The following is a 55,155-nucleotide window of genomic DNA, read 5'->3' on the forward strand; positions in this document are numbered from 1 at the left end:
CATCCATGACTGCGTCGTATTCATTCATCCGAGCAAGCCAAAGCAGCTTCGCTGTGCGAGATTCTTTTGAGGCAATATCCCAAACCAGTTTGACTTGTTCAAGTTCGTCAGGCAGGAACATGAAAGACACAGGCTGAAATTGCAAGTTCGCCTCTCCGAGCGCCCCCGGCGAGACTTTCTCCAACATATCCAGCCGCTTATCATCGAGCCCAGAGTACAGGCGCATGGTCAGGTCTTGAATACCCCCGTAGATCATTTTCAAAGTTGCTGGATCATCCTCACCAACCAGCGCATTGTGCGAGTTGGATCGCCTTGCGCCTGTCAGGGGATAACGGTTCATCCGTCACCATCACATCTATTTCAGCAAGGTCGGCGGCAATCGCCGACTTCACGCGATGGTTGCCTGAAAGAACTTCGTATTGCGGAATAGGGTCAACTTCTCCCGGCAAATACGGGATTGGATCATCCGCCGTGTAATACCCATAAATCGCGCAGAACGGCACGGAAGTCAACGTTCCGTCATCCTTCACGTTATCGGTAAGGCGCATAAAGACCTCATGCCTCATGAAATGGGCATTTACTTCGAGCAGCTTCAGTTTTCTTGGGTCAATCTTGATAACTCTGGTTTGCATCGTGGCTGTATTCTCCGTGTTTTTGTTTCCACAGTTTCAGCCCGTCTGCGAGCGTCCATTTTCCCGCTTCGGCTTCGTAATTGATTTTGAATTTCTTTTGGTAAGGGTCTGTTGCGCTTGGTCCCGCCTCGGTACGGTTATGCAGCTTGAACAACCCGCGGTATTTCATGCTTTCATAGTTGTCTGTGAAAGCTGTGGTGTAGAGATACCGTATTCGTTTCCGCGCCACGCGCTCATAGAGCTTCACAGCTTCTTTGCTCAACGCAGCGTAAAGAACTAGTTTACTCAGCTTTGGATAACTGGTCGGCGCGACAGGAAAATCCGAAAGCAGGTAGATGTGATCGGGGAAATATGCTTGGGCAGGGTTTGGCGAAGCTGAGATCGCAAACACGCCGATCATATATCCATCCACCAGCGCGGCGTAAGCCTCGGATGCCTGACCCGGTCGGATAAAGGCGTTCATGTACTGCGAGCGTAGCGCCTGGAACTGAGAATAGGTCAACTTTGCAATGGTGAGTTTCTCGCCAATCTGCATTCCCTCACCGAGCCGCGCATTGTTCACAGTTTCGATCTTCTGTGCGGGTTGCACGATCTTCTTTTCGCCTGAGTTGGAGTACAGGTACATCGGCACGCCTCGATTTGTCGTGCGAGCCAGTCCGATCAGGAAGTCGGCGTATTTCTCCTGTGGCGTGTCGGTCCCGAAAAGCCAGCGACTCTTCGATGTGACCTTCTCGTACAGCGTCTCAAGCGCAGCGTCATTCAGTTCACCAAAAGCCGGCGCGTCCCAATCGAAGATCAGGTTGAGCTTCTTGAACATATTGGTGTAGTCGCCAGCATAGAACGGCGGATACACCACAAAAGCCGCATCCTGCGGAACCATGTCCACGAACTCCATCACGTCGCCGTTGAAATATGACTTCAACCGCATTTTGAGCGCGAGGATTTTTTGGCAGGTCTTTTCGTGCAGAGTGGGGAATTGTGCTTGGTAGGCTTTGGTCACACGCTCATAATAGGCGTTTTTCTTAATTTCGCCGTTCGCGTTTATCCCTTCAACCAAGCGCGAAGCGAGAAAGATGGTCGCTGCTTTCCCCTCTCCAGATTGTATATATGGTGCGAGCCAATCAAATCGCGGATCTTTGATCTCAAGGCGGAAGTCTTCACCTGCGAGAAATGCCCCTGCTACAGATGAATAGATCGTTACATCGCACCCATGCAAATCATAATCTCCGCGTGAAGCCAGGGCACGTTCAACAGTAAAGTTACCCGAACAGCCGACGTAAATATCCCGTCCACCCCACGTGGATGCCGCCGAACAAAGGATCGCCTGAACATCTGACGGTAAAGAACCTCTAAACATGAGTGAGATTATAATCCTAAAACAGAACGGCTGTGCTATAATTGATTTATGCGGATGTAGTCCAGTGGTAGGACGACTCGTTTCCAACGAGTAGACGCGGGTTCGATCCCTGCTTTCCGCTCCATGCTAATATTTGTTCGCCGAAGGATGCGCGGACGCCAGCGTAAGGGTGTCTTACGCAACTGAGATAAGAAGCCTTGCGGACACGCGAGGCTTCTTGATTTATTGATTATTCGCTTATAATTAAAAAATAGCCCCGCAGGACTGGCATCCTGCAAGGCTGAAAATGTACTACGCGATGGACCCGCGCAGTCGTTAGGGTGATATTAACATATTCCTACCGCCTACGCAACTTCGCGCAGGCGGTTTTTGTTTGACACCACACGAACAACCGAGGAACACCATGAGTTTTCAGGCGCTACTGGACAAGTACCGAAAGTTCTCATTCTCCGAACGCGATAAAGGCGAACGCTTTGAGCGGCTTATGCAGGCGTATTTACAGACAGACCCCAAATACGCCTATCGCTTCAAACACGTTTGGCTGTGGAGCGAATTCCCCTATCGAAAAGATTTTGGCGGGAATGACACAGGCATTGACTTGGTTTCCCAAACCCACGAAGGCGACTTCTGGGCGATTCAATGCAAGTTCTATCAGGAAGGCGCAATCATAGATAAGCCCGCTGTGGATAGTTTCCTCTCCACTTCTGGCAGGATGTTCAGGAATGAGCAAATGCAGACAGTCGGCTTTGCTTATCGTTTATGGATCGACACCACAGGGCATAAATTCGGGGCAAATGCAGAAGAAGCCATTCATAACCAAGTCCCGCAAGTCACCCGGCTGAATCTCTACGAACTGCGCGAAGCCCCCGTAGATTGGGACAAGTTGGAGCAGGGCATTCATGGCGAATTGGCACGGACTGCGAAGAAGTCGCTTTTCCATCATCAGCAAGACGCGCTGGAAAAAGCGCATGAGCATTACAAGAAATCCGAGCGCGGTAAACTCATCATGGCGTGCGGAACAGGCAAGACCTTTACCTCCCTGCGGATTGCTGAGCATGAAACCAAAGGCACGGGGACGATCCTCTTTTTAGTGCCAAGTATTGCCCTGCTCGGTCAAGCCTTGCGCGAATGGAGCGCGGACGCCGCCGAACCGATTCACCCCATTTGTATCTGTTCCGACCCCGATGTTTCCAAGCAGAAGAAAAAGCAGGAAGATATAGACGCTTTTAGCGTTGTAGATTTGGCTTTGCCAGCCTCGACCGACCCAAAGGTTATCCTCGCCCAATTTGAAATAGCGAAGCGCAATAAGACGGGCATGACAGTGGTTTTCTCAACCTATCAATCCATTGAAGTGATTGCCGCAGCGCAGAAGGTTCTACTCAAAAACGGCTTTCCCGAATTTGACATGATTATCTGCGATGAAGCGCACCGCACCACTGGTGTGACCTTATCTGGCGAAGACGAAAAGCATTTCGTCAAAGTTCACAATGAAAACTTTATCAGAGCAAAAAAGCGGATGTATATGACCGCCACACCGCGCCTGTATAGCGAAGACTCCAAAAGCAAGGCAAAGGACAAGGATGCAGTTCTTGCCTCAATGGACGATCCGAAACTATACGGCGAAGAAATCTACCGCATTGGATTTGGCGAAGCGGTGGAAAAAGGTCTTCTGACTGATTACAAGGTCTTGATTCTGACGTTGAGCGATAAAGACCTGCCGACTGCAGTGCAAAATGCGCTCAGTCAGGAATCAGAAATCAAAATGAATAACGATATTTCCCTACTGGTCGGCTGTGTCAATGCGCTTTCCAAGCAATTCATTGGCGACGATGGCGAAACTAAAAAAGTTGATCCCGAACCCATGCGCCGCGCTGTGGCATTTACTTCTAGCATTAAGGCGTCTAATAAGATAGCTAGCATGTTCAATAAGGCGAACGAGTCTTATCTGACCTCCCTGCCCCAAGAGAAAAAAGAGCAGATGGTTACAGTGGAAGCGCGTCACATGGACGGAACCATGAGCGCCCCCACGCGCGATGAAATGCTCAGTTGGGTAAAATCCCCCACTGATGGGAACGAATGTCGCGTCCTGACCAATGTGCGCGTGTTGAGTGAAGGCGTGGACGTTCCTTCCCTCGATGCAGTCATGTTTCTTTCGGCAAAAAACTCACAGGTAGACGTGGTTCAGTCGGTTGGACGCGTGATGCGAAAAGCCCCTGGCAAGAATTACGGCTATATTATCATTCCTGTTGTTGTCCCTGCCGACATCGAACCAAATAAAGCCCTCGATGACAACAAGCGATTCAGCGTAGTGTGGACTGTACTAAATGCCCTCCGCGCTCATGATGATCGATTCAATGCTACTGTCAATAAAATAGACATCAATAAAATGCGTCCTGATAATATCAGCGTTGTCGGCATTAGCGATGGTGACAGAAATCACGGCTCAGACGATATTGGCATGAAGGAAGCAGATTACCAAGCCGCCAGTGATTCGCTTTACAAACAAATGGCAATGCAATTCGAGCAGTTACAGTCATTTATCTTTGCCCGCATGGTACAAAAAGTCGGGGATCGCCGTTATTGGGAACAATGGGCAAAGGATGTGGCGCAAATCGCCGAGCGGCAGACCAAGCGGATTCAAGATCTGATCTCCTCGCACGAAGAACAAAAAGACGCTTTTGCCCGCTTTGTGGATGGGCTTCGGAAGAACATCAACCCAAGCATTACCGAATCTCAGGCGGTGGATATGCTGGCACAGCACATCATCACCAAACCTGTCTTTGAAGCCCTCTTTGAAGGCTATTCCTTCGTCAAGCACAATGCGGTATCCCAAGCCATGCAAAGTATGCTGGATGCGCTTCAGGAAGAAACCCTGCCCGAAGATTCCGAGAAGTTGCAGCGCTTCTATGAGTCGGTCAAGAGCCGCGCCGCTGGAATTGATAACGCGGACGGTAAACAGCGCATCATCATCGAACTGTACGATAAGTTTTTCAAGACCGCTTTCCCCAAGATGGTGGAACAGTTGGGTATTGTGTACACGCCGATCGAACCTGTGGACTTTATCATCCATTCCATCGAGCACATCCTGCAAACGGAATTCGGGCGCAGACTCTCCGATGAGAATGTCCACATTCTGGACCCGTTTACAGGCACAGGGACTTTTGTAACCCGCCTGATCCAAAGCGGACTAATCAAGCCGCAGGACTTGGAACGCAAGTACAAGCACGAACTCCACGCCAACGAGATTGTCCTGCTAGCGTATTACATCGCCGCGGTGAACATCGAAAACGCCTACCATGACCAGACCGCCACCCCCGATGATGGCATTGGCAAAGCCGAATATCATTCCTTCGATGGCATTGTGCTGACAGATACCTTCCAATTGGGCGAGACGGGCGCAGTCGGCGCGTTTGATTCGGTGATGTTTACAAGAAACTCTGAGCGCGTGGTGAGGCAGAAGAAAGCCCCCTTGCGCGTCATCATGGGCAACCCGCCTTACTCGGTGGGGCAACGCTCTGCGAATGATAACGCCCAAAACCAGAAGTACGAGTTTCTGGATTCGCGCATTGCGAACACATACGCCAAAGCGACAGACGCGACCAATAAGAACTCCCTTTATGATTCCTACATCAAAGCCTTTCGCTGGAGTACCGACCGTCTTGACCCAGAACATGGCGGCGTGATTGCCTTTATTTCAAACGGCGGCTGGTTGGATGGCAACAGTGGAGATGGCTTCCGCAAAACACTCGAAAAGGAATTTACGGGCATTTGGATTTTCAACTTGCGCGGAAATGCCCGCACCAGCGGAGAATTGCGTCAAAAAGAAGCGGGTAATGTCTTTGGCGGTGGCACGCGTACACCTGTTACCATCACGCTCTTGGTCAAGAATCCCGCTGTAAAAACTGGTAAAGCCATCATCCATTATCACGACATCGGCGATTATCTCGACCATGACCAAAAACTTGCTCTGATAAAACAATACGCATCCATCGCCAGCCCCGAAATGCAGTGGACAGTTTTGCAACCCGACGAACACGGAGATTGGCTTAGTCTGCGGAATGACGTGTTTGATACGTTTATTGCATTAGGAGATAAAGACAACAAACAAAACAAAGTCACTTACTTTGTGCCGTTTTATAGCAATGGAGTAAAGACCCAAAGAGACGCATGGTGCTATAACAGTTCAAAGAAAAAGTTAAAGCGTAATGTTCAGATTCACCTTGACTTCTACAACGATCAACGCCTAGCTTATATAAAGGCTTCAAAAAGTAAAACGGTTGATGTGAAATCTTTCCTAAACCGCGATCCTAAAAGCATCAGTTGGACAAGAGCACTTGAATGGGATATTGAGAAAAATACAGAACACAAACTCGGTGATGGAGATTTTGTCGTTGCCTATTACAGACCATTTTTCAAGCAAAATCTTTACTTCTCCCGAGCATTGAATGAAATGGTTTATCTGACTCCAAAAATCTTTCCAAATACTTCAGTAAAGAACATGGTAATTTGCGTATCTGGTGTTGGTGCAAGCAAAGATTTTTCTGCGCTGATGACTGATTGCGTTCCAGACCTGCAAGTTCAATTCAACGGGCAAGCCTTCCCCCTCTACTATTACGAGGAACAAGACAAGCAAGCCCCAACTCTGTGGGACGCAGTCGGTGACAGCGACTATATCCGCAGGGATGGCGTTTCTGACTTCATCCTCGACAGCGCCAAAAAGCGATATTGGAAAAGCGTCACCAAAGAGGACATTTTCTACTATGTCTATGGCATCCTTCACAGCCTCGAATACCGGGCCACATTTGCCAACGACCTAAAGAAAACCCTCCCGCGCCTGCCGCTTGTTGAAGACCCTAAAGACTTCAAAGCATTCAGCAAAGCAGGTCGGCAGTTGGCAGAATTGCATGTCGGCTATGAAGAAGTCCCGCCCTATAAAGGCGTCAAAGTCACAGGCGATGATGGTAAGTCCTACAAGGTGGAGAAGATGCGCTTCCCGTCCAAAAACGAGAAGGACAGCATTTTATACAACAGCAAGATCACTGTATCGAACATCCCTGCCCAGGCTTATGAGTACGTCGTCAATGGCAAATCCGCCATTGAATGGGTCATGGAGCGTTACCAGGTCACAACCCACCCCGAAAGCGGCATCACCAACGACCCCAACGATTGGGCGGCTGAGGTCGGCAATCCGCGCTACATTTTGGATCTGCTGCTGAGCGTGATCAATGTCTCCGTGCAGACGGTCGAGATCGTAAATCAACTACCAAAATTGAAGTTTGAATAAATCAGGTTATAGGGAGGTAGTAAATGAAATGGTATGCCGATAATTCTGAATTAAATGGAGTAAGAGGTTCAGAAATTCCAGATATGCTTTTCTTTGGTGGATACTCAATTTCACAAGAAATGGAATCTAAATTAATAAACATAATCAATACTGCCAAGTCGCGATACATGCCAATTCACGAACCAATAAAGTGGAATTTCAAAGACCTAAAATCATATTACGAGAAGAAAGACGAGAAAGTAATTTTTGAAAACGCACTTGCCGCGTCGAAAAAATGGAAACTTGAGATTTTCGAAAAGGCAAAAGAAGTTGACTTTACTATAATTATTGCATTAATTCAAAGTCACTCTGCAAAAAAAGATTCCATAACAAGCGTCAAACCTGATATCGCAAGGTATGTATTTTCAAACGCCCTCATGCGTGTTGCACTCCATGCAAAAGAAACAGAACATGATAAATATGAAGTCGTGTTGGATTGGCCGGATAGTGGAAATTCAACAATTTTTGATACAGAGTACGCCTCTGCTTATCTTCTTGGAAAAACTAGTGAAGGAAACGAATCTTATCTCTCTGGCGCATTGAAGGAACTCAATTTTGCCGACTCGCCTTTTTATGCGAGAATGGCGCAAAACACCATGCTTCAATTTGCTGATTTAGTATTGGGTGCATGTAGAGAATTTACTGAATGTGCTATTGGAAAAAAAGAAACTGGTTTCGGATTTGACTTGACAAAATGTATAGCCTCTCATTATCGAAGACGTAATGGAAGAATACCCCAATACGGAATTAGTATTGCCTCCGCTGATAGCGAGTTCAAAGGAAAAATAACAAAATTTATTAACGAGAACTTGACTTATTGATCCTCCCTGCTATAATCTCGCTTGCCTGAACTGGGTGCCCCCCTCACCCTGTTCGGGCATTTTTATTGTCCGTTCTCAATTTCACGAAGCGCGTCCAAAGCGTTTCTAAGACCTCGTTCTGAGTCTCTGCATACCGTTACCCAGATTTCATCACCACGGCGCTCCCAAGAAGCACGATTCCAAAATCGCGTCACAAGCCCCGATAAGCCCGAAACTAGAACATGCAGCATACTGTATCAAGTTGCTGCATGTTTTTTTTCGTCCAAGGAAGTCTCAAGCGGAAAAATATTTTTTCACAATGCGCCTTGCAAACGCCTTGCAAAAAAGTTTTCAAAAGTTTTTCATTGGAGTTTTGACTTGACGGTCAAAAGTTCAGACTGTAGGATTTGTCTTGTGTAACCTACATTACACAAAATCGAAAAAACAGGAGAACACCAATGACCACCGAAGTAATGAACCCGCAAGATGTCCGTGACCTTCAAGTAATTGTGCCAGAATGGATGGAAAAGATTTTGAAGGAAGCCGAGTTTCAAGAAAAAAGAGTGCTGGTCACAAGACAGCACACCCCATTCGGAACATACACGATTGATATCGTGATCGTGGAAGAAGAAACCAAAGGCAGAGGCGAAACCTCTGCCTTTGACATTTAATAAGGGGAACATCATGAAATACAACGACCTCCCCCAATCCGAACAACCCGCGCACAGACTCCGCGAACTTGGAGCCACCGCGCTCAACACCACCGAACTGCTGAGCGTCGCGCTGATGCTCCCCGATACTGACACCGCCAGCCAGTTAAGCCAGTTGGTCAGCGAATACGATAACCTGCTGGTCAAAATCCCGCGTGACCGTGTGAAGGAAATCAACCGTGTCGGCGACAAAACAGCCGACATGATCTTGGCAATCGCAGAGCTCGCCCGCCGACAGACGTTCGCACTCCCCCGCGAAAAAGCCCGCATCAACTCCCCTGCTGACGCCGCAGCGCTGGTGCAATATGACATGCAGGCGCTGGACCATGAGCAACTGCGCGTCATCTTACTCAATCGCCGTAACGAGGTTATGAAAATCATCATGGTTTACAAAGGCTCTGTTTGCTCATCCCAAGTCCGTGTCGGCGAGTTATTCAAAGATGCGTTGCGTGAACAAGCCTCAGCAATGATTATTTGCCACAATCATCCGTCGGGTGACCCGACGCCATCACCTGATGATGTGGCAGTCACTCGCGCCATTGTTCAGGCTGGCAAACTGATGGATGTGGACATCCTTGACCATATTGTGATCGGTCAAAGCAAGTGGGCATCACTCAAAGAAAAAGGGCTCGGCTTTTCATAGACAGCACAAAATCCCATCGGAGAAAAACCGATGGGATTTTTATTCGAGTAAACACTTAACAGGATAAGAAAATAGCAGGAGCAAACCATGAAACAAAAAATGACACCACAGCAAGCCACTCAGTTCGAGCAGACATCCGAAACCTCTGCAAGCATCCTTCAAGCCGCAGCGCGTGAACGCGGATGCAGTTGCCAGCCTTATCAAGACTGGTTCACCTTTGATCGCTGGATCGCTCAAGGCAAATGCGTGAAGAAAGGCGAGCACGGAATCCGCCTGATCTCATTCCAAAAGCGCACGGTCGAGGATAAGCAAAAGGGCGACGGCACAAAAAAGGAAATCACGGCTCCGACCCGTGTGTACGTTTTCTGCAGATGCCAGATCAAAGACCTGAATACGCCGAAAGAAGGTCCAGAGTTGATCCCCGCCGAAGCCCCGTTCGTTACAGAAATTGAAGTGCCAGTCTCGAAGAAATTCGCGCTGGTTGAAATCTAATGACAGCCACAATTCAGAAAATACCATGTCGGCAAATATTTGCTGGCGACAATGACCGCACAGTTTTTGATGAAGATGGTTTATCAGAGCTCGCGGCATCTATCAAGGAACATGGGCTCGCGCAACCAATTACTGTCAGGCTTTTTGCTCCAGACCCTATGTGTGTATTCGGCGGAGATAGATTTGGTGAAAGAGCGCAGTATCAGATCGTTGCTGGTGAGCGCCGCTTCCGCGCCGTGTCCCAAGTGCTCAAGTTGGAAGCCATAGATTGCATCGTGCGCGAATTGAACGACGAGGAAGCCAGCGCCATCATGCTTGCTGAAAATGTGGGTCGGCGCGACCTTGATCCAGTGGATGAAATGCTTGCTTACCGCAAGCGCATCGAAAGCCAGGGATGGAGCATTGAGAAAATCTCCGAAAAGTGCGGGGTTTCGAAAAAGCGTGTGGAAAAGCGACTCCTGCTCGGAAGCGTGCGCGAGGATATCCTTCACCACGTCCGCCGCGGCACATTCCCAATCGGGCATGCCGAAATGATGTCGGTGCTGGACCATAACCGCCAGATGATCGCAGCCCGTCCAATCATCGAGGGCAAGGCTGTCAACTTTCGTCAGTTCCGCGAGATTGTAGATGCGCTCTTTGCCCAGCAATCGCAGGAGAGTCTTTTTGACCTTGCTCTGTTTGGCGGAGCATTGGAAACCCCACAGGTCAGCATAGTAACCGCCAAGGATAACTACCCTATTGCCGCCGACTTGCCAGATCCGTTTATTACGCCAGAGCACCATACCGGCGCGATTACTCTGGCGTATGTGCTGGAGCTACAAGCGCAGGGGCACCACCGAGAAGCCGCCGCGATAGGTCGGCTTCTCGCTTTTCTGTGCAAGCATCGCTATACCTACCTGCCAACAAAGGCAGTGATCAAAACATAGAGAAAAACGTTGAAATTGCGAACAAAATTCCCCATGCGATTACGCCAAGCAATATCCATCCGATCACCCATAAGAAAATAGTGATTAAAAGGGCGAAGAACTCTCGCGCGGCCTTTTCCATTTGCAAATTGTATCAGAATAAAAACTTAACTTGATAAAAAATCACTTATGAACACTTAAAAGAGTAGGAGAAAAATCATGCCCGAACCTAAAATCTCAAAATCCCTGCGCAAAAAGATCGCTGACGCATTTGATAACACTGGTGTTGTGTACTGGAATCCCGCGCATTACGGCAGTGTGTTCGATCTCCGAACCGTCACCAATGTTTACGAGAACGGAAAAGAGAGGTCAAAGAGTCTCGTCAAATTGCAATTGAAAGACCAGTTGGAGTTGATCGCCGCCATTCAAAAAGCATACCCGAAGATTATTGGCTTTGAAGAGTGCCTGCAATCAGCCTGGTATGGTGGAAACCTGCCTCCAAGTGGTATCACCCTCGGAGAGATAAGGGAAATGGCAGGTACAACAAAATGACCCAATCTCCCTATGTCAAAAGCAATTACCCAAGAGTTCCCGGTGAATACTATCCCACTATTGACCCGCGCTGTGTGAATGCGCTTCTGGAATGCGTCTCGATCAGGAAGGATTTGGTTATCTTCGATGTGTGCGCTCCGCAAGGCAGCGGAATCATTGACGCGCTTCAAGCGTGTGGTCGGCAAAATGCCTTCTGCAAGCCGGACGCTTTCGAGAAGTTTATAGCGGCGGATTGGGTTGTTACAAATCCACCCTTTACTCGTCCGCTGGTAGATCAGATCATCGAGCGGCAGATCGAGCGGCAGATCGAGCGTATGAGGCATAACGAAATAGGTGGTTTCGCCTGTCTCTTGAGAAGCAACTTCGATCACGCCAAATCCCGCCAGCACATCTTCAAAAACGAGCCGCTGTACAGCGGACAGATCAAGATGTTGTTTCGTCCACTGTGGTTCAAGATCAAGAAAAAGGGACCAATCCACAATTACGTTTGGCACATTTGGAAATATTCGGAAGAACCTCTCTACAAGACTGTTAATTACGCCGATGGAGATTTACATGAGTAAAAAGACTCAAGACCTCGCCGATTTATTCTGTGGTGCCGGCGGCACAAGCACAGGCGTACTTCAAGCCGCCAAAGAACTTGGACTCGATGTCCGCTTGGTGGCAGTCAATCATTGGGAAGTTGCCATTGCCACCCACAGCAAGAATCACCCGAAGGTCGCGCACTACAATTCTGATCTCAAGGATATTGACCCACGCCAGGTCGTGCCGTCCGGCAAACTCCGACTCCTTCTTGCATCGCCAGAGTGTACCCATTTCAGCAACGCACGCGGAGGCGCTCCGATGTCCAAGCAGTCCCGCGCCAGCGTCAAATATGTTTTGCGGTGGGTGTCGGCTCTCGAAGTGCAGGATGTGCTAATCGAGAACGTCCCTGAGTTTGAAGATTGGGGACCACTTCACAGAAAATGCACATGCGGCGCGGGAGAAAGCATCAAGGTCAAACACTCAAAGCCGTGTCAGTATGGACTCCCGATCCAAAACCGCAAGGGCGAATACTTCCATCGTTTCGTGAAGGCGATGGAAAGCAGGGGCTACAACGTCAAGTGGCGTCGGCTCGTCGCCGCGGACTATGGCGATCCGACCACGCGCAAACGGCTTTTCATCATCTGCCGCAAAGGGAAACCTGTCACATTCCCAGAACCGTCACACCATCAGAATGGCGGTGATATGTTTGGCAGATCCTTGCGCTGGAAACCAGCCCGAGAGATTATTGACTGGAAGATCAAAGGCGAGTCCATCTTCAACCGCAAGAAGCCACTGGCTGAAAACACCATGCGCCGCATCTTTGCAGGTCTGGAGAAATACGGTGGAAAATCATTCATGCTGTCTCAGCAGTCTGGTGGAGCGCCCCGCGATCTCGATCAACCAGTTTCGACCATCACCGGCGCGGGCAAGATTCAATTCATCGAACCGTACATTGTCGAATATCACAACGGCAAAGGGTCTGAAAACCGCACCCGATCAGTCGACTCCCCACTTCCGACACTGGACACGTCCAACCGGTTCGGCTTGGCTCAGCCATTTATCATCCAAATGGATCAAGGCGGATCGCTCCACAGTCTGGATAAGCCTATGCCGACAGTCACCAGTGCGGACTCCTTCGCGCTTGCTCAGCCTTTCCTACTCACAACCAACTGGACAGCCACAAACCGCAGTCAGCCGCGCTCGATAGATGATCCCATGCCAACGATCATCGGTCAGGATACTATCGGACTTGTCGAGCCTTATCTGATCGAATATTATGGCAATGGCGGCGCTTATTCGGTAGATGAGCCATTGAAGACTCAAACTGGCAGAGATCGCTTCGGTCTGGTTTCTCCAATCCTTCTTCGTGACCAAGACGGAAAAGTGTACTCGTTGGACATTCGTTTCAGGATGTTGCAGCCGCACGAACTCGCCCGCGCCATGTCATTTCCGAAGTCCTACAAGTTTCAAGGCACGCGGGAGCAGATTGTCAAGCAAATCGGAAATGCCGTTCCGGTCCAGTTATCATATTCCTTGTGTAAGCACCTTTTGAACACTTAACAATTTGGAGAATATCAAAAATGGAAAATGTACTTTACGACCTCGGCTACAACGACTTCAAAAAAGCAGAAGAGCTCCTGCAGGTTACGAAAGCGCTCAATGCGGTAATTGCCGACATACGTTTCATGCCTCACACCCGCAACCCCGAATTTTCACAGAAGCACCTGCAGGAAGTCCTGGGCGCGAGATACGCCCACATCCAAGCGCTCGGAAACAAAAACTACAGAGGCGAAGGTGCGACCGAGTTTGCCGACGTTGAAAAAGGCGTCGCGGAACTTCATGGACTTATGGAAAAGGGGAACGTGATTGTCATGTGCGCATGCTGGAAGCGTTCTGACTGCCACCGCCTGGATGCCGCTGAGGAATATCAAAAGCGGTTTGGCATTACAGTCACACCCATTACAAAGGCAGGCGCACGCAAACTGATTGAAAAATCAAATCCACAAATGACCCTGTTCAGTGGCGAGTGATAAAATGGGAGGATGTTACACATTCTCCCTCGCCCGATCCGCGTTCTCTACTGGTGGTGTCATTTCCACTTTGGTGTATGCCCAGACTGCGGCAAACGATTCTTTATAGGCAAGCATAATAACTGCATCCCATTCTAACTAAACCCGCCCGATCAAGGCGGGTCTTTTATTTCAAATAGCGTCACAAGCCACGTCAAGGGATTAAAAATCGGACAGACACATAACATACAGACTCTTGGGGAAAGACACCTCTCAGCGCGTCCCAAGTGTGAAAAGTTTATCTGTGAACACTTAACGGTTTATGGATAAAATTATTCAACTCAATCCCGATGGTATTTCGATCAAGGGTTGTAAATACATTTACGCCCCCAAAGGACAAGCCGGCGAATATGCGCCACTTGCCGCGAACCCGTACAGAGGCTGTGGTCACAAATGTGCCTACTGCTATGTTCCGCTGGTGACAAGAACATCACGATGGAAATTTGATGAGGGCGCAATCGAACGACCTGGCTTTATGAAAGGTCTTGCAATGGATGCGCTCAAATATGAACAGAAGGGTATTACCGAACAGGTAATGTTATCGTTTACGACCGATCCTTACCATCCGGGGAACACAGAACTCACGCGCTGGACGATCAAAACTTTACAAAAGTGCGGGATGGCTGTTTGCACCCTCACCAAAGGCGGAACCCGCGCCCTGCGCGATATTGATCTATTTCGCCCGCAGCGCGATGCTTTTGCCTCTACGCTGACCAGCCTTGATGACGCATTCACCCAAAAGTGGGAGCGCGGAGCCGCCCTGCCTTCTGATAGAATCGCTGCCCTAAAAGGGTTTCACGAGCGCGGGATTTTCACATGGGTATCCCTCGAGCCGACGATTGATGTACAAGCCAGTTTGGATATCGTCAAAGAAACGCACCGGTTTGTAGACCTCTACAAAGTTGGTCGCGTGAACTATCTCGACATTACCAAAACCACCGACTGGCGCGATTACACCCTGAGGATGATTGACTTGTGCCAATCGTTAGGAGTCAGGCACTACATCAAAAAAGACTTGCAAACGTATCTCCCGGTCGGCTACGAAAATCCATTGCGCACCCCACAACACCACTAACATCGAGGAAAAAATGGGAACACTTGTAGAAGACTTTCTAGCATCTGATGAGTATAGCGAATCCACAAAGGCTTCGTACCGTCGAATATTGGATCAACTGGTGCAGGTTGAAGATCTGGACTCCTGGACAGCATCCGATTTATTATCATTTGTGAAAGACAGAGTCAAAGGGACACCTCAGCAGAATACCCAACAATATGTTGCCCTTTGCGCATGCAGATCATATCTCACTTGGAGATATGGTCAGATTCATCCAGCACGGTCGGCTCGGATCAAGCGCGTTAATCCCAAAAAACAACGGTCGCTAACCATGGATCAGCTTGTGGAATTGTTGGCATCGTTTGACCCTTCGACCGCCATAGGTACGCGGGATCTCGCCATTCTATCTGTTGCCATTGACACGGGACTCCGCCGCGCAGAGCTCGCCAGGCTACAACTGCAGGATGTCAATCTGGATAAGCTAAATTTGCAAGTGATTGTGAAGGGCGGGCAGTGGGGGACGGGAGCATTTTCCCAACAGACTGCCTTTTATATTGCGTCTTGGCTCGAATTTCGCAAACCCGCAAAAGGCGTGGGGACGTTGTTTATAAACCTGCTGAACAACAAAAATAATGGTCAACCACTCACCGGGCATGGAATAAAGATGATATTCCGCAAGTGGAGCAGACGGGTGGGCTTTGAATTTTCTCCGCATGACGCCCGCCGAACCTTCGCCACAATTTCGACTTTGCTCGGTGCGCCATCGAAGACCTTAATGGTGGCTGGACGCTGGTCAAATCTTGAAATGGTTGACCGCTATACCCGAAACATTACCGAAGATGCAATCCGCCAGTACCTACCGATTGCAAATCTGCCAAAGCAGAACCCATAACCCCCGAAAATAGCCTTCCAAAACAAGAAAAATCACGGAGCTGAACCCATAACAGTAGGTTGTGGGTTCGACTCCTGCCTGGGGCGCCAGAGGTTTCTATGGCGCTTGAATCATTTAACGTATTTGGTCAGATTGTTTTCACAAAAGAGGATTTTGTAATTACTGCAATTGCTTACAAAGGCAATCAGTCTATTGAGCGCACATTCAAGTTTCACAACAGATTTGCTAAAGACAATGCAGGAACTACATTGCTGTTTACTGCCCAAATTAAAAAGAGAAAGCCTTACTTTTATCTGACCCGCCGAAGAGCAATAGACTATCACGGAAAAGATGCTGACAGTCTTTTTGTAAACACCTCTGACGTTGAAGATGCGATAGGAAAAACGCTTGAATTTATTCATAAGGCTGATATGAGCGCCATGAATGATCCAGAGCCATTGCGCCCCCCGTCTGCTAAAGGCTCCATTGATGCGTATAAAAACGCAGTGAAAGTCAGTACCGATGAAGGCGAAATTATTGTGGATCTGGATTTGGCAAAGGAGATACTAAAGAAATTACCTGAGGCGATTAAGAAGGCCTCTAATTAAGAAACTTCCGTCCGCAAGTCCTCCGGTTCTCCGTGGGCGTGCGGACGATAAAGTTAGGTTGCGTGAGGTTGTAGGACCAGCGTAGCCGCCGACAGCCTGCTGCGCCTTGTCTCGGACTGATCTCCACAAGTCACAGCGTATGTCGTAAAGACGGCGAGTGTTGCTGCACTCGCCGTCATTTTTTATTTTTATGGCTTTCGACCTTGAATAGTTCACCAGGCGAGATATTCAGCGCCGATGTGATTCGAGAAATAATATCCAGAGTAATGCCTGCATTCTGATTGTGGCAGATACGGATGACAGTAACATAGTTTAACTGCGCATCGCGAGCGAAGCCTTTAATAGTCAATCCCCGTTCCTTCAATATTTCATCAAGCCGAAATTGCACTTTTTTATTCATACTCTGATTATAGCACGCTATACACTAAATTTAACCCTTGACACCAAAAAGCATATACAGTAGACTATACACACGGTACAGCAATACCGAAAACAAATCAAAGGAGATCAGTATGAGCACCGAATACACCACGCAACCCTGCAATAAATGCAAGGCCGAGAAACCGCTCACAGAATACCACCGTCGCGGAACCAGTTATCAACGAATTTGCAAATCCTGCCGCAAGGCACACATAGCAAGCGGGGCAAAAAAGATCATCCGGCTTAATCCCCCCTCACTTTATCCCGAACTTGAAAAACGAATTTGCAGCTTGGAACGCAGGCTGAGAAATAAAGCCGCATCCTATAGCAGAAACCAGATGGAAGCGGACGACATCTACAGTGCAATGATCGAGGAAATTTTGTTCAAATCATCGCCGGAAGACTCTGATGCAAAAATCCTGACCCGTGCCGGCTGGGTCGCAAAGCGATGTCTGCGCCAGTATGCCACATATGCAATGCTGGTTGAAGATGAGTCAAGCATTTCTAACGACGACGGCGACGGTGACACTGAAATCATTGCCTCCCCAACATTCTCGGCCGAAGACGAATTGATTGACCGCGAGAAAAAATACGAACTTGCAAAGCTGGTATCCACATTATCAGAAGAGCACCAGGTTATCGTAAGGAAACTGATGATCGGATACAACCAACATGAAATTGCGATTGAGTTAGGCAAGGCCGACCAGACTATCTCCTACGCGATCAGGGTTATCGCAAACCAACTCGGGTTCAACAATTTCGCAGCCGTGTTGTCCTGAAAATTCATTACAACAAAACCCCGCAAAGTGACTGCGGGGTTTTGTCTTATAATCGCTCAAAGTTAAGGCAGTGCAGTTAGGAGAGATACATGCGCGAGGATCTACACAACGCTCTTGAAAGTGCAATCAAACGAGGTACATTAAATCCTTTAATCGGAAAAGGAATGTTTGAATTTGCAGAAAAGCAGCTATCGGATGCTGAGCGCGTTTTGATCTTGGGAACCTACAACGTAGGTATCATTGGCGGCGGGGAAACTATGAAGATCAAGCCGTTTGACATCAAGAATAAAACTGCCGGCGTTTTGCTTGTCACCACAATGCGAGTAATTCACTGCCAGAAGATATTATTCAGCACAAAAGTAGAGCAAATTCAAATTGAGAAAATAGACAACATGGAGTCAAAAGGCAGTCTGATATTTTCGGTTCTGCGCCTCCAGTCCATGACAAACATCATGGAAATTGACATTCCGAAAAAAGAGTTGGATATTGTGACAAAGGCTATCTCGGAAGCGATCGAGGATAGAAAAAAGCCAGCTTCCCAACCTGCAGGAAAAGACGATGACGCTATTGAGAAAATAAAAGAGCTTGGCAAATTACGAGAAATCGGATTAATTACGGAAGAAGAATTCTCGAAGAAAAAAGAAGAGTTGCTCAATAGGATTTGAGAATACCCGCCCTAACAGGCGGGTATTTTTTTATCTGAATAAGAAAATATTTACACGGGGCTACAAGCCCGTTTTGCAAAAAATCCAATCCAAACCACAGAGCCGCGCTACAGCGCGGCTTTACGCTTACCCACGTAACGCCTAGCAAGGTTTTTAGCGCTCTCCGACTAAATAGTTATGGGTTTGGAAAATACGTTCTATGAACACTTATCAGGATAGGAAACAACCATGATTAACCTGAAAGATATTCAGCCAGATATTGCACGAATTGATATCGAACGAGTCGGCGAAACAACAATCTTCGTTCGCGTCTGGAAGGTTGGATTCAATCCGTCCGATGCCGGGTCACCCGCATTCGAAGACATGCTGGATGGTCAAGCAGAGTCAATGTCTGGACTGTGCTCGATCGTGGAAGCACAAGGTTTTTCGATCACCATGAACGGGTCAAAAAAGGCTCGCGCATTGCGTGGACCTGTTACGCGGATTGATTTTGTCAAACAGGTAGATGGCTGGCATATCAAAAAGTACCCACGTGGATGGCGAGCATCTACCAAGCCAATGTCTGATGTTATCAAGTCAGACGAAGAAATAAATGCCGCAATCGCATGGTGTAGGACAAACGGTTGGTCCATACGTGATTTTCGAGGGGAGATCATACGCGCATGGAAAGGCAATCCCGTTCCGGTTCATACAGCCGAAACGACCAGACGGTTGCGCGAGAAATATCCCAATGACCGCCTTCATAATTTTCTGTTCGATGGATAGGAGGACACGGACAAGATAATTCCCTTCACCCATTTTTTTAACCATTAAATCAACCATTTGAATCAACCATAAGGAAAAAATATGCCAATCTCAATACCATCCTCAGCACAAACAGCCTTTCAGGGCAATATGAACGAAAGCGGAAAGATCGAGCTCCCCTTCCATGCCCCGGCGTTTTACATCATCAACGGCGACGCGAAGCTCGCAGCGCTCAAGAACTTTCAGTATTACGGCGGTTGGGCATGCGGAACCGATAAGGTCAAGGCCGCAGCCGAAAGTTGGGAAAATTGCCCGTTTCCCATTCCGGGTTACGGAACTGACAATTTGCCGCAGACAAACGGTTCCGAAATGGAAGTTGTATCGTCTCGCAAATTGATCATTGCGCCAATCGGGATGCGCGAATATTCATCCCTCTTTGATCAGTCAACTGGAAACACCCGCCGAGTCCCGCCATTCACCAAGGGAGCAAGACCTGGTATTCAGGTCTTGAGCGTTCTGGCTTACAAGAACGAAAACGCGATCCATCCGTGGGCTCCGGTCCTGCTCACAGCTAAGGGATACCAGACCAATCATGTGAAGAACGCCATTATGAACTGGCGCAAGGCGATCAAGCCGCATGTGCAAAAATTGGTGCCTGGCGCGAATGACTCCATCCTAAATTTGTTTTGGATGCACATTGGCACATTTGGCGATGTGAGGAAGCAGGAAATCGTTGGAGCCGGCGCCAACCAGAAAACCATAACGCCCATCACTGCATTTATTCCCGATGACATCACCGAACAGCAGGTCGAGAAGCAATACGTCGGCGAACCGATGGCTGAATTCATGGCCGATTTGTCGGCTCAGGCCCAGGAATGGCTCAACGTATTCAAGCAACCGCAATCCGCTACGCCTGTAGCCGGTCACATTGAACTGGAGGATGATTACTCCGCGCCGCCTCCGCCCGAAGATGACATCCCGTTTTAATCATGTTCACATATCACAAGTTAATTCCTGAAAATATGTGGGGTGTGTTTGACAAAGATGGACTCTGTGTTGCCATTTTTTCGACACCCGCAGAGGCCGCCGACTACTGTTCAAGGCACAACATAAGATAAGAGCTTGAACACTTAACAGTTCATCCCGTAGTTTTCTACGGGATGAACTGCGCAGGAGTATCAAATTGGACATACTAAAAAAAATATTTGGAAAAAATCGCAGACCGTCTGATCGGGCGCAGCTTGTTGCGCTACAAGACGCAGTTGTTATTTATACCGATGACGGCGCTATTGTGGTTACACCCAGGCTTGCCAAGGACATTCGGGAAAATTTGGATCAGATCATTGAAAGTGCTGAATCTAAACCGACATCAAAAGACGAACCGACAGATCAAAAATCTTAGAGGATATTATGACGCCAGAGAATAACGAAGAAAAAAACCGCGTCAAAAATGACAGCGGAGATCATCACTACTTCACACAGACGCCGCGAATCGTGTGGGCTTATTCCCGTACACCGTATGATCTTGCGCTCTGGCAAACAATTAAAGATATTGCCGGTGATAACGGCGAATGTTTTATTTCCACGCCGGACCTTGCCGTACTCGCAATGATGAGTGTCGGACAATGCTCGGAAAGTCGGAATTACCTGCTCAAATGCGGATTACTGGTAGGCGAAATTCGCAAAGACCCAGGCTACCCATTGGCGGTTTGGCATTTAAGCATCCCAGACCTCTGGGAGAAATCAACAGCGTGGAGCGGAAAACATAAAAGCATTGCAACCCGACTGAAATACAAATCTGAGCAACGTGAAAAAATAGTCAAAGCTCGTGAAGCTGCTCGGACAGAGAAAGCCAAAAGAGGTCTTTCACCTGCTGAAATGTCTGACCTTTCACCTGCTGAAAGACCTCTTTCACCTACTGAAAGACCCCCCTCACCAGGTGAAATAAAGAATATTAAACAAGAAGATCCCAAAGAAGACGGCGCGCAAGCTGCGCCGCCCGCAGCTTGGGGAGTTGCATGGCAACTAGCAGCAGGTGTCGAGGAAGTTGTACTTCCTTCCGAAGAAGAAATGCAGGACGCTAGAGTGTCCAACGCCGTTGAAATGTTTCCGCAGGAGCACAAGGAGCTTGTGCGTGCCTTTATCCTCGAAACCGGAATTTTCCCGGTCAATGATGATGTATCAGGCTGGTGCAAAGCATTTCGGGATCAGAAGATACGAACTGGATTGTCTGCCGAAAACGTAACGATGGCTTGCCGGAAATTGTTTGCTGAGGGACTGACCATCGTAAATCCATTCTCGATCGTTGGCACTGCAGGATCAATGCGCCAGGCTGAACCGCGAAAGCCAAACCAACCCCCACCTCCCATACAGGTTCCAGAAAATGACTGGAGAAAGCAGATCAGGCTATGAGTGACGATATCGTTTTTCCCGAAGAAACAATTTCGCAAGTTCCGCACAGCCGCGACGCCGAAGAAGCGTTGCTTGGCTCAGTGTTAATCAACCCTGAGTGTTATTACGATCTGAATTTTCTTGCGCCAGACGATTTTTACATCCACAGCAACAAATGGGTTTGGGAAGCATACTCAAAACTAAATGATAGTCGCCAGCCGATCGATTTTCTGACCGTTTCAGAAGAACTGGAACGCGCTGGAAAACTGGCAGAGATTGGCGGGTCGGCATACCTCACGACGTTGATCAACAAGGTTCCGTCGTCTCTGAACTCAGAGTCTTATGCGCGAATTATTGAGGGGTGTTCGGCTCGCCGCAAGATGATTTCAGCAGCTAACAAAATTGCCACCGCCGCATACAACGAACAAATGACTATTGCCGAAGCTCGCGAGATTGCAAATCGTGAGATTACATCCGCCTCAGAAGACAGGCGGAATGACGAAAAAGAATCATTCGTCCGCGCAATGTCGAGGGTATACGACCGTGCCGTGCTCAATGCAGAACGCACAGCAAAAGGACTTCCCATTGTTACAGGGATAAAAACAGGTCTGATTGATCTGGATATCCAATTGCTTGGAGTCGAGAACGAAGAAAGTGTTCTCATCGCCGCTCGTCCCGGACAAGGAAAGACATCGCTGTTGTTTGATATTGCCCGGCACAATGTCTTGAGAGAGTCCAAAAACGTCGCTGTCTTTTCGCTTGAAATGAGCGATGAAGAGGTTGCTCGAAGATTTCTCGCGCAAGAAGCCGAGGTCGACTCGACCAAGATCAAGACAGGCACGATGGATCAACTCGAATGGTCTCGGTTTACAAACGCAATGGAACTTTACGAGAACAGTGGACAGATATTCCTCTCTGATGTGCGTGGGTTGACTCCCGCAGCGCTTCGCGCCAAGTGCCTGAAACTACAGCGCATGTACGGCATTGACCTTGTAGTAGTGGATTACTTGCAATTGATGTCCCCAGGCATCCGCGTCGAGAACCGCAACCGTGAAGTGGCTTATATCTCACGCCAGATCAAACTCCTGACTGGAGAGTTAAAAGTCCCGATCTTTTCAGCCGTGCAAATGTCCCGAGGCGTGGAAGGACGAGCAGATAAACGACCGGTACTTTCTGATCTGAAAGATTCTGGCGATCTTGAGCAGGATGCGAATACAGTTATTTTCCTGCATCACGACGAATACAAAAAGGACGCACCAACCGAGGCAATTATCGCCAAGCGCAGGGATGGAGCGACTGGAAGCGTGAATATCGTTTACCGCAAGCAGTTCACGAAATTTGGTAATGTGACGAGGAATTGATTTTTTGTCGTGTGAACACTTAACAGGATAAGAAAATAGAACTTTGAAAATTCAGATAAATCGGGTGGCGGCGTGCAAGCCGTGTAATGCGAGCCTAGCGACCCAATCCCCGTTTTATTACCTGCCGCGATACCCGCTGACATGATTGCTCATCAGAAAGCGTAAGTGGCAGGCGTTGGAGAGGATGGTCGGCACAAATCGGAAGCCGTCAAAGTGAAATCCGGCGGGTGCGACTCGGCAAGCTGAGCCGCCCAAAAATTCGCCGTCCTCTCTTTTTATTTGAAATCACGCCTCGGCTCCCACTTTATTGTTAAGAGGCTGATCTATGCAGGATGCCCCTATCATCCTGCATTACGCCGAAGTAGCTCAATGGCAGAGCGTCTGCTTTGTAAGCAGAGGGTTGCAGGTTCGAATCCTGTCTTTGGCTCTGGTAGGCAGTTTGATCTGACAAGTCCAAAGTCAGATTGCCGCCCAAATGTCAGAGTGGTGTCTGACATGGTGTTCCTCCTCAAAGACGTGCGCGGTTCGGACCCGCGCACGTCGAGAAATTTATTCGCTTATCAAGGTAAAAAAATACTATGGCTTTCCTGTACTCAAATACCTCCAGAAGTAGAAACAAATTTAATGCCGTCAAAACCGAAGTGGATGGTTTTGTTTTCGACAGCGAGGCGGAAGCGCGAAGATACTCCGAGCTTCTAATCCTCGAAAAAGCCGGCGAGATCAAATCTCTATGCCTTCAGCCGGTATTCACGCTGATCGTCAACGGGGAACGCGTCGGCAAATATATTGCTGATTTCAAGTACCTCACCGCAAAAGGGGAAACAGTTGTTGAAGATGTAAAAGGCGTGAAAACCCCTGTGTATCGATTGAAGAAAAAGCTTGTCAAAGCCATTTATGGTTTTGATATTGTTGAAGTGTGATACCGTGAAAAAAATTTTACTTTCGCTTCTTGTGTTACTTCTGGTCGGCTCGTGTGTAGCCAACCAGACTCCTGCTCCAGTAGATCCATTGCTGGAGGCTGGTCGCGCCCAGGCAACCGCGGACGCAAAGTTGCGCGAAGTTGAATATTACGGCATCCAATTAACAGGCACGGCAGAAGCGCCATTAAAAGCCTTTACCCTTACCGCAGCGGATATCACCCTTCAAAGCGCCTACGCACTCGGTACAGAAACCGCCGCTGTAAAAACCCAATCAGCAAACCTGACAGCCACGGCAACCCTATGGACTCCAACTCCAACATTTACGCCGACCCCGAATGCGACTCAAACCCTGTCATTTGCTCAGCTAGACGCTCAGGTGCAGGAGATCCAAAACGACACGGCTTTGGATAACCTGAAAGTTGACCGCGCAAGAAAGTCTAACGATTTTTGGACTATTGCATTGCCAATATTTTTATTGTGCGCATTGCTGGCAGTTGCGTACATAGCGATCACATATTCGCGCACGATCCGAAAACGAGAAGTCAAACGCGATGCGCATGGCAATGCGCCGTTGATCGTGGATATTGTGGACGGTTTTATCACTGACATGGATGCCAGCCCAAATTACTCAACAAATCCAAAACTTCCGCCGGTCACAGCCTCGCGCCAGGACGGTCAGCGAGCGATACAAGCGCAAATTCTGAAAAAACTTCCTTCTACTAGTTCTGCAAAAATTGAGGCGGCGCCGCAGCCTGTTATACCTGCCGAAAAGCGGATAGAAGTTCTGCCAGAGCAAAAAACGGAGGAAAAATTACTTCCGCTCCCGTCATGGGAAATGCTCCGTAATTGGAATTTTGCCAATGGCTTGCCTTATGGAGTGAACGCGAGGACAGGAGAGCTCGAAGCATGGGATTATTCAAAACTCCCACACCTGTCTGTGTTTGGAATGACTGGCTCTGGAAAATCTCGCCGCTTCTTGCGCCCACTGGTCGCCTCGATGCTCGCCGCGAATCAGAGAGTATTGCTTCTCGGAAAAGAAACAGACTTCCAGCCGTTTGTCTCACATCCAAACGCGCTGGTGATCCCTGTCTATGAACTAACCGAACGCGACGAAGCTGCAAAATACTCCTACGCTCTTGAGCAATGCGTGAAAGAGCAGAATATCCGTGCCCGCCACCTGGTAGAAGTCGGCGCATCCACATGGCAACGTGCAGGTTACGAAAATACGTTTATCGTTTTGGATGAGATCGGAAACGCCCTGCGCCAAATGCCAAAAGACGTGGCTCGGATGAGTTTCAATCATGTTGTTTCTCTGGTGAATGAAGGCCGCAAAGTCGGCTTCAATGTGGTCTTTTCGTCTCAGCGGCCAAAGAGCTTCATCGACCTGACAACCCAATGCGGACAGGCTGTATTCCTTGTACGCAATGACCGCGAGAGCGGATACGCGCTCGGACAGCCAGGCGCGGAACGTCTCCGCGAAGGATATTTCTTTGCGCGATTTGGCGATCTAAAACTTGCAGGTGCATTCGAGCCTGACGACGCTCAGATTATAGACTTGCTCAAAAGCGTAACTGTGAAGACTCTCGAAAAGCCGAAATGGATTGAAGCCAAACAATCTGCCAATGCTCCGTTGATCATTCCGCAGGAAACTCAAGAAAGTCTCGAAGCTGGTCGTATTAAATCGCTACATGCGGAAGGAAAGACTGAAGGCGAGATTATCCGTGAGATATGGGGTGTCTATGGCGGCGGCTCGTTCTACAATCGCCGCGAACAGGTAAGAAAAGTTTTGACTTCTTCTTCTCCTGAAATCACCGTAAACCGCCAATAATCCCAAGAAGAAGTAGAAGAAGAAGCGAAAAAAAATGACAACTTTTGGAAACGCAAATGAGCAAGTCAAACCATCCACCCAGGCGAATAGCCGTCTTGTGCGCGGGATTATTTACGTCTTGGAAGAGTGGCGAGTCCTGACTGTCGTGTTCGAGCGGACGTTCACCAGCAACATGGCGGCTACAGTCCCGTGGATCGCGCCACTCATTCCCGCCAGTTTTGCGCTAAAGAATGCCGCTGAGAAGCTGCATGTTCAAAATGGCGTGGAGTACATTATCGCCGCATCGATCGAAGGATTGGGAATGTCTGTGACCTCGACCGCGTTCGAGTTGTGGGATTGGAGTGATAAGAACAGAGACGCTAAGATGTCGGCTCCGATTCGGATATCCATCGGAACAGTTGTTTTTTACATCGTGATCGTCATCGCGGTAAATGTTGGGTTGGACCTTGGTTGGGCGGACTGGGTCATTAGAGCTATGTTGTCCCTCTTATCCATTCCTGCGATTGTCACCCTGGCGCTACGGTCTCAACATTCTCGCCGTATTGCTGAGCAGGAAGCCGCCAAAATTGCGGCGGATCTGCGAGAGCTTGCACAGCAGGAAGAGAAGGTTCGCGTCGATGAAATATCTGCCGAGGCGCAGCGCAAGCAGTTAGAGTTCGAACTTGAGCAAAAGCGCCTTGATGCCGAAGCCCGCAGAGTTCTGAAACTCGAAAGGGCGCGTGCAAAAACTTCCATCACTTCTGAAAGTAGTTCCGGAAGTAATGGAAGTTCTGAAACCAGTTCCGAAACTAAGCCGGCTTTTAGAACTGGTCGGAAGCCAACCCACAGAGACGCCGTGTTCAATTACATCGAGACTTACATACAGACACATGGAGGCATCCCGACATTTACAGAGGTAGAGCAGGAATTAAAACTTCCGCAAAGCACCGCCTCCCGCTTGCGCGGAGAGTGGTTGAAAGAAAGAGGAAATAGTTAGGAGCTTTATGGAAAAAAAGGCAAAAAGCAATTTAATCATTATTGTCTTATTATTTACTTGGGCTGCAACCTACTGGATTGCCATCGTCATCAACGGCATGTTTTGATATTTATGATCATTATCGTTTACGACTCAGGGAAAGTTTTTATAATGGATTCATCCTTGCTTTATGATCCATTCCCGCAACCTGCAACCAAAGCAAACGAACAAATCAAAGAAAATCAAGCATTGGAGTAGTTATGTTCACTAATTTTGATTTTGAACCAGAAAAAAAAGAAAACAAATTACAGTATTTTGACGACGTAAAATCATCAGATGGTTGGGAAGGGCACACAACATCAAAAACCGTTGAACGAATAATTCAGGAAATCCAGAACAACCTTGCCTTGCTCGACTGTGTTTTTGTCAGTTGCGAAAAAGGAAAATTCGGTGAGCGGCTTGGTTTTCGTATTCATTTCGCCATGAAATCAAAAACTGGAGAAATGGTATCCAGTCGTTTGAATATTGCCTGTTTGCCGTTACGAAAAAAGTTTATTCGTCGTGGGACCAAAGATAACCGCATTGAGGGAACGCAAAAGATGGCTCTTTACATGACAGCCAAGGCTATAAAAGGAATGTACTTCCTCAATGTCCTATCCCCTGAATTTATCCCGTTCATGTCCCTGATATTGCAGGGAAATCAAACACTTGGGCAATTATGGATCACTCGTGGCGGGTTGACACCCCTTCTTCCGAGTCCGGTGGATGTGTTCGATGCTGAGGTTATAAACGATAAATAATATTTCACGAAGCGCGTCCCAAGCGTTTCTAAGACCCAGTTGGGCAACTCTGCATATCGTTACCCAGATTCCTGATTTCCGCGTGTCCCAAGAAGCCTGATTCCAAAATCGCGTCACAAGCCCAGATAAGCCCGAAATTAGCACATGCAGCATACTGTATCAAGTAGCTGCATGTTTTTTTTCGTCTAAGGAAGTCTCAAGAGTTTTTTTTCAGACCATGCGCTACAAGCCTCCGTTCTGGCGTTTGACACATAACACACAGACTCAAAGAGAATGACACCTCTCCGGTCGTCCTAAGCGTATTTAGAACGCGCGTTCTGAACACTTAACAGTGTATGAAAACCAAAGGCGCACCCGATTACAAAAAAGAGATTATCAAGACTCTTGAACGCATTACCGCCAGTGGCGTGAGTGCATTCGACATTTTCGATGACTTCTTAAATATCTCGCTGGCCTCTCTCGAAAGACTCCCCGATCACGTCCGCTCGATAGCGCAAACTGGCAAACCAGCCGATGACACAAAGGAAGTGCAGAAGCGTTTTGAGCGTCCGCGAGAGAGATACCGAAGCAACAATAAATATTATTTCGACCTGTTCGCCGAAGCGCTGGGCTACCTCTTGCTAAGCGCGGAGGATGACTGGAACGACACCATCGGGGATGTTTACATGGAGTTCGGAATCTCCAACAAGCACAGTGGGCAATTCTTTACGCCGTTTCACCTTGCAAAGCTGATGGCGGATTTGACAGTGGACAACATCCCTGCGCAGGTTCACGAACGGATAAAAGCCGCGTGCCGTGAAAACCCACTGGCGCAGGCAATGTTACTGACAGGGTTAATGATTGAAGACCCGGACCAGGCAGAAGCATGGTTTTTCAATAAAGTGCTCCCGGCTGTTGCTCCTGACATCAAGCCGATCACTGTTTGTGATCCCGCGTGTGGCTCTGGCGTGATGTTTCTCGCCGCCGCGTCTGCGGTTCCGCGCTGGATGCTAGATTGGAATCTCGTCCGCTTTTATGGCATGGACATTGACCAGACCTGCGTGAATATGGCTCGGCTAAACATCCTCCTGCATGGCTTGAATGGCTTCTCAATCAAGTGCGCTCTGGCTCTTTCCGAAGTGGAGTTGAAAGCAATCCCCGACCCATACCAGTCCGCCTACCGTGAAGCACAGTCGGCTGAGCTTGAAAGACTGATCGAGATTACCGAGGAACTTCGATCATGGAAACAATCCTCTTTGCTTTGAGTTCTTTCAACGTGAACACTTAATAAGGCAGGAGAAAAAATTATGGCAAATAAACGCATACTTGTTGTCTGTCACGGTACATACAGAGGTGTTCAGATCCTCGAAAGCGAGGGAAAATTCATTATCTACCTTGGTACGGAACGGTTTGAGTTTAACGCGCTTCTTGGTGCAACTAATTTTATAAATGAATGGTACGCCCTGAAAAACAACTGATCCCGCTTTAGCGGGATTTTTCTTTGTCTGAACACTTATCTGGATAAGAAAATACTACAAGGAGTGAACAGATGAAAGACACCAAAGAACGCAAGAAGAAAGCAGAAAGTGTGACCGGCAAGAAGGCAATTCCCGTTCGCGTCCAGTTGGACATCCTGCGCGAGAACGGAATCCTGATTGACCTCACCATCACAGGATCGGGCATGTTCACCAAGACCGCAAGTTTTGACGAGATCGGTTTCCTGCAAGACAACGGCAAGGATGCACGGTATGGATGGATCAAGCCCGGCGCAAAATTCCTCATCCCCGAAGATGCCGTGAAGCGTATCAAAAGCGTAGTCACCCGAATGCGCCAGGTTTTTGAAGCCCACAGCCGCAAGGTCGCTGGCTTCTCTCCCTACAATTGGATGCCGTACACTGCGCACCCCGCATTTGTCGAAAAGTGGAAGGAACTTCGAGAAGAATTCTACGAGACAAAAGCGGACATCATCGAACACCGCGACGAGTATGTGGACACTATCTCAACCGAATACGAACGCATTGCGCTGAGCGCGTGGAAAGCGATGGCGGCGCAAGATGGCGGCAAGGTCTTCATCGGAAAAGAAGAAATGGACATGGAAGATTTCGTATCTTACATGATCGAGAAAGCAATCTCCCTTGTTCCTTCCGTGGAAGCAATCGAAGAAAAACTGCATGCCGATTACATCACTGCGCTGGTTTACAGCGAGCTTGATGTGGAGAAGGAATCCGCAGAGGTGGCAAAGGTTCGCAGAGAACTTGAGGCAGCGAGTGAAAAATCAGATCTCGAAAACCGCATCCTGCTCGAAGAACTTCGCACAAAGACAATCCGCAACAATGCCGAGAAGGAAGAACGCGACGTAAAGATCGAGGCCATGCGCCAGGCTGAACTTGAGCACGCGCGGGAGCAGATCAAGGAAACCGTCTCGCCCTTCGTCGAGGTGTACAAGAACGCACTATCTGAATGTGTTGACCGCGCCGCGGATCTGCTTGATACCATCCGCAAGGGCGGAGTAGTGCGCGGAAAGATTGCCGAGAAAGGTCGCGGACTTCTTGAGTTTTATAACATGATGCTCATTCCCGAACTCACCGATGAGCGTATGGTGGACAGGCTGACCGAATTACAGAAACTGTTGGGCGAGTCTGGATCGAAGGACGAGTCCCGCGACGTGAGCGCCATCACCGCGAAGCTGAAAGAGATCGTTGAACTTCAAGACACCGTAGCCGATGAAATCGAAGGCGGCGGCGGTAAATTCTCAGCCATCGAAATCTAAGAGGAACCATGAACAAACAACAGTTGCGAGCACTCAAAGCCATAATCGAATATCTGGAAGAGGAAGAAGAGGAGCATTTTGAAGAGACGCCAGTCGAGGAACGCGGCGAGCATATCTACAATGACATCATGGTTTTGAGGGAATACTATGAACTCGAAAAAAAGATTTGTACCTGTGGTCACACACACAGACAGCATTCGGATGATGGCGTTTGCTTGCACGTTGACAGTGTTGCTTTGAAACATGGTGGCAGAGGTGGAATTAGTTTTTGCGAATGTGAAACGTTCGTGGCGGAGATCTAAAATGAAAATAGTTGTAGGCAAAAACGAAACGGTCATTTATCCATTGATTGAACAAAACGACACTGAATTTGATGATGACTTTTGCATTGTGGTCGGAAATTCCTGTACGATGATCAACAACCGGATCGTGGATGAAGACGACCTGCCGAAGATCATCGAAGGAATTGAGAAAGCTATTGAAATTTTGTAAAGAGGATGCCATGATATATAAATACGGTCCCTACAATCGTTACAAGCAGGTTTTCGGCGTGACCTCTCACTCGAACCCAAATATAGAACATACAGTAGTCTTCACTGAAAAAGGCGAGTGGCAATGCTCCTGCCCCGCGTGGATCTTCCACACCCCGCGCAAACCTTGCAAGCACATCCAAGAAGCGATGAAAGAACAGGTGGGACAGACTTTCACGCCGAAAGAGATTACGCCCAAAATCGAAAAATCTCTGAGCCGCTTTGCAGCAATCGAGGTGTAGCCACCGAGAAAAATCCCGCCCTGATCGGCGGGATTTTTCTTTCCATGAACACTTATCTGGATAAGAAAATACACCGAAACAAGGAGAACACCATGAAAGAACTGCTCGAACGCTACATCAAAGCCCGTTACGCATTGATCGCCGTGATTTCTCACGAAGAGAGCCGCGTCATGCAAGCCATCGAGAAACTCTCGAAGGAAATGAAACTCACCAGCGGGAAGAAAGTCCCACGCCGCGTCGTGGAGTGGACCATCACACGCGGTCTGACTGGAATTGACGGACTAGACTCCAGCGACTACACCGACCCGAATGCCGCGCTTGGTTGGGTGGCAAATTTCGACGAGGAAGGCAACGAAGATAGCACCCTGTTTGTCTTCAAAGACCTGCATAAGATCATCGAGAATGACATCCGTGTTGTGAGATTTTTGCGCGACATTTCAGCGCGTTTTCAGACGCGCAAGCACAACCTGATTTTGCTCAGCCCGTCGCTGGTCGTAAATCCCGACCTCGAAAAGCAGATTGCCGTGATTGACTGGTCACTGCCTGACGTGAAGGAACTGACAACCATCTTGAGCAAGGCTGAAAGCAATCTACCAAGCACGACTCCCGTCACTCTCAACGGAAACCGCGACCAAGTTATTCAGGCCATGCGCGGACTGACCGAGGAAGAAGCTGAGAACGTCCTGACGGCTGGCGTGGTCGCATGTGGCGAACTTGGTGATGGTGTTATCTCTCATATCATCGCCGAGAAAAAGCAGATCATCCGCAAGAGTGGAGTGCTGGAATACTTCGAGGCAAACGTCAGCATGAACGATGTCGGAGGTCTGGAAAACCTCAAGCGCTATGCCGCCATGAAGCGCAACGCCATGAGCGCCAAAGCCCGCGCCGCTGGCGTGGATGCTCCCAAGGGGGTGTTGTTGGTCGGCGTGCCAGGTACTGGTAAAAGCCTGAGCGCGAAAGCAATCGCTGGCGGAACTCTCCCGCTCCTGCGCTTCGACATGAGCAAAATTTTAGGCAGCGGCAGGGTCGGCGCGGCAGAGAATAACATCACCACCGCGCTCAAAGTTGCAGAGGCAACCGCTCCCTGTGTGTTGTGGCTGGATGAAATCGAAAAAGCCTTGGCAGACAACGGCGGAGCAAGCGACGGCGGCGTGATGATGAGAGTAATGGGATCCCTCCTGACATGGATGCAAGAGACTACCGCGCCCGTTTATGTAATCGCGACTGCCAACAGTGTCAGCGCACTTCGACCCGAGTTGCTCAGCCGCTTCGATGACGTGATGTTCGTGGACTTGCCTGATGCAGAGTCCCGTGCCCAAATTCTCAGGCTTCATCTTGGAAAGCGCGGCGTAGCAACAAAAGACCAGGAAGACATAGCCGCAATCGTTGAAGCCACATGGGGTTTCTCTGGGCGAGAGATAGAGAAAGTTGTCAAGTTTGCGGTCGAGCGTGCCTTCTTCGAGGAAAATCCAGTCTCTGTGATCCACCTGCTTGATGCCGCAGAGAAGATTGTACCGACCTCTGAAACAAAGAAAGATGACATCAAAGCCCTGCGCGAGTGGGCGAAGGGCAAGGCGCTCATTGCTGGCAATCCGCTCGAAGCCGAGCCAAAGAAGCAGGTAGAGCGAAAGGAACTTGAAGTATAGAAGCAATCACCACGGCGCGGACTCACACTCCGCGCCGTTTGCAATCTCGTCCACAATGCCCGTCAAAAGCGTCCCAAGCCTCTACAAGCCTACGTTCTCCCCTCTGCCTAAATTCATATCGTGGTAATTCTTGTGCCATGAACACTTAACTTATCAGAATAAAAAAATACTTCAAGGAGAAAAGCTATGCCCTGTTTTTCGACAATACCAACCAAACTGATAGACCTTGTAACGATCCAGAAAGCCGTCAAAGCCACCGGCGCGAAGATCACCGCACAGTCACCGAACACCCTCGTGATCGAGAAGGACGGACAGCATATCACTCTCGAACGCACGCGCGAGGGAGAGAATTGGCGACTGATGACCAACCGCTCTTCGTGGAATTACGACTCCATGCTTGGAGAGTTGACTATGTCCTACGCCAAGACCACCATGAAAGCCTGGGCAGACAAGAACGGATATACATTCTCGGCAGGCTCCAAGCCCGGCGAGTACACCATGACCCAATACGTCGGAAAATAAGGAGAAACTATGTCGGCTATGAAGAAACGTGAAATCAAAGTGACGATCGAGGCAGACGGCACGATCAAGTTTGACAACTCGGTCAATCCTGACGAGCAGCGCATCCTGAAAGAACTTGAAGAACTCGCCAAATTGCTGAGTGGAGATCCGAAAGCCGTGAAGATCGAGAAGCACGTCCACCAGCACGGACATGGGCACGCGCACAGTCACGATCATGTGCATGTAAATTAACGATCACTGAAGGTAAAAAAGCATCCCCATTGCCGGGGATGCTTTTTTTATTGACCTATCGCAAGCCACATGACGGGAACAGTCATGTTCCTCGATGGGTTTGTTACTCCGCATAAAAAGCCAGTGTTAGTAATACTGTAGCTTGTTAATATTTGATATGTAACTGGCAAATTGCTGGCCGCCAAAAAAACCATAGGTTTATATGAATATGCTGTTGGGAAAGTTACAGTTGCAGTAGCGCCATCAGATCCGCTTCCGATCGTGACATTCACACAGCCAATCTGAATTTTAGGCGATGCCGGTGTATAGTTTGTAGTGCCGGGAGTATTCCAATCGGTAGAGCTCCCGCCTTGGCGATTCGCAACAGAAACAATATCCGCCAACGTCCTCCAGCTTGGAGTGCCACCACTCGTAATTTTTAATATTGAATCGACTGATGGTTTACTTAATGCAGCCCAAACTCCAGAAGCAGTCGAATATAAAAATTGACCAATAGCGGTTGCCAAACTCTTCGGAATCGCGGCATCAGCCACATTGGCCGCACTTTCTATGCCGCTTTCCATGTGATTCAATCGTGAGGCATTCAGAGGAGATCCGGGCGTTATAGCAGTAACTGGCTCAATGCTCGCGTTGGGTGCAATATCGCCGTCTGTTGTCTGTGTGATTTTGTATTTCACAGGGGAAGATGCGGGTGTTTCGTCAGTCCATGTTTGTTTTGAATAAGGCATATTATTTACTCCAGTTCAGGATGTTTTCGCCATTGCGATTGATAAAAGCGCGTCTGCCCTGCGCTTGCAACTCCGCACCAGACATAGTATTTTCCAGCATTCGGTACAAGGTTATAAATCAGGTCTAAAACCTGCTCCCATTCGTTCACATCAAGGTAATCAGGCGATTCCGATCCGACTCCCTCACCCCATTCCGCAAAGATCGAAGTCAAGCCAGGAATGGCTGGCAGGTTTGCCTCAACACGGATTCGCTCGATATTAGCAAGAAGCGTGTTAAGCTCCGTAACCGTGGGTATGGTTGTTATTGTGATGCTTGGCAAAGTATCGAAAAGAATACTTCCACCTTGAATTAAGTCAACCAGCGTTTTCGTCACCTGGGCATTGTTGTAAATCCGTTGCCAGTCTGCGACGTTGAAAAATGCCTTTGCCGTTCTGCTTTTTATGTCATTTTCAGATCGATCGGTAATAGGAGTAATGTAGGTCATGCTGAGATAACTCCGACAATTTCAGCGCGTGTCACCATTCCTCGCGCAAGATCAATCGACATCTTTTCGACGATCCCTTTGACCTGCTTTCCTTCGTAGGTATCAATGAGAGCAGACTTTCCGGGCTCAGCGGATGGCGCGAAAAGCTTTGCCTTTTGTAGATATCTCTGTTGATAGTAGTCATAAACTCGCTGGGCGATGGTTTGAGCGTTGTCAGAATTCACCAAGGTCGCATCGTCAATGCTGATCACATTTTTGGGATCTGTTGAATTTAGAGTAGTGTTATAGACACTGGCAATGCTTTTGACATCTTCATAGTAAGCATCGTCTGCAATGGTTACGGTTCCAGGTGCAGCCACACTAATAATTATGTAGTTGTAGGCACTGGATATCTCCGTAGCACCTGTCACGGTGAAGGGAGGGTTTTGCGGTTTATCGAATTTAATCGTATGAGTGCCAATCGGAAAAGTTCCTGAAAAAAATTGCACAGGATCGCCTGTAACTAAATCGCGATATGTAATTATGAAATTGTGCTGTGATAATTCAACACCAGTTACAAAAGGCTTGAGCGTCAGAGTGCTATCCAGTCCCTTATCCGCCGACGTGATAACAAATTCAGGTGTGATTACTTCGCTAGCCAGGTCGGTTTTATAAATGCGCAAGACTCCTGCACGGGAGCATGTAACGTAAGCGCCGATCGCAAAAGCGATTTGTTGTAGCGCGTCCCTGTAGGTGGTAACTGGGATCCAGCCCGATACCTGTGTCCCGACCAAGTTTGAGTCCAATTCATACGGGGCATTCGCGGCGGTCAAGATTTCGTCGATCAAATCCTCAGCATTCACAGGCGTAGTCCATAGTCCGCCGTAATACGTGAGCTTGCTCAAGACTCCAAGGCGATCAACCGCATCGAACTTGATCTTGTCTCTTGATTGATTTTCCCATTTTGATAGATAAAACTGTCCCATATACACAGTTTGACCGTTGACCAGTTCATAGACATCCAACGGCTGATTATTGCGCAATGCAGCATAATTTCCAGTCGGGTTTACGATGGAGAAATTGGCATCAGACGACAATAACGACAATTCCAGCGTATCTATCGGCAGTTCGGTCGAAATCGGATCAACCTCTTGGACAACCAACGCACTTTTCACGGCATCGCCTTCGAAATAGATCAACGTTCCAAAATCGACACCTGTAACCCGCAGATACCTGTATGCCTTATTTGTGCTGTGGAATGTGACGATTATTTTCTTGAAGTTATCCACTGCCAGACCGCTTGAAAACTCCCATGTGGTCGGGGCGTAGCTGTCCGATCGAATTAGGACATCGGACGCGTCGTAATAGGCGACGTCAATATCGGTGGCATAGTCGTTCGAGGCAGAGGCAAAACGGATCGTAAGACCATCGGATGATTGCACACTGCCAAAAACGATTGTCAATTCAGGCGGGATCGAAAAATCCCCATTCAAATCGCTTTGAGATAGGGACATTAAGCCAACATGCGCAATTGTCGGCTTTAACTTATAGCTTCCATCCAAAAGCCAGTAATCTGGCTCAAATGTTGCAAAAGGTTTACTAGCCACATTGCCAGTTTTCAAGTCTTGCATATCGGAAAATAACTGCTTATCTGCAGCGGAAAATGTCGCGTCCTGCTTTATAGCCAGCGCGTAAAGACCGAAAGCTATTTTTGGTGAAGTGATCGGCATTACTCAGGAATCCTTGCAGGTGACTTCGCAATAAAGTTCACCGTGAGCCGTTTCCAAAAAGTCTTCGCGTCGTTTCTTTTTTGAAGTTCGTCAGCTACTCCAGAAAAGTACGCAGTAAATGTGTGCATAGTCCCGTCGCCATCTGGAACGGAAACTGTATGAAACTCGACAGGCTCAGTTAGTTTGTCCCACAGCGCGGCATATTCCGTTGTGTTATTGGTTCTTCCAAATTCCAACGTATAGTTGAGGAACACGCCGATCAATTCTCGCGCCAGATATCCATTCTCAAGCCGCTCTGCGTACTTATCGAGGAAATCTGCTTTCCTGTTGATCTTTACGACTGGAATGTCAAAACTGACTCCATCAATTGTGATCATTAGGATACACCTTTCAGCAGGCTTGCGCCTTTTCTGTTGCTCTCTTGGTCAATATATGGCTTCAGTTCGCGGATGAGCGCGGCAAGGCTTCCTTCGAAGCGTATGGTAATTTCCTGACTTCCGCCTCCCTGAGACTCTTCACGGACAATCTGACGTATCAAGGACTCGGGCGCTTCGATGTTGCGGCCTGATCTCTGGTCGCCAAGGATTGCAGCAAATTCTGAGTTTGGCGGAATAACCGCTCCGGTAGCCAGGTGAGGAATCTGATATGTGCCGACCGCAGAAATTGGTGAGAAACCCGGCATGATAGATCCAATGGAATTAATACTTTCAGAAATATAGTTAATGCCATCTGTTATGTTGGCGATCATTCCATTGATTGCGTCGATAATTTTATTGATAATACCCATGACAAAGTTTTTCACTCCTGTGAATACGTCCCAAAATTTTTGGGAAATCGCATCAAGGCTGGTGGTGAATGCGTTCTTTACAGTGTCGGCAGCCAATTGAAAATAGTATGAAATAATAAAGCCAATCTGTTTAACTGTTGTCGAAAGCTGCTCCCAATTGGCTATTAGGAGGTAGATCAAGACACCAATCGCAACAATCAAAGCGATAATGACCAGCAACGGTAAAGTGATTAATCCAGTAACCACAGCCGCGATAGCCATTACGCTGTTATATATTCCGATGGCAACATTGATGGCGCCTACCGCGGCATTCATCAACCACAAAGCTCCGGCAATTCCCCCAATTATCTCGATCAGGAGGAATGTGGTTTCTCCGTTTGTTTCAATCCAGTCGCTCAGTCTTTGTAAAACATCGGCAAGCCAGCCTAAAAATTCAACGACCGCGCCGCCCGTCCACACAGCCAACGGGGAAAGCATGTTTTCCCAAAACCACTGCCACGATGGTTGCAGTGCAATCAGTATGGAATTGAGAAGTTCGGCCGCCCCGCCAAGCAGATCTAAAAACACAGGCAAAAGGTCTGTAATCACCCAGCCTGCAAGCGGGACAAGGATGTTATCCCATGCCCATTTGAGTCCCGACCAAATGGTTTCTCCAAGTGGCATTAGGGATTCTTTCAGTCTCAAGAGCGCTTCCGACACGGGCTGGATAAATTCGAGGAACTTTTCTTTGAATGCGGAAACTTTATCCTGCAAAGCAGTCAAACCTTCGCTAAAAGGTGAATTATCCAGTGAAGGAAGTTCTACTTCAGGAGTGGTTAAAGCTCCATTGCCGGCTTCAGGTTTCTGCAAAACATTGAGGTCATCAAAAGCAGCAAGCGCGCCTTTTGCGGCCTTGCCAGCTTTCTCTGTATTCTCAGCGAGTTCCTGCTGCGCATCAGATGCCGCAGCAGTATTATCTGCAACCGAAGCCATTGAGACATTTGTGCCGAAGAAGGCATTCATGATCTGCGCCAACTGGTTGAAGAAGATCACTAACGAGTCAATCGCGGCTTTGAGGTACGGCAAAACAGCATTGATAATCGGAATGATCGAGTTGCCGATAGCGACCTTGAGATTTGTAAACGAGACCCCAAGAGCGGACACGCGCCCGGCGTAGGTTTGGGAAAGTTTCGCTGCGTCCCCCATCTGGAATCGGGTTTCTTCCAGAATACCTTGAACTTCAGCCGCGATTTTCTGTTCTTTGGTCAACGCTCCAACTGTGGTCCCGATCGAGGCGGCGTAATCTTTCCACATCATTGAGACGTTCTTTGTCACACCGCTGTTATCAACCAAGATGCTGTTTTCGTTCTTCAAGCCTTCGGTGGCGCTCTGAACAGCTTGTCCCATCGTAAGCGATGCTTGCCGACCAAACGCTGAGGCATTTTTGAGCGCGTTCATTACTGTCTCGATCTGTTCAGTCGAGTAACCCCGCATGAGCAAATTCTTGTATGCGGTTACTGCGTTTGAGGCTGGAACCAATCCATCAGCAATGTAGTCCTGAATGAAATTCTTTGCGCCTACAAAAGACTTACCCTGTCCCTCGACGATGGATTGCAAACCGATATATGCGGATTCGATCTGACTAGCTGCCTCCACGGCCGCTCTGCCAAACGCAACAACAGCTCCAATCGAAAAGGCAATGCCGACAGCCATCGCCAGCTTGCTCAGCGAGCCCATCATGCCTTTAATTCCAGAATTGAACCCCTTGCCGTCAATACTGGAATCGATTTTTATGCTGCCGTCGTATCCTGCACTCATTTGTTGTTACCTTTTAGCTTGTTCAAAAATTCGGCTTCGATTTCACGCTCGGCCAGAGTCCGATAGTCCAGATCCGGTATTTCGAATAGATCGCCCATTTCCAAAGCCGCCTGACGTTCTTCTTTTGTCGCTTTTCCAGATTTGACCCGCTTTCGCAGGGATACCAACTGACAAAATGTAGTTTCACTGCCAAGGTCCATAAAGAGCGCCAAAAACATCCACCAGTGTAGATCAGCTTTTGAGAGATCAATACCATGCGTTTGCAGAAAAGCGGCAAAGATATAGTTCGCATCTTTGGCAAAGGAATAAAGTCGCGGTTGTGGTTCCTCGATGGTGGCTGCCTGAGTAGGAGAGCCGCCGTTTAGAAACCAGATACATCTTTCCAATCCTGCTTCAATGTTTTGCGGAATGGTTGGAAATAAATTGAAAAGTGCGATCTGCGATTTTTCCTGACTGGTCAAATCCGCATCTTCAAATGCCATGATCGTCTTCAAAGAAACTCGAAAATCCGTATCAACCAAGACGTTTTTTCCGTCAATCACAACGGAACCAGGGAGCTCGTCAGTGAGGATGTTGAGCATTCGTGCTTATTTTTTTCTTTTGCTTCGTCTTGCACTCGCCGCAGTTGTGTAAGAGGCAACTTTCTCAACACGAGTTGTCTCGAAAAATGGAAGGATGCCATCAAAGAATTGCCTGAAAACTTCGAGATTGCGAACATCGCCAAATGCAGTCTGCGAAGTACCATCACCAAAAAGCTGGTCAACCTTCTCGCGCATATAATTACACGTCTCAATTTGCAATTGAATTTGCGCAGCCATGTTGACTGGCATGCCGTCAGAGTCTTTCTCTGACCGTCCAAGCTCCTGACCTTGCAAGTTGAACTCAGTTAATTTTTCTTTCAATTCTCCAAGCAGTGTGTAAAATCTTTCGGCAAAAAGCACATCCGTCGGGTTGAAAACAATAACGCGCGTTGGATCATCATTGATCATCACGCGCTTTTCACCAGTATTGATAACAATGCTAGACGTATTCATGGTAATTGGAGGGGTAAAGACTAATGCCTTTACCCCTTATCCTTTGATGTGATGTTTAGGAAGCAGTAAACGCGCTGGTAGTCGGGTTGAATGTGCCCTGCACAGGATCACCGATGTAGTTGATCGTGTAATTGATCTTCACGGCAACTCCGCCTTCGATGGTCATATCGTCGATCTGGATCGAAACAGACTGTTTCTCAGCCGGGTATTCGCCGAGAGCGGGTGTCTCATACAACCACACTGAAACAACATCGGTCTCAGCGTCGGCAAGCACAGCCCGCGCCTTGCGCAACGAGTCGATGTACTCAAACGCCGCGTCGCCTGCCTTGGCAGTCATTTCGACAGGCACGGTCGGGGCGTAGCTGTCCACACTGATCGAGGCGTTGTCCTGATGGACGTATGTTTCCTCGGTGGTCTTTGGGTTGTAATTGACCTTGAGCGACTTGACGCCATCACCAATGAGGCTATAGGTGGCAGCCGCTGCAGGGGTTGTGTTCATAAACATCTTGATCTGAGAGCTTTTGATTTTTGCTGTCATTGCTTACTCCTGTTCGTAAATTAATTTGCAAGTGATCTGATATATGCCGGTAGCGCTTTCGCCTTGTTCATACAAAAAGGCCCACGATACGGACTCGATTGATTCTGCGATTTTGCCTGTTCCCAAATTGGGAAAATTTCCTGCTGCTGTTTGTGCTTCGAACCAGTCGGCAAGGGACTCATAAAATCCGCTGTTCTCAAGTCGTTCCGCTTCATCAGCAGTGGAAAAGACGGACTGGATCAGGAATGGAAATTCGCGCTTTTTTTTTCCGTCGAGATATTCTTCGACTGTCCGTGCCCCTGGCACTGGAATTACAGCGTACTCAATCGGCTCTTTACCGAGAGCATCCACATGGATAAGGGCACCGGACATCTCGCCATACGTTAAGAGATAGTCGCGCACAGCAGAAATTATGCTCATGATCGGCCACTTCCTCCAATGCGCCTGGCTCCCGCCACGATCCTGTTACGGTGTACAGCCTTCATGCGCTCGAACCACTGCGGACCTCGCAGCGGTCCAGTTTTGCTGCCCGGCTTCCTCTTGCTGTAATATTGAGCTTTGGCATAGGGGGCAATCCACACGACAACACCAGACCCGATATTTGTGCCAAGGATTCCAGACTTGATCAACATGGATGTAAGGAGTGGCGTAAATGGCTCTGACAACCTCAAGACTTCGCTATCTACGAAACGCTGAGCAGCGGAGAAACTTCGCGGCCAGCGCTGAAATGTTGTGTTCCATTCCAGTCTAGCCTTTCCGTTTTTTGTCGGCAGGATCGCACCGCGAGGGGTAATAATATTTGGAGGTGTCATTTACAACCGACCATCATGTGGTGCGTATTAGGTGAGCCCTGATCCATACGAGCAACAGAGGCAATCTCGAGCACATCATCATATTTGGCTCGCAATGCACTAACGGTAAAACTGTCAGTGATCTCGTCGGCAACGCTTCCGCGAACAACAATGTCGCCTTCGCTTAATGTCCAGTGGGTAGCCCGATTTTGCGCATCAAGAGCAAGCCACATCTTGTGGGAGTAATATTTGCGGCATTCAGAAAATGGTATCGCGATCAAAGCCTTGTTCAAAGCCAGGTCAGCCGAATTGCGCTTGGACACAGCAGCAGCAGACTCCCATAAAGCGGCGGGGATTACGGTGCGCTGATACTTTTCGGCACGCGATTGGATGTATTTGTTATAGATGGTGACCGCAGTATTGGTGAGCATTAGGACGCCTTTGCCTGAAAGTTGAACTTTCGTTTACCAGACACGGTCAAACCGGCTCCAATACCGTATTTCTTCTCGATCTCCGCGTGTTTGCGAGCGATAATTTTTTCCAGCGCATTGGCTCCATCGCTAAAATGCTCTGTTCCGCTGGCTGCTTGGAGTGTGACCAAGTCGAAATTTCCAAGGATGTTCTCAAGAAGCCTGATCTCTGCCAAGTCAATGAGTTTGGAATGGTCTGTTATCGTCGCTAAATCACCATCCACTACACAAGCAATATTGGTCGGCGTGATGCCGACCAATTGCAAAGCGGTCGAGATTGGGTCATTCAGATCCGTGTTGTTGCCACTGGCTACAATGTTGAATCCCACAAGCTCCATACGTCTCTTGCAGCGAGAGAGTAATACACTTTCGATTTGAGCACGGGTAAGAGCCATCTTTTTACCTAGATAAAAAAATAAGACATGGCAGGCAGTAACGCCTGCCATGTTTGTTGAGATTAGCGAGAGTATCCAACCGGGGTGGAGTATGTGCCACCAGTTCCAAGTTCCATTACCACGCCGTTCAGCCGGTTGGCAACGCCAAAGCCGTAGCGCTGGCGATAGAACGAGGATTCCAGCGGGAAGCTCTTGTCTTTTTGAACAAGAACCAGATTTCCCTCACCCAGACCGGGGGCGGAGTCAACGCGCATCTTCAGCGGCTTGGGTGCAGAGAGGTGCAGACCGAAGAGGTAATTTTCAGGGATGTAATCCCATTCAACCAGCCACGCGCCGGCGGTGCCAATCACCTTGCCCGGCAAGCCCTGAGGCAAGCCGACCACAGTGGTCACATTCGAGCCCGGAGCGAGATGCTCATCAAGACCATCATTGGCGAAATCCGGCAGCAACTTGAGCTTGGATCGCTGAGCTTTGTTGAAGAAGACAACAACGTCGCGGCCGCCGATCGCGCCGCCGCCAAAATGCTCTTCGAGCTCGTCGGTGATGGTAGTGACCGGGTTGTTTGTGTCATCAATTGCGGACGCGGCATAGCCGGATTCGAGGTAATGATTCTCGGTGATCAGAGACTCAGTTCCCGGCAATGGGGAATACAAATCCGAGTCGCCGTTCGCGAGCGGCTTCACGGTGAGATCGCCAGCATTTGTCTGGTCTTTCACGGACCACGAGGTGTTCGGGAAAATAGTCTTGAGTATTTCCTTGCGCATTGTGTTCTTGGCGCGTGTTTGAACGGCGTCAAGGTGACGTTGAAGTTCAGGCAGGGTCATATACGCAAGTTCAACATCGTTGCCGGCGATCTGATCGCCCCAACTGAACAGCGGATATTCGACCTGTTGTTCGCCTTCCACCTTGCGAGCGCCAGGCTGACCGATGTTGGTCAGACTCTGCAGGTATCCGCCGCCAGGCAGTTTGTAAATTTCGCGATAAAGTTTTGTGGTTTCAGCCACGAAAATACCGCGAGCCAGTGCGAGTTCCGCGTTAAAGTCATTCAGAACTTGCTGAACGGCATCCCACACGGTCTGCTGACCGATGGTATTGACGTAACGCTCGTCATCATCATTGAGGTTGAGTGCGCCCCAAATTGTTCCAGGCATGATCGTTTCTCCTTATACCTTGCTCAAATGCAAGACTTTGGATTTGTCGGGGTCGGACATCGGATAAACATATCCAACCAAGAGGGTGGCGGTACCAGCGGCATCCGCTAATTCGCCCGCGGTGTTGCTGACATACACGGCTGCGCCGTAGGCAAGACCGGTTAGGGTAAAGCCCTCGATGTCGCCGGCCCAAGCCGCGTCCACCATCTGACCGGCATTTACGGTTTGCATCGCAATGCCAATGTAGGTATTCGCGGGAGCGACACCATTGGCATCAGCAAGGTTCGCTTTGCCATTGGCATCGATGTAGAGCGGCTGACCGGCCTGAATATTCACGGCGGCCTGAAAAGTGTGTTTTTGGGTCTTGAGAGGGAACAGGTCTGCGACATGATCCTTATCTCTGGTAATGTCTGCCATTGCTTATTACTCCTTGAGTGAAAAGTTAAAAACGTGAGTGTTTACCCGAGGCGGCGTTTTGCTTCTGTTGAAGATTTGGCTTGCGCGGCGGCTGCCCAGGAGGGGTTCCCTTTGTCGGCGGTTCAGTCTCGGCCTCGAACAGAAACGGCTTCGACTTGAACAGCACGGCGAGGGCTTCTTCAATACCGGAATAGGCGTTTTCTTTTTGAACGATCTCACTGCGTGAAATGCCCAACAAAACAACATCCAGCGCATCAGGCAGAGCGCGGGGACGCAAGACATTTCCGTCTTTGTCCTTGACTTCGTTCCCAGCGGCGATTTTGATCTCGGAGTCCAGAATACGCTTACTGAGTTCCGCAATTGCGGTATCGTGGGCAATCTTCTGGTCGGCGAAAGCCTTTTCAGTCGCGGTCACTTTATCCAGCGCTTTTTGCAATTCGGTCTTATTCGCATCGTCGGCTTCCTTCGCCTTCGTGATGACGGCTTTCAGGGAATCGGCGTTTTCAACACCCAATTCCTTGAATAAATCCGTCAATGCGCTGTTCCCTGCCTGTTTTGCTCGTTGAGCAAAGAGCGCGTCCAGTTCCTCTTGCGTAAAGGTCTTGCCTTTCGGCTTATTGGCATCGCCATCGCCATCAGCATTCCCGTCTTTTCCTCCACCACCACCGCCGGAGTTAGCGTCAAAATACACATGAGGTTGAAGAAGTGAAAATCGTTTGTTCATTTTTATTTTCCTCTGCCATTTCCGCTGGCATTGCGTAAGTAGGTCACCCGCTGATTAACAAAAAAAACCGAGACGCTCAATTAAGAGCGCCTCGGTTTCTGTGAACTCAGTCAGGCGTGAGTGGGATTGGTTTTCGCCAGCCCCTGTCAATTAATCGCATTATAGCACAATTTTTCTAATTATCTTCCGAAGATCAGAAAAATAATGCCAGCGACCGCAGCGTATATCATGAGTGAAAATATAAAGCCAACTACACAGCCCCGGCCAACATTCCCGCGATCCTCATATTGTCCATCCATGATTAAGCCTTCTCGTATGATGCCATCAGGTCGGCTACCTTCTGGCAGACATAAGCCGCCTGCGCAGCCGATGGAATATCCGTAAAATAGAAAGCCGGCACAACAGCTTTCACATGACCGTGTTGATCCCGTTCAAATGTAATTTTATAGCGATCATCCTTTGGAAATACTTGAAAAGTAGCTCCATTGGGTGACTCGTCAGGGTCGATTTTTGTCCCGCTATAAGGGACGTTAACGTTATTGATCTTTCCGGCGTGCTTGCAAACCATTTTTAACGCCACAGCAAGATCCTGCATTGCAGGACGCTTCATTCCCGTAGCGGCTGTAGTTCTGATCTGCAATGGATTAATGTTCGCCTTGATTTTTCCGCCAGCAAAATCCAGAAGTGCGGTGTGCCTTGTTGCAACTAGAAAACGTGCCATGTCAATCTCCTGTTAACTATGAAATCGTATGGATAACACCCTGGCTGACCACGCCAGTACCGGACCAAATAACAACAATTGAGTCATCAGCCAATAAAGCCTTAACCTCTGCCAGCTTCTCACCTCCAGCACATCCATGTAGTAATGCTGTTGCCGCTGCTTTGATGGATATAAAAATTTCCCACGCGCCGCTTACACCAGTCACTTGTAAACTACCGTCTGTGGTCGTGGCATATGTATCTTTGGCTGCAACTGATAATCCTCCAGTTTTCTCGATCATCAGAAGACTCTTGCTGTCATCCTCTAGGTAGTGGTCCTTGAGAGCAAACCATATCTTTTGCGCTGTGTCCAAGTTGGATGTGACTGAGCTCGTGATGCTCTGACTGAGTTGTGCATACGATGTAATAGATATCTCTCCACTTGACACCGCCAGTGCATCAGTTTCCGAAACTGCTAGAGCAATTGTCGGATTGAGCACGATCGCAGAGATCGCCGCAAGGACATTAGACTCGTCGGCAGGGTCGGCAGGCAATCCATCTGTCTTGGCTTTGATGGCAGCGATACTGGCGTTATCAGGAGCAACTGGCAGAGCAGCGATGATGTTTGCCTCAGCCGTTGTCACATCACCAGAGGATGCGGGCAATGCCGGCAGTCCGTCTGTTTTGGCCTTGATTGCCGCGATGCTCAAATTGTCAGGCGCAGCAGGCAGAGCAGCGATGATATTCGCCTCAGCCGTTGTCACATCACCAAAGGATGCTGGCAATGCCGGCAGCCCGTCTGTCTTGGATTTGATCGCCGTGATACCTGCATTATCAGGTTCAGCCGGCAGAGCAGCGATGATGTTCGCCTCAGCCGTTGTCACATCACCTGAAGAAGCTGGAAATGCGGGCAGTCCATCCGTCTTGGCTTTGATTGCCGTAATGCTGGCATTATCAGGTGCGGTGTAACCTGCCGCTGCCAGGCGGGTCGCAATATCCGCTGAGACGGAAGCGCCTGCCGGCACACCAAGCCTGTCAAAAGCATCGCCTGTCAGGTATCCAGCTTTAGCCGGAGTCCATACCGTGTCGAGCGTGCTGTTGTCCTCATGCACCTCAGTGATGATGTCAGGCGTGGTCGTATCCCCTGCCAATCCCTGCAGGTAAACTCGCAGCACATCGCCAGCCGACACGGGAATTGATCCGGTCGTCAATGCAATGGACGTCACGCCGCTGGCAACGTTCGCGGTCGTAATCGGGACAGCCCGATACGCGCTCCCAGCGCCTCCACGTTGGATGGTGATATAGGCTGTGTAATAGCCATTGCCGACAACCTGGTCAGCGAACAACCGGAAATATATAGATCGATCGGCGTCCGCTGTGTAGGTGTGAGTTAGCAGCGCGCTGGATATGTTCTGATTTGTGAGTGTGTTTGATACAAGTAGTTTCATAGTTCCTCATAAGATAAATTGATCAAGCGAGTTGTAAACACCTGTATCACCAAGGTCCCACGCAACAAAGTTATTAATCGTGTTCCCAACCGTATTAGCATATAAGCCAACTTTTGTACCTGACTGAAGGCTCGCGTCTGTGACGGTGTTCGACTTCACGAACGCATTGTTGTAGTAAATGTGAAAGGTGTTGCCGATCACCCGGGCCTCAAGCCTTGCTCCAACGGTATACGTCACAGCAGTTGTTGAAACGGATGTCGAAACTCCACCGATAACTTTTTCCATGATTACTGCAGAGCTATTGATGCGCAGTTTTATGAAATTGGACGCATCAAGGTATCTCACAATCAAGCCAATCTCACCGGCGAACCGTGTTGCATCGACCTCGATATGGACATTCGGTGTTTGGAGATTCACTGTGGCAACAGCCAGTGAACTTGAAAGAGTTGCCGCGGAAGCTACATTACCGCTGATATTCCATGAGCCTATTTCGTTGATCCATTGCACGCCATCGCCCCCGGACTCGAACGCGCCAAGACCATCCGTATTACCAATGGAGCCATTCGCCCTGTTGAAACTGTCGGAAGCGATGGGAGAAACAAGATATTCGACATTCGCCACTTTCATGAAATCAATGGCACAGTCGCATGTAGACGACGCAGATGAAATGCCCGGAAAAATTGTCGCTGTTGAAGTGGTTTCTGACGGGTACAAAAACGACCAGTTCGTAAACGCCCCGCCACGAATAAAGGTAAAGTACCCTGATAATCTTTCGACCATAGCCAGGTCGTACTTTGTGTTTATGTCGTATGTTCCAACGACTTTTGTTGCCGCAGCAGCATCCAGCGCGCGTAAACTGCCAGAGGAGATGAATCGGAAACCGTCCTGAATTACACCGGAGTTATTTACATCAATTCCTATTCTCAGATCATTGGCTACCCTGCCAATCGTGATCGATGAAACCCAAACCTTCCCTGCACCACGAACATGCGGTGGATACCATAGACCATCCACGTTCGCAACTGAGCCGGAAAGAAAGCTGCATTGATTTCCATATATCGAAATTTTATTATTCGTGTCCGTGACCGTTCTGACATTTACGCCATCTGTCGCCAAAGTGCCATTGACCGCTGGCGCCAAAACTGGCGTCGCGATGCGGAAATCGTCTTCCAACAAATAGTTAATTTGCTTGGATGTATTTCTCGTAAAATTCGGCAGAAATGCACTTTGGAACATTATTTCCCGTCCACCTTCATCATTTGCGCGAAATCACGCGGATCCAAATCAACAGGTACAAGCTCGATCATGTAACGGTCAGTCACTCCAATTTCGGGATGGCATGTAATAAGCGTGATCCTGTCCCAGCCTGTGTACTGATGATATTTTTTTGACCAATGCACAGGATCGTCAACATTAGTCACGATGTGGCGGTCCCAAACTGCGTAATATTTTTTCGTCCCATCCGTGAAAACTGCCTCTACAATATCGCCCTCTGCAAGATCGTAAAAATTAGATCCTGCGAGGTAGTTATGAGCCGCCACCAACGTCCGACCGCGCCAAGTGATTAAGTTAGCACTTGTCGGATCAAGCGTGATAGTTGGGCTAGTCACCATTTGCAAAGTCATCGCACCAAAAATTAGTAAAGCAAGATTTGTCATACCATTATCCTTACACCTTCACGAACGTACTGCCTATTCAACTTCGTCTGTTGGATGAAAGACCGCATACGAGCCTGCCAAGCGCGAATCTTGGCTATCTCACGAGCATTATCTAAACTTGCAGCCTCAAGCGCGTATGCCTGCCGTTTCCAAGCACGAATTTTGCGCTCGATCCCACGCTGGATTTGTGTGGCCTCATAAACGCTTATTTCTTTACCTTGATAAGTTAATACTTTGCTGGCGTATGAGTCCAACTCACGCTGTCTGTATGCGTTCTTTGAAATGCCATCGAAGAACGGATAAAACGAATGTCGGCAATTCCAGCCCATCAGACCCGGTCCAGTTCCGTATCCAGTCTCAGCCACAAAATCGGGATAGCGCTTATCACGTCCAGACCTCGAAAAGATTGTCCCTTGCCATCGCTGGTGATCAGGTCTCGCCCCAATATGGGCAGATGTTTGCACAAGATCCACGTCCATTTCGTTCATGCGCTCAATCTGCATCTCACCTGTGGTTTGCGAGACTCCAGTCAACACTGCCCGACGCATTGCTACATCCAACTGGTCAGCGCTTCCGCGATAGGAGATCACAGTAAGACCGCCTTGAGCCACCTGTTGGATCGCGGCGCGAATCGCCTGGTCATAACTCATGGCTCCGTTTGCTACCTGCATATAAGCCAGGTCTGCCGCCTGAATAAACGCAGTCTGACCGGTTGTGGCGGTAGTCATCGTCATGTTCGTGACAATACCTTGAGTCTTGCTCAGCCCTGCGGAGAGCACTTGCGCCATAGCAGGTGAGAGATTGATAGGCAACGGGTTGAGTCCTGCGTTTATATAAATACTGTCGTCAAATGCCAGTGATTTCACTCCAGCAGCATCAAAGGCCTCGCGCAGTGCTCTCTGTGATCTACCTGTCAGCCGTGCCAATTCCTCAAGAGCGTTTTCATATACCAGCCCTGACTCTATGAGTCGTTGCATCTGCCATGTCGCCGTTTCTGTCATTGGCATTTTTGCCAACCGACGCGCAATGTCATTAAGAACAGATTGGGTATATTCTTCATAAAGCGCCACGATGGGATCAACCAGCGCGTCGAGGTCTTCAGCAAGGAGCATAGATCAGCCTATTCAGAGTTCTGGTCGCCACTAAAAAAATCTGCTTCTTGCATGAGCTTCTTGCGGTTCTCCGCGATCTTCGCCGACACTTTGGATATCCTTTCGGCAGTCCAGCCGTTATCTTCGAGGAACGACTCAAGAGGCATTCCCGCGCTCTTTGCTTGAGCGGCGGCAGCCCAAAACGCCGATTGTATTTCTGTATCATCCAACGGGTCTTTGGCAAAGACAGGTCTTTCACCTATGGAGTGATCAAGATTGCCTCTTTGATAGCTGGTCAGGTCAAAGCCCTCGAACCCCTTGTACCGCCTCCAACCTGCGATAGCAACCGCCATTTGTTGTGCGCGGACAAGTGCATTGTCGTAATTGGGTCGGCGCTGCTGCACCTTGGCTTCCACTGGCGCACGATTGATCCGCAGAGCTCGACCGCTGATGTCGCCAGAGACATTGTGCAAATCCGAATTCAGTTCGGGGTAATCGCGCTCCAATTCCTCCAACAACTGCTTGATATTCGATGACACAGCCGGAATATCAATGTCGTTCACAAGGGATTGTGCTTTTGCCTCAGAGTTTGTGGTCCAGATCATGTTTTCGGATTCGCGGTCTTCCTGTTCTTCGTCATCTGACGGCGCACTCATTCCAGCCATCAGCCAACCGCCAGCAATCACCTTGCGAATTTGGTCGTGTAGTTTCGAGGCTTGATCGTCGATCTCGCGGAATTTGCCCAAGTCCGGATGCATCTCACTCCAGCCAAAATTCAGCCCCACGTCGTTGTGTTTTACAAAGACCATCGGAACAAAACCGTAGGGGACATCCCATGTCGCCGAATCCCCATCCCACGGGTACAGTTCATTATCCAAGTAGGTTTCGTACACTACATTTTCGCCGTCTCGATATGCCACCTCTTGGTACATCACTTTCGCGCCATCATTCCGGCGTGGATCTTGCCGTTCTTCTTCGATGACATATCCCTTTACATTGCCCCAATCGTCCAAGACAATATCGGCAATCTGCGAAGGATGAACAAGGGACATATACACTTTTTCAACTGCAGGTATATCCTTGACAATAATGATGCCGTCGCCAAATGTTGTTCCCCAAAGCGAGAAAACATCTTTTTTGACCTGCCAATTCGACCACTTCCAAATCTGGGATATGGCAGGACGAAGAGATTTATTATCTGCGATGATCGGCAGGGCGCTCTTGATCTCTTTACCGTCGCCCGCGCCAGGGTCCAGCATCCCGCCCCAAAGGTGCGACTTCCAGAACTCCCCAAGTCTGTAAGCCGGGTTATATATGCCTCGGATGTGCTCATAAAGCTGATATTCGCTTTTGTACAACTGGCTCCAGGCATTCAGTTTGTCGTAGGCATTATTTTCATTCATCGCCCACAGCAGGGAGTAGCGCAATTTCCGCGCCGCGAAATCTTCGAAGTTATCGAGATTGGTTTGATCCGTCCCAAGATAGGCGGACTGAAAAGCTGCGTAACCCTTCATAGTTGCTCTCCAAAGTCTTTGCAGGATATTTGCCATGTGATCATCCGTCGTGCTTCACCAGCCAGCCCATTTCGACAATAGTGTTGATCAGAATTGTCTCTAACTGGTCAGAAATACCAAACCGAGCTTTGTTGATCTTGATGGATTTCAAAATATCCCCGTCGGCATGTCGGAGGCTGGCAGCCTTCCAATCCGATATCATTTCAATAAGATCGATCAGGTTCATTCCGTTGATGCCGTTTTGGTAGTGCTCAGGATGATGGCTGTTTACTGCGTAGTGATGCTCCAACGCCACCCCCATATCTTTCAAGGTAGATTTGTATTCGTCACTGCCATAGGTCAATGACCTCAGCATTGGCGTGTACCTGTCATACACAGCCTTTTCTGGCTCATGGAGTTTGCTATCGTCGTGATGGATGGATCGCTTATGAATTTTCATAATGATTTCCATCAAGAAAAATTGAACTTTTCTTATGTGTGAGAGTGTCTCTTTCAAACTATCAAACATTGGTTACTCCGTCTATCCGCGATTGTTCTTCATCGGGTTCTTGCCGCGCTTCACTGTCAGTGCCGTGCCACTCTTGCCAGCCCACAGAGCCAGCGCCCACGCCCAAAACATATCGGCATGGTGTTTCTCGTTCGCTTCCGTGTCGAATGTGCTGGAATTTGCTCCCGTCACTTTTCGGCGAATGCTGTGGATTTGATATGCAAGATCACGCTCTAAAGGTATTTGTGCCTCTGCCTTTTGACATCGAAGTTTCGCTTCAACTGCCCAAAGTTCCTTCTTCTCGTTCGTAAATGTGACACCCTGCGCCTGTGGATAATCTGCTGTAATGTCCTCGGCAAGTTGCATTCCCAAACCAGAGTCATCGATCAGGAAATTGGTCACAGGCAACATATCGAGCACCTTCCGTACAACTGCTTTCTGCTGGGTAAATTCGGTGCGGTCAAGGGATACATGCAAACGGTATGGCAGGCTTTCAAGGTGCGAGTTTTTTCCAAGCAGGATGATCTCCGTTGTGTCATGTTTGCGTCCAATATCCATTCCGCCAACAAGGGTCGGCTCGATCCGGGCATCTATGCACATCTGTGCAACTTCGTTCACGGCTTGCAGGGCAGCATCCACTCCACGCACTTTGCGGTACCAGAGCTTGCCATCAGCCGCCAATGCCTGATTGCGCTTGATAAGATCCCAATCAATCCATGAGACAGCCTCATCAAGCCAGGCACATTCGTATTCCTGCTGAAAATCCTCGAGCACCATATTTTCGAAGATCTGGATCAGGCGCGGTGTCCCAAATTGGAAAACCCTATCCTCTGTCGGCAAGGTTGGTGCAAGTAGCGTAGCCGACCGGACATCTTTGCACATCGAGGATGTAAGCCACCACGGAACCATTCCGCGGACATAACCTGGGTATTTACGGAACGCTTCGGTGTAGATCTCCCAGAAGACTCCGCGAGCTCCGAGTGGTGAGGACCCGATCCGCATCTTGCCACCCTTGGAAATGGCGGGTAATGCAGACTGGTAGATCTCGCGGTCATTCGGATAATGTGCGAATTCATCCAGATAGATGACCGCTTTCGCCTTACCGCGCACAGGTCGGCAAGGGTGAGAGATCAAGCGTGACCCGTTGTGGAATTCCAACTCAAAGCGGTTATCTGTCTTGAGTTTTGGTCTTATGTCTGCATCCAGAGCTTCGATCACTGCCTTGGCGTAGCGGATTTTTTCTCCCGCTTCGTCCTGATTGATCGACACAAAGATGTGTGGCACACGCGGGTTATTGATTGCGCTTGCCACGCTCTCTGCTGCTGCCAGCCATGACCAGCCTACCTGCCGGCTCTTTGATTCAATCGCCAATAGCGACGGGTTGTTAAGGTGCGATAATTGAAAATTCTTCCATTTCGCATCGGGGTCGCCGACAGCATCAGGGAGAGAGAGGTGTTCGATCAGGAATACAAGGTTATCGGAGATTGAGTCCACATCGGATTAATCCGCCTGCGTCGTTATATTTTTGTCAGAAACTCTTCGATGACGGATAAACTGTTCCGGTGTGATTTCAGGAGCATGTTTTTGGATCTGATGGATCAATCGAGATGCCCAGTCCTTCATATCTGCAATGATTTCATCACGCTCGTTGAGTTCTATTCGATACTTTTCGTTTTCGCGCCGTACCTGTGCAACATCCAAGGTCAGTTCTTCGACTCTTTTTTGCAACTCAAGAACGTGCTCAGCCCATCTGTCAGCTACCTGTGCATGCAAGTTATTTGCTTCAGCGTCAGCCTTGTGAGACTCGGCGTCAGCCTTGTGAGATTCAGCATCGGTCTTCTTTACTTCAGTCGGAGTTTTACGAAACGTAATGTACAAAGCCGCCATAGCGGCCAGCAATGACGGAACAGCAGTAAAAAGCGCAAGGATCGTTTCAGTCGTCATGCTAAAAAGGGTAAGGTTTTACCCTTACCCTTCCCCAATCAACGATCAACCAGCGGCAGAGCCGTGAATCTTGTTGCTGGCAAAAAGCAGAAGCAACGCATTGACCATCTTGAGTAATTCAGGATCAAACCCGTCAAACAGGTTCAGGAACTGTGTCATATCGACCCCGAAATAGAAAGTCACAAAGAACGCGACGACTGCGGCCAGTACAAAAGCCTTTTGATCGCGGAGGCTGAATACGGGCGCAAATTTGTCAGCCAGCAGGTTCCAGAAGGTCTTGACCAACTGAGTACCACGCTCCGAGCCGAGCCCGATCACAAACACAGCGATCAACATTTCAAACAACGCCTTGAACACCTGGGAGATTCCATCTTGCACGGTCTCAGCCGGCGGAGTTGCTCCCTGAGCGAACGCAGGAACGACCAACACGGACGCCATCACGATCACAGCCAAAAAAACAGTGAGGAACTTCTTCAAATTTTTCATGCCTATCTCCTTAACTAGATAAAAAAATACACGGGGCAAATTCCATTGCTGGAATCTGCCCCGTGTTCTACGACATCAGTCGGGCGATCTAAGTTGTTACTGCATTATACATGATTTTTGAAACGTGCGTTCTATTTTTGATTGATCAGGATGGTTTTACCCTCAGTCCACGCAATTGAATCTTGGTTAAATCTTTGACGTAAATATTTTATTTCGTCATAAAGCCGGAGGCTTGCATCCTCGTCTATCTCAAATACCCATGCAGCATTTTGCCATTCCGCTGTTGGGTAAGACGCCCCGCTAAAAAATATTTGAGTTGCATTGCTTTTTATGGCGCTATCAACTCTCTCAAAAAATCGCGCCCACATAGCCTGGGATAGTTTATCGTCGGTATTTCCGATTTGAATTACTGTTGTTTTGCTCATAATTTACGCTTTCTATTTTTGCGCCTCTGCCTTTTTGGGAGGTCGGCGCTTCTTGGTGATATGAATATTCGTATCCTCGATGGAACTGGCAAGGATGATAAATTCAATCCTGCCCCAGCCCGTCGAGTTTCGGACCACCATCAGAGCATCTAGAATCTCGCGCACATCATCAGGCGTTATCTGTGGGTATTCCGTCAACAGGTTCACTGCCTGCTCTTGGGTCGACTGACTGTTCTGCTGAGTCTGATACGTCGCTGCTTGTTGTGACATCCTGTGCCTCCACTTCTATAACTTCTTGCAACTGTGGGTAAACGGCTTCCCACCGCTTGCGCCTGATTTCATCAATGGATACTTGTTTTTCTGGATCATTGTTCAAGTTCGGGAACAACAGTCCGAGCCTGTCTAACTCTGGATCAAATAACGCCAGGTATTTCGCTCTCTGGTTTTGAAGCATCACCAACATGGTTATGGAGTCCCTGTCGCCAGCCTTTACCCCCTCCCAAATACCATTAAGCGCGGTGTCGATCCTGCGGATTTCCAACTGTACGATGTCGGAATACTCGCTGATCTGTTCTTCACGGTATCGCCTGGCTACGATCTTTACGTCATTTGCAATCGTGCCAAGCGACACATTCAACTGCGATGCCATGTCGCGGTAGTTCAGCCCTGCCAGCACATTGGCTGCGACAATGGCACGCCGTTTCTCGATCTCAAGTTCGCGTTCTTTGGTCAATCCTCGCGCCATGTTTAACTCTTAACGTTCAGTCCATCCGAAATCTGTTCAAGGAGTTGATGCAAAGCATCAGCGTTCGTCTTGCCCTTCGGCATCGTTGAGCGCGTCCGTTCGAGTATCTTTTTGAGCAGCGCGGCAGTCTTGGCAGGGATGTTTACACCTGTCACAGAGGCAATCGGCACCGCGCCAACTCCCTTCATCGCTTCGCCGTCTTGGGTGATATATCCTTCGCTCAGATCAGTGATGTGGCGTGTGAAGATTTCAAGAATTGCGATTAGGGCGGTGGTTACGTTCTTCACCCCATAAGAGGCTGATGTCGC

The 55,155-nt window shown here is 48.8% G+C and carries 63 protein-coding genes and 2 tRNA genes; 34 read left to right on the top strand and 31 right to left on the bottom strand.

Features of this window, described 5'->3' with window-relative positions:
- From IPL32_17880 to IPL32_17890, 3 genes are all read right to left on the bottom strand, one after another.
- On the bottom strand, positions 1-340 hold a 340-nt coding region (locus tag IPL32_17880), incomplete at its 3' end, for a hypothetical protein (protein ID MBK8467688.1).
- Positions 279-632, bottom strand: coding sequence for a hypothetical protein (locus IPL32_17885; GenBank protein ID MBK8467689.1), 354 nt, complete (start codon positions 630-632; stop codon positions 279-281). The genes IPL32_17885 and IPL32_17880, both read right to left, overlap by 62 nt.
- Positions 607-1,989 carry a hypothetical protein gene (locus IPL32_17890; GenBank protein MBK8467690.1) on the bottom strand — a complete coding sequence of 461 codons (1,383 nt, stop codon included), beginning with the start codon at positions 1,987-1,989 and terminating at the stop codon, positions 607-609. Before IPL32_17890 ends, IPL32_17885 begins: the two co-directional genes overlap by 26 nt.
- 50 nt (positions 1,990-2,039) lie before the next feature.
- On the opposite strand from IPL32_17890, the gene IPL32_17895 reads away from it, so the two are divergent.
- The 14 genes from IPL32_17895 to IPL32_17960 all read left to right on the top strand — a co-directional run bounded on the left by IPL32_17895 (position 2,040) and on the right by IPL32_17960 (position 16,541).
- A tRNA-Gly gene (locus tag IPL32_17895) sits at positions 2,040-2,113 on the top strand.
- 279 nt (positions 2,114-2,392) lie between these two features.
- Positions 2,393-7,273 (top strand): DEAD/DEAH box helicase, encoded by a 4,881-nt coding sequence (locus IPL32_17900; GenBank protein ID MBK8467691.1) that lies wholly within the window; start codon positions 2,393-2,395, stop codon positions 7,271-7,273.
- Positions 7,274-7,296: 23 nt separating this feature from the next.
- Positions 7,297-8,133 (top strand): hypothetical protein, encoded by an 837-nt coding sequence (locus IPL32_17905; protein ID MBK8467692.1) that lies wholly within the window; start codon positions 7,297-7,299, stop codon positions 8,131-8,133.
- 437 nt (positions 8,134-8,570) lie between these two features.
- Positions 8,571-8,783, top strand: a complete 213-nt coding sequence (locus tag IPL32_17910; GenBank protein ID MBK8467693.1) for a hypothetical protein — start codon at positions 8,571-8,573, stop codon at positions 8,781-8,783.
- A gap of 13 nt (positions 8,784-8,796) precedes the next feature.
- Positions 8,797-9,465 carry a DNA repair protein RadC gene (gene radC / locus IPL32_17915; GenBank protein MBK8467694.1) on the top strand — a complete coding sequence of 223 codons (669 nt, stop codon included), beginning with the start codon at positions 8,797-8,799 and terminating at the stop codon, positions 9,463-9,465.
- An 87-nt stretch (positions 9,466-9,552) separates the two neighbouring features.
- Entirely contained in the window at positions 9,553-9,957 is a 405-nt protein-coding gene (locus IPL32_17920) for a DUF1738 domain-containing protein (GenBank protein ID MBK8467695.1), read from the top strand.
- On the top strand, positions 9,957-10,883 hold the full coding sequence (locus IPL32_17925) for a ParB/RepB/Spo0J family partition protein (protein ID MBK8467696.1): 927 nt from the start codon (positions 9,957-9,959) through the stop codon (positions 10,881-10,883). Before IPL32_17920 ends, IPL32_17925 begins: the two co-directional genes overlap by 1 nt.
- A gap of 198 nt (positions 10,884-11,081) precedes the next feature.
- A complete protein-coding gene (locus tag IPL32_17930) occupies positions 11,082-11,414 on the top strand; it encodes a hypothetical protein (GenBank protein ID MBK8467697.1) in 333 nt (110 codons plus the stop codon).
- The gene (locus IPL32_17935) at positions 11,411-11,977 is read left to right on the top strand and encodes a hypothetical protein (protein ID MBK8467698.1); all 567 of its coding nucleotides are present in this window, start codon (positions 11,411-11,413) and stop codon (positions 11,975-11,977) included. The genes IPL32_17930 and IPL32_17935 overlap by 4 nt, the downstream gene beginning before the upstream one ends.
- On the top strand, positions 11,970-13,499 hold the full coding sequence (locus IPL32_17940) for a DNA cytosine methyltransferase (GenBank protein MBK8467699.1): 1,530 nt from the start codon (positions 11,970-11,972) through the stop codon (positions 13,497-13,499). The genes IPL32_17935 and IPL32_17940 overlap by 8 nt, the downstream gene beginning before the upstream one ends.
- A gap of 20 nt (positions 13,500-13,519) precedes the next feature.
- Positions 13,520-13,969, top strand: coding sequence for a DUF488 domain-containing protein (locus IPL32_17945; GenBank protein ID MBK8467700.1), 450 nt, complete (start codon positions 13,520-13,522; stop codon positions 13,967-13,969).
- 301 nt (positions 13,970-14,270) lie between these two features.
- A complete protein-coding gene (locus IPL32_17950) occupies positions 14,271-15,083 on the top strand; it encodes a hypothetical protein (GenBank protein ID MBK8467701.1) in 813 nt (270 codons plus the stop codon).
- A 13-nt stretch (positions 15,084-15,096) separates the two neighbouring features.
- Positions 15,097-15,954 (top strand): site-specific integrase, encoded by an 858-nt coding sequence (locus IPL32_17955; GenBank protein ID MBK8467702.1) that lies wholly within the window; start codon positions 15,097-15,099, stop codon positions 15,952-15,954.
- A gap of 98 nt (positions 15,955-16,052) precedes the next feature.
- Positions 16,053-16,541, top strand: a complete 489-nt coding sequence (locus IPL32_17960) for a hypothetical protein (protein ID MBK8467703.1) — start codon at positions 16,053-16,055, stop codon at positions 16,539-16,541.
- A 175-nt stretch (positions 16,542-16,716) separates the two neighbouring features.
- Here the strand turns inward: IPL32_17960 and IPL32_17965 are convergent, their stop codons facing one another.
- The gene (locus IPL32_17965; GenBank protein ID MBK8467704.1) at positions 16,717-16,941 is read right to left on the bottom strand and encodes a helix-turn-helix transcriptional regulator; all 225 of its coding nucleotides are present in this window, start codon (positions 16,939-16,941) and stop codon (positions 16,717-16,719) included.
- Between the two features lie 112 nt (positions 16,942-17,053).
- Here IPL32_17965 and IPL32_17970 point away from each other — a divergent pair, with 112 nt between their 5' ends.
- From IPL32_17970 to IPL32_18065, 20 genes are all read left to right on the top strand, one after another.
- Positions 17,054-17,740, top strand: coding sequence for a sigma-70 family RNA polymerase sigma factor (locus tag IPL32_17970; protein MBK8467705.1), 687 nt, complete (start codon positions 17,054-17,056; stop codon positions 17,738-17,740).
- Positions 17,741-17,829: 89 nt separating this feature from the next.
- A complete protein-coding gene (locus IPL32_17975) occupies positions 17,830-18,405 on the top strand; it encodes a PH domain-containing protein (protein MBK8467706.1) in 576 nt (191 codons plus the stop codon).
- Between the two features lie 228 nt (positions 18,406-18,633).
- Entirely contained in the window at positions 18,634-19,170 is a 537-nt protein-coding gene (locus IPL32_17980; protein ID MBK8467707.1) for a hypothetical protein, read from the top strand.
- A gap of 81 nt (positions 19,171-19,251) precedes the next feature.
- Entirely contained in the window at positions 19,252-20,136 is an 885-nt protein-coding gene (locus tag IPL32_17985) for a hypothetical protein (protein ID MBK8467708.1), read from the top strand.
- Between the two features lie 196 nt (positions 20,137-20,332).
- A complete protein-coding gene (locus IPL32_17990; GenBank protein ID MBK8467709.1) occupies positions 20,333-20,551 on the top strand; it encodes a hypothetical protein in 219 nt (72 codons plus the stop codon).
- 8 nt (positions 20,552-20,559) lie between these two features.
- Positions 20,560-21,561, top strand: a complete 1,002-nt coding sequence (locus IPL32_17995) for a hypothetical protein (GenBank protein MBK8467710.1) — start codon at positions 20,560-20,562, stop codon at positions 21,559-21,561.
- The gene (gene dnaB, locus IPL32_18000; protein ID MBK8467711.1) at positions 21,558-22,901 is read left to right on the top strand and encodes a replicative DNA helicase; all 1,344 of its coding nucleotides are present in this window, start codon (positions 21,558-21,560) and stop codon (positions 22,899-22,901) included. Before IPL32_17995 ends, dnaB begins: the two co-directional genes overlap by 4 nt.
- 355 nt (positions 22,902-23,256) lie before the next feature.
- Positions 23,257-23,328 (top strand) — tRNA-Thr (locus tag IPL32_18005).
- Positions 23,329-23,479: 151 nt separating this feature from the next.
- A complete protein-coding gene (locus IPL32_18010) occupies positions 23,480-23,821 on the top strand; it encodes a DUF1064 domain-containing protein (protein MBK8467712.1) in 342 nt (113 codons plus the stop codon).
- 4 nt (positions 23,822-23,825) lie between these two features.
- The gene (locus IPL32_18015) at positions 23,826-25,649 is read left to right on the top strand and encodes a hypothetical protein (protein ID MBK8467713.1); all 1,824 of its coding nucleotides are present in this window, start codon (positions 23,826-23,828) and stop codon (positions 25,647-25,649) included.
- 34 nt (positions 25,650-25,683) lie between these two features.
- The gene (locus IPL32_18020; protein ID MBK8467714.1) at positions 25,684-26,625 is read left to right on the top strand and encodes a hypothetical protein; all 942 of its coding nucleotides are present in this window, start codon (positions 25,684-25,686) and stop codon (positions 26,623-26,625) included.
- A gap of 239 nt (positions 26,626-26,864) precedes the next feature.
- A complete protein-coding gene (locus IPL32_18025) occupies positions 26,865-27,404 on the top strand; it encodes a hypothetical protein (GenBank protein ID MBK8467715.1) in 540 nt (179 codons plus the stop codon).
- A 335-nt stretch (positions 27,405-27,739) separates the two neighbouring features.
- Positions 27,740-28,648 (top strand): N-6 DNA methylase, encoded by a 909-nt coding sequence (locus IPL32_18030; GenBank protein ID MBK8467716.1) that lies wholly within the window; start codon positions 27,740-27,742, stop codon positions 28,646-28,648.
- 42 nt (positions 28,649-28,690) lie between these two features.
- Positions 28,691-28,861: a hypothetical protein gene (locus tag IPL32_18035; GenBank protein ID MBK8467717.1), complete on the top strand. Its 171-nt coding sequence runs from the start codon at positions 28,691-28,693 to the stop codon at positions 28,859-28,861.
- 71 nt (positions 28,862-28,932) lie between these two features.
- Positions 28,933-30,153 (top strand): hypothetical protein, encoded by a 1,221-nt coding sequence (locus IPL32_18040; GenBank protein ID MBK8467718.1) that lies wholly within the window; start codon positions 28,933-28,935, stop codon positions 30,151-30,153.
- 8 nt (positions 30,154-30,161) lie between these two features.
- Complete coding sequence (locus IPL32_18045) at positions 30,162-30,455, top strand: hypothetical protein (GenBank protein ID MBK8467719.1); 294 nt, start codon at positions 30,162-30,164, stop codon at positions 30,453-30,455.
- Between the two features lies 1 nt (position 30,456).
- A complete protein-coding gene (locus IPL32_18050) occupies positions 30,457-30,645 on the top strand; it encodes a hypothetical protein (GenBank protein ID MBK8467720.1) in 189 nt (62 codons plus the stop codon).
- Positions 30,646-30,768: 123 nt separating this feature from the next.
- On the top strand, positions 30,769-32,571 hold the full coding sequence (locus IPL32_18055; protein MBK8467721.1) for an AAA family ATPase: 1,803 nt from the start codon (positions 30,769-30,771) through the stop codon (positions 32,569-32,571).
- 186 nt (positions 32,572-32,757) lie between these two features.
- Positions 32,758-33,093 (top strand): hypothetical protein, encoded by a 336-nt coding sequence (locus tag IPL32_18060; GenBank protein MBK8467722.1) that lies wholly within the window; start codon positions 32,758-32,760, stop codon positions 33,091-33,093.
- Positions 33,094-33,111: 18 nt separating this feature from the next.
- Positions 33,112-33,324, top strand: coding sequence for a hypothetical protein (locus IPL32_18065; GenBank protein ID MBK8467723.1), 213 nt, complete (start codon positions 33,112-33,114; stop codon positions 33,322-33,324).
- A 47-nt stretch (positions 33,325-33,371) separates the two neighbouring features.
- On the opposite strand, the gene IPL32_18070 is transcribed toward IPL32_18065, so the two are convergent.
- The 27 genes from IPL32_18070 to IPL32_18200 form a co-directional block, all read right to left on the bottom strand.
- Entirely contained in the window at positions 33,372-34,052 is a 681-nt protein-coding gene (locus tag IPL32_18070) for a hypothetical protein (GenBank protein ID MBK8467724.1), read from the bottom strand.
- 5 nt (positions 34,053-34,057) lie between these two features.
- Positions 34,058-34,537, bottom strand: a complete 480-nt coding sequence (locus IPL32_18075) for a hypothetical protein (GenBank protein ID MBK8467725.1) — start codon at positions 34,535-34,537, stop codon at positions 34,058-34,060.
- Positions 34,534-36,246 carry a hypothetical protein gene (locus IPL32_18080; GenBank protein MBK8467726.1) on the bottom strand — a complete coding sequence of 571 codons (1,713 nt, stop codon included), beginning with the start codon at positions 36,244-36,246 and terminating at the stop codon, positions 34,534-34,536. Before IPL32_18080 ends, IPL32_18075 begins: the two co-directional genes overlap by 4 nt.
- Positions 36,246-36,623, bottom strand: coding sequence for a hypothetical protein (locus IPL32_18085; GenBank protein MBK8467727.1), 378 nt, complete (start codon positions 36,621-36,623; stop codon positions 36,246-36,248). The genes IPL32_18080 and IPL32_18085 overlap by 1 nt, the downstream gene beginning before the upstream one ends.
- Positions 36,623-38,629 (bottom strand): hypothetical protein, encoded by a 2,007-nt coding sequence (locus IPL32_18090; GenBank protein MBK8467728.1) that lies wholly within the window; start codon positions 38,627-38,629, stop codon positions 36,623-36,625. Before IPL32_18090 ends, IPL32_18085 begins: the two co-directional genes overlap by 1 nt.
- A 197-nt stretch (positions 38,630-38,826) precedes the next feature.
- On the bottom strand, positions 38,827-39,411 hold the full coding sequence (locus tag IPL32_18095) for a hypothetical protein (GenBank protein MBK8467729.1): 585 nt from the start codon (positions 39,409-39,411) through the stop codon (positions 38,827-38,829).
- 6 nt (positions 39,412-39,417) lie between these two features.
- Positions 39,418-39,864: a hypothetical protein gene (locus tag IPL32_18100; GenBank protein MBK8467730.1), complete on the bottom strand. Its 447-nt coding sequence runs from the start codon at positions 39,862-39,864 to the stop codon at positions 39,418-39,420.
- A 55-nt stretch (positions 39,865-39,919) separates the two neighbouring features.
- Positions 39,920-40,402, bottom strand: a complete 483-nt coding sequence (locus IPL32_18105; GenBank protein ID MBK8467731.1) for a hypothetical protein — start codon at positions 40,400-40,402, stop codon at positions 39,920-39,922.
- A 3-nt stretch (positions 40,403-40,405) separates the two neighbouring features.
- Positions 40,406-40,822 carry a hypothetical protein gene (locus IPL32_18110; protein MBK8467732.1) on the bottom strand — a complete coding sequence of 139 codons (417 nt, stop codon included), beginning with the start codon at positions 40,820-40,822 and terminating at the stop codon, positions 40,406-40,408.
- Positions 40,823-41,210: 388 nt separating this feature from the next.
- Entirely contained in the window at positions 41,211-41,624 is a 414-nt protein-coding gene (locus IPL32_18115; protein MBK8467733.1) for a hypothetical protein, read from the bottom strand.
- Positions 41,624-42,109: a hypothetical protein gene (locus IPL32_18120; GenBank protein ID MBK8467734.1), complete on the bottom strand. Its 486-nt coding sequence runs from the start codon at positions 42,107-42,109 to the stop codon at positions 41,624-41,626. Before IPL32_18120 ends, IPL32_18115 begins: the two co-directional genes overlap by 1 nt.
- Before the next feature lie 11 nt (positions 42,110-42,120).
- Positions 42,121-43,209 (bottom strand): hypothetical protein, encoded by a 1,089-nt coding sequence (locus tag IPL32_18125; GenBank protein MBK8467735.1) that lies wholly within the window; start codon positions 43,207-43,209, stop codon positions 42,121-42,123.
- 12 nt (positions 43,210-43,221) lie between these two features.
- Complete coding sequence (locus IPL32_18130) at positions 43,222-43,626, bottom strand: hypothetical protein (protein ID MBK8467736.1); 405 nt, start codon at positions 43,624-43,626, stop codon at positions 43,222-43,224.
- 25 nt (positions 43,627-43,651) lie between these two features.
- Positions 43,652-44,317, bottom strand: a complete 666-nt coding sequence (locus IPL32_18135; GenBank protein MBK8467737.1) for a hypothetical protein — start codon at positions 44,315-44,317, stop codon at positions 43,652-43,654.
- 334 nt (positions 44,318-44,651) lie between these two features.
- Positions 44,652-45,071, bottom strand: a complete 420-nt coding sequence (locus tag IPL32_18140) for a hypothetical protein (GenBank protein ID MBK8467738.1) — start codon at positions 45,069-45,071, stop codon at positions 44,652-44,654.
- 16 nt (positions 45,072-45,087) lie between these two features.
- Positions 45,088-46,497, bottom strand: coding sequence for a hypothetical protein (locus IPL32_18145; GenBank protein ID MBK8467739.1), 1,410 nt, complete (start codon positions 46,495-46,497; stop codon positions 45,088-45,090).
- Between the two features lie 6 nt (positions 46,498-46,503).
- A complete protein-coding gene (locus IPL32_18150) occupies positions 46,504-47,733 on the bottom strand; it encodes a hypothetical protein (GenBank protein ID MBK8467740.1) in 1,230 nt (409 codons plus the stop codon).
- Entirely contained in the window at positions 47,733-48,155 is a 423-nt protein-coding gene (locus IPL32_18155) for a sortase (protein MBK8467741.1), read from the bottom strand. The genes IPL32_18150 and IPL32_18155 overlap by 1 nt, the downstream gene beginning before the upstream one ends.
- The gene (locus IPL32_18160; protein MBK8467742.1) at positions 48,152-49,267 is read right to left on the bottom strand and encodes a phage minor capsid protein; all 1,116 of its coding nucleotides are present in this window, start codon (positions 49,265-49,267) and stop codon (positions 48,152-48,154) included. The genes IPL32_18155 and IPL32_18160 overlap by 4 nt, the downstream gene beginning before the upstream one ends.
- An 8-nt stretch (positions 49,268-49,275) precedes the next feature.
- Positions 49,276-50,760, bottom strand: coding sequence for a hypothetical protein (locus IPL32_18165; protein ID MBK8467743.1), 1,485 nt, complete (start codon positions 50,758-50,760; stop codon positions 49,276-49,278).
- A 40-nt stretch (positions 50,761-50,800) separates the two neighbouring features.
- Entirely contained in the window at positions 50,801-51,268 is a 468-nt protein-coding gene (locus tag IPL32_18170) for a hypothetical protein (GenBank protein ID MBK8467744.1), read from the bottom strand.
- 12 nt (positions 51,269-51,280) lie between these two features.
- Positions 51,281-52,741, bottom strand: coding sequence for a hypothetical protein (locus tag IPL32_18175; protein ID MBK8467745.1), 1,461 nt, complete (start codon positions 52,739-52,741; stop codon positions 51,281-51,283).
- Positions 52,742-52,747: 6 nt separating this feature from the next.
- Entirely contained in the window at positions 52,748-53,191 is a 444-nt protein-coding gene (locus IPL32_18180) for a hypothetical protein (GenBank protein MBK8467746.1), read from the bottom strand.
- A gap of 45 nt (positions 53,192-53,236) precedes the next feature.
- A complete protein-coding gene (locus IPL32_18185) occupies positions 53,237-53,677 on the bottom strand; it encodes a hypothetical protein (GenBank protein MBK8467747.1) in 441 nt (146 codons plus the stop codon).
- A gap of 131 nt (positions 53,678-53,808) precedes the next feature.
- Positions 53,809-54,102, bottom strand: a complete 294-nt coding sequence (locus tag IPL32_18190; protein MBK8467748.1) for a hypothetical protein — start codon at positions 54,100-54,102, stop codon at positions 53,809-53,811.
- A gap of 169 nt (positions 54,103-54,271) precedes the next feature.
- The gene (locus tag IPL32_18195) at positions 54,272-54,835 is read right to left on the bottom strand and encodes a hypothetical protein (protein ID MBK8467749.1); all 564 of its coding nucleotides are present in this window, start codon (positions 54,833-54,835) and stop codon (positions 54,272-54,274) included.
- 14 nt (positions 54,836-54,849) lie between these two features.
- Entirely contained in the window at positions 54,850-55,134 is a 285-nt protein-coding gene (locus IPL32_18200) for a hypothetical protein (protein MBK8467750.1), read from the bottom strand.
- Positions 55,135-55,155: the final 21 nt, after the last annotated feature.

Origin of the sequence: Chloracidobacterium sp., from assembly GCA_016711345.1 — a bacterium.
Taxonomy (GTDB): domain Bacteria; phylum Acidobacteriota; class Blastocatellia; order Pyrinomonadales; family Pyrinomonadaceae; genus OLB17.

What these genes read in the sequence shown, in the direction of transcription:
- IPL32_18115 (MBK8467733.1), bottom strand. Translation starts at nt 41,624, where the DNA reads ATGCTCACCAATACTGCGGTCACCATCTATAACAAATACATCCAATCG.
- IPL32_18150 (MBK8467740.1), bottom strand. Translation starts at nt 47,733, where the DNA reads ATGTTCCAAAGTGCATTTCTGCCGAATTTTACGAGAAATACATCCAAG.
- IPL32_18060 (MBK8467722.1), top strand. Translation starts at nt 32,758, where the DNA reads ATGCCCTGTTTTTCGACAATACCAACCAAACTGATAGACCTTGTAACG.
- IPL32_18010 (MBK8467712.1), top strand. Translation starts at nt 23,480, where the DNA reads ATGGCTTTCCTGTACTCAAATACCTCCAGAAGTAGAAACAAATTTAAT.
- IPL32_18035 (MBK8467717.1), top strand. Translation starts at nt 28,691, where the DNA reads ATGGCAAATAAACGCATACTTGTTGTCTGTCACGGTACATACAGAGGT.
- IPL32_18170 (MBK8467744.1), bottom strand. Translation starts at nt 51,268, where the DNA reads ATGTTTGATAGTTTGAAAGAGACACTCTCACACATAAGAAAAGTTCAA.
- IPL32_17985 (MBK8467708.1), top strand. Translation starts at nt 19,252, where the DNA reads ATGCCAATCTCAATACCATCCTCAGCACAAACAGCCTTTCAGGGCAAT.
- IPL32_18040 (MBK8467718.1), top strand. Translation starts at nt 28,933, where the DNA reads ATGAAAGACACCAAAGAACGCAAGAAGAAAGCAGAAAGTGTGACCGGC.
- IPL32_17885 (MBK8467689.1), bottom strand. Translation starts at nt 632, where the DNA reads ATGCAAACCAGAGTTATCAAGATTGACCCAAGAAAACTGAAGCTGCTC.
- IPL32_18070 (MBK8467724.1), bottom strand. Translation starts at nt 34,052, where the DNA reads ATGCCTTATTCAAAACAAACATGGACTGACGAAACACCCGCATCTTCC.
- dnaB (MBK8467711.1), top strand. Translation starts at nt 21,558, where the DNA reads ATGAGTGACGATATCGTTTTTCCCGAAGAAACAATTTCGCAAGTTCCG.
- IPL32_17965 (MBK8467704.1), bottom strand. Translation starts at nt 16,941, where the DNA reads ATGAATAAAAAAGTGCAATTTCGGCTTGATGAAATATTGAAGGAACGG.
- IPL32_18160 (MBK8467742.1), bottom strand. Translation starts at nt 49,267, where the DNA reads ATGCTCCTTGCTGAAGACCTCGACGCGCTGGTTGATCCCATCGTGGCG.
- IPL32_17905 (MBK8467692.1), top strand. Translation starts at nt 7,297, where the DNA reads ATGAAATGGTATGCCGATAATTCTGAATTAAATGGAGTAAGAGGTTCA.
- IPL32_18065 (MBK8467723.1), top strand. Translation starts at nt 33,112, where the DNA reads ATGAAGAAACGTGAAATCAAAGTGACGATCGAGGCAGACGGCACGATC.
- IPL32_18075 (MBK8467725.1), bottom strand. Translation starts at nt 34,537, where the DNA reads ATGACCTACATTACTCCTATTACCGATCGATCTGAAAATGACATAAAA.
- IPL32_18080 (MBK8467726.1), bottom strand. Translation starts at nt 36,246, where the DNA reads ATGCCGATCACTTCACCAAAAATAGCTTTCGGTCTTTACGCGCTGGCT.
- IPL32_18055 (MBK8467721.1), top strand. Translation starts at nt 30,769, where the DNA reads ATGCTCCTGCCCCGCGTGGATCTTCCACACCCCGCGCAAACCTTGCAA.
- IPL32_18145 (MBK8467739.1), bottom strand. Translation starts at nt 46,497, where the DNA reads ATGAAACTACTTGTATCAAACACACTCACAAATCAGAACATATCCAGC.
- IPL32_17970 (MBK8467705.1), top strand. Translation starts at nt 17,054, where the DNA reads ATGAGCACCGAATACACCACGCAACCCTGCAATAAATGCAAGGCCGAG.
- IPL32_17935 (MBK8467698.1), top strand. Translation starts at nt 11,411, where the DNA reads ATGACCCAATCTCCCTATGTCAAAAGCAATTACCCAAGAGTTCCCGGT.
- radC (MBK8467694.1), top strand. Translation starts at nt 8,797, where the DNA reads ATGAAATACAACGACCTCCCCCAATCCGAACAACCCGCGCACAGACTC.
- IPL32_17890 (MBK8467690.1), bottom strand. Translation starts at nt 1,989, where the DNA reads ATGTTTAGAGGTTCTTTACCGTCAGATGTTCAGGCGATCCTTTGTTCG.
- IPL32_17955 (MBK8467702.1), top strand. Translation starts at nt 15,097, where the DNA reads ATGGGAACACTTGTAGAAGACTTTCTAGCATCTGATGAGTATAGCGAA.
- IPL32_18130 (MBK8467736.1), bottom strand. Translation starts at nt 43,626, where the DNA reads ATGGCAGACATTACCAGAGATAAGGATCATGTCGCAGACCTGTTCCCT.
- IPL32_17950 (MBK8467701.1), top strand. Translation starts at nt 14,271, where the DNA reads ATGGATAAAATTATTCAACTCAATCCCGATGGTATTTCGATCAAGGGT.
- IPL32_17930 (MBK8467697.1), top strand. Translation starts at nt 11,082, where the DNA reads ATGCCCGAACCTAAAATCTCAAAATCCCTGCGCAAAAAGATCGCTGAC.
- IPL32_18140 (MBK8467738.1), bottom strand. Translation starts at nt 45,071, where the DNA reads ATGGCACGTTTTCTAGTTGCAACAAGGCACACCGCACTTCTGGATTTT.
- IPL32_18030 (MBK8467716.1), top strand. Translation starts at nt 27,740, where the DNA reads ATGAAAACCAAAGGCGCACCCGATTACAAAAAAGAGATTATCAAGACT.
- IPL32_18190 (MBK8467748.1), bottom strand. Translation starts at nt 54,102, where the DNA reads ATGAGCAAAACAACAGTAATTCAAATCGGAAATACCGACGATAAACTA.
- IPL32_18185 (MBK8467747.1), bottom strand. Translation starts at nt 53,677, where the DNA reads ATGAAAAATTTGAAGAAGTTCCTCACTGTTTTTTTGGCTGTGATCGTG.
- IPL32_18155 (MBK8467741.1), bottom strand. Translation starts at nt 48,155, where the DNA reads ATGACAAATCTTGCTTTACTAATTTTTGGTGCGATGACTTTGCAAATG.
- IPL32_17940 (MBK8467699.1), top strand. Translation starts at nt 11,970, where the DNA reads ATGAGTAAAAAGACTCAAGACCTCGCCGATTTATTCTGTGGTGCCGGC.
- IPL32_18095 (MBK8467729.1), bottom strand. Translation starts at nt 39,411, where the DNA reads ATGCTCAACATCCTCACTGACGAGCTCCCTGGTTCCGTTGTGATTGAC.
- IPL32_18165 (MBK8467743.1), bottom strand. Translation starts at nt 50,760, where the DNA reads ATGAAGGGTTACGCAGCTTTTCAGTCCGCCTATCTTGGGACGGATCAA.
- IPL32_18110 (MBK8467732.1), bottom strand. Translation starts at nt 40,822, where the DNA reads ATGAGCATAATTTCTGCTGTGCGCGACTATCTCTTAACGTATGGCGAG.
- IPL32_18105 (MBK8467731.1), bottom strand. Translation starts at nt 40,402, where the DNA reads ATGACAGCAAAAATCAAAAGCTCTCAGATCAAGATGTTTATGAACACA.
- IPL32_17900 (MBK8467691.1), top strand. Translation starts at nt 2,393, where the DNA reads ATGAGTTTTCAGGCGCTACTGGACAAGTACCGAAAGTTCTCATTCTCC.
- IPL32_18045 (MBK8467719.1), top strand. Translation starts at nt 30,162, where the DNA reads ATGAACAAACAACAGTTGCGAGCACTCAAAGCCATAATCGAATATCTG.
- IPL32_17980 (MBK8467707.1), top strand. Translation starts at nt 18,634, where the DNA reads ATGATTAACCTGAAAGATATTCAGCCAGATATTGCACGAATTGATATC.
- IPL32_18025 (MBK8467715.1), top strand. Translation starts at nt 26,865, where the DNA reads ATGTTCACTAATTTTGATTTTGAACCAGAAAAAAAAGAAAACAAATTA.
- IPL32_17995 (MBK8467710.1), top strand. Translation starts at nt 20,560, where the DNA reads ATGACGCCAGAGAATAACGAAGAAAAAAACCGCGTCAAAAATGACAGC.
- IPL32_17975 (MBK8467706.1), top strand. Translation starts at nt 17,830, where the DNA reads ATGCGCGAGGATCTACACAACGCTCTTGAAAGTGCAATCAAACGAGGT.
- IPL32_17960 (MBK8467703.1), top strand. Translation starts at nt 16,053, where the DNA reads ATGGCGCTTGAATCATTTAACGTATTTGGTCAGATTGTTTTCACAAAA.
- IPL32_18125 (MBK8467735.1), bottom strand. Translation starts at nt 43,209, where the DNA reads ATGCCTGGAACAATTTGGGGCGCACTCAACCTCAATGATGATGACGAG.
- IPL32_17920 (MBK8467695.1), top strand. Translation starts at nt 9,553, where the DNA reads ATGAAACAAAAAATGACACCACAGCAAGCCACTCAGTTCGAGCAGACA.
- IPL32_18180 (MBK8467746.1), bottom strand. Translation starts at nt 53,191, where the DNA reads ATGACGACTGAAACGATCCTTGCGCTTTTTACTGCTGTTCCGTCATTG.
- IPL32_18050 (MBK8467720.1), top strand. Translation starts at nt 30,457, where the DNA reads ATGAAAATAGTTGTAGGCAAAAACGAAACGGTCATTTATCCATTGATT.
- IPL32_18100 (MBK8467730.1), bottom strand. Translation starts at nt 39,864, where the DNA reads ATGAATACGTCTAGCATTGTTATCAATACTGGTGAAAAGCGCGTGATG.
- IPL32_18120 (MBK8467734.1), bottom strand. Translation starts at nt 42,109, where the DNA reads ATGGCAGGCGTTACTGCCTGCCATGTCTTATTTTTTTATCTAGGTAAA.
- IPL32_17945 (MBK8467700.1), top strand. Translation starts at nt 13,520, where the DNA reads ATGGAAAATGTACTTTACGACCTCGGCTACAACGACTTCAAAAAAGCA.
- IPL32_17925 (MBK8467696.1), top strand. Translation starts at nt 9,957, where the DNA reads ATGACAGCCACAATTCAGAAAATACCATGTCGGCAAATATTTGCTGGC.
- IPL32_18085 (MBK8467727.1), bottom strand. Translation starts at nt 36,623, where the DNA reads ATGATCACAATTGATGGAGTCAGTTTTGACATTCCAGTCGTAAAGATC.
- IPL32_17910 (MBK8467693.1), top strand. Translation starts at nt 8,571, where the DNA reads ATGACCACCGAAGTAATGAACCCGCAAGATGTCCGTGACCTTCAAGTA.
- IPL32_18020 (MBK8467714.1), top strand. Translation starts at nt 25,684, where the DNA reads ATGACAACTTTTGGAAACGCAAATGAGCAAGTCAAACCATCCACCCAG.